The sequence below is a fragment of the Kitasatospora sp. NPDC048286 genome (assembly GCF_043201735.1).
In the GTDB taxonomy this organism is placed as follows: Bacteria; Actinomycetota; Actinomycetes; order Streptomycetales; family Streptomycetaceae; genus Kitasatospora.
The window spans coordinates 155,722-213,392 of sequence record NZ_JBICZE010000008.1; the positions used below are offsets into that span (position 1 = coordinate 155,722).

Genomic DNA, 57,671 nt, shown 5'->3' on the forward strand with positions numbered 1-57,671 from the left:
AGCGGCAGCTCGCCAACGGCGACACCGCCGTCCTGCTGGTCAACCAGGACCCGTCGGCCGGCCGCACCGTCGCCACCAGCCTCGCCGAACTCGGCCTCGGCGGCTCCGGCTACCAGGCCAAGGAGCTGTGGACGGGCGCTAGTTCGACCGTCACCGGACCGATCAGCGCGGCGCTCCCGGCGCACGGGTCGGCCCTCTACCGGCTCACCCCGAAGACGCCGGGCGGGCCGTCGGGCGTCGTCGACGACGGGAAGTTCCACGCACTGACCGGCAACGGCCTCGCGCTGTCGCTGCTCGGCTCCTGCACCGCGCCGATCGGCTCGGTCACCGACCTGGAGGCGCAGCGCACCGGTGACCCGGCGCAGCAGTGGACCTTCACCACCAACCCCGACGGCACCGTCCGGATCACCGACAACTGCGACACCGCCACCCACCGGCACACCGTGCTCTCCGCCGGAGCGTCCGCCGGCGACAGCGCCTACCTGCTCGACCTGGCGCCCGGCAACCCCTGGCAGGAGTGGAAACTGACCCAGGGCCCGACCGCCGGCACCGTCACCGTCACCAACGTGGCCACCGGCCTCGTCCTGGACGCGGGCGCCGGCACCGCCGGGTCCTACGTCACCACCCGCCCGGCCACCGGCCAGAGCTGGGGCCTGGGTTCCTGAGTCACTCCCGGGTGCCGGCCGTCCGCCGCACGGCGCGGGCGGCCGGCATCCGGACCAGCACCGCCACGCTCAGGCCGAAGATCACCACGCCCAGCGGGACGTGGAGCGACGGCACGTGCGCGATGCCGAGGACGACCTGCGCCGAGGCCAGCACGAGGAAGCCGGTGGCGTACAGGATCGGGCGGGGCGAGCCGCCGCCCGGCCGCCAGGCCAGCACGGCGGCGAGCACGTACAGCATCGAGGCGCCGTACATCACCCGGGCGCCGACGCCGTGCACCGTCTCGCCGTAGGAGGTGGAGAGCAGCAGGCCGGCCGAGACCGCCTGGAGGAGGACGGTCGCGGTCTGGAGCGCGACGGAGACCCGCAGGAAGGTCCGGGTGCGCTGTTCCACCGCCGTCCCTGACGTCGTCTCCACCGGAGCACCTGCCGTGGTGTGGACGGCCATGATGCGTTCCCCCTCTTCTGCCTCGCGGCGGTTGATCGGTACTGTCCCGGTCATCCGACGACGCAGGCCGGCGAAGTGTGAGGCGGGGTTCCCGTCCGGGCTCACGCTCCCGGCTCGGACTCGGACCCGGACGGACGAGACGAACCAGGGAGCGGCCCCGACCATGAGCACCGAACCGGACCTGAGCGTGATCGTCGGCGAGCGGCGGCAGCTGATCAACCTCGCCTACCGGCTGCTGGGTTCGCTGGCCGAGGCCGAGGACGCGGTGCAGGAGACGTACGCCCGCTGGTACGCGCTGTCCCGGCGGCAGCAGGAGGCCATCGTCTCGCCGGGCGCCTGGCTGACCACGGTGGCCACCCGGGTCTGCCTGGACCTGCTCGGGTCGGCGCGGGTGCGGCGGGAGCGCTACGTGGGCGAGTGGATACCCGAGCCGCTGCCCGACCGTACGGAATGGGCCGGCGGCGGCGGACCGGCCGATCCGGCGGACTGGGTCACCCTGGACGAGTCGGTGAGCATGGCCTTCCTGGTGGTGCTGGAGGCGATGACCCCGGCCGAGCGGGTGGCGTTCGTCCTGCACGACGTCTTCCGCTACCCCTTCCCCGAGGTCGCCGAGATCGTCGGCCGGACCCCGGCGGCCTGCCGGCAGCTGGCCGCCTCCGCCCGCCGCCGGATCAGGGCCGCGCAGGCCCCGGTGACGCCGACGGGCGCGCAGGCCGGTCTGGTGCGGCACTTCAAGGAGGCCTGGGAGGCCCGGGACATCGCGGCCCTGATCGCCCTGCTCGCCCCCGACGCCACGATGACCGCCGACGGCGGCGGCCTGGCCGGCGCCGCGCTCCAACCGGTGCGGGGCGGCGAGCGGATCGCCCAGTACCTGATCCACCTCGCCGACCGGGCGCCCGGGCTCACACTCCTGGAACGGACCGTCAACGGCCGCCCCGGGCTGGTCGCCCGGCACGGCGGGCTCACCGCGACCGTGGCCGCGTTCGAGCTGGCGGACGGCCGGATCACCCGCATCTGGGCGGTCCGCAACCCGGAGAAGCTGCGCCCGTGGACGGAGGGCGACACGCCCTGATTCCCCGTGCTACAGCTCCTCCACCACCTCCACGCCCGGGCACTCCCGCGCCAGGTCGGCGAAGAACCGCTCCCCGTCGACCACCGCCTCCGGCGGATGCACCCCGGCCGACCGCACCGTCCCGTCCAGCAGCTGCGCCAGCCCGAGCGCCGCCGGAACGCCGGTGGCCCGCGCCATGTCCGCCAGCAGCGCTTCCGCTCCGCGCAGGTGAGCGAGGGCGACGGCCGGGCGGCCGTCGCGCGTTCCGGTGGCGGCGGCGAAGAACGGCGGGAGGGTGCCCGGGCCGCGCAGGCGCGGGGCGCGGGCGGCGGCGCGCAGGGTGCGGCGCGCGGTGGGGTGGTCGAGGTCGGCGGCGGTCTCGTTGGTCAGCCGTCCGGCGTCGAGGTCGGCGCGCAGCACGTCCAGGTAGGCGGCGGTACCGGCCCTGACCACCATGAGGTTGGCCGCGTCGCCGTCGGGCCGCAGGCTGCGGTGCAGGGTGACGGGTCCGGGTGGCCGACGGTGTAGGCGGTGCCGTGGTGGCCGCCGGGCAGGTCGAGGGTGACCGGGCGCAGCGGGGGCCGTCGGACCAGCCGGCCGCCCTCCACCGTGGCGACGGTGCCGCTGATCTGCTGCATCCAGTGCACGGCGGCGGCCGAGACCGTTCCGTCGGGGTCGCGCAGCGAGGCGTCCGGCTCCGGGCCGACGTCGACCGGCCAGGCGGTGTACACGTCGGTCAGGGTGTCGAGGCGGGCGGCGGCGCGGGCGGCTAGCAGGTTGCTGACGCCGGGGCTGGCCCCCATCCCGAGCAGCGCGCGCACTCCGGCGGCGCGGGCCCGGTCGTCCAGGTCCAGCATGGCGAGGGTGGGTTCCCAGTCGTCGCAGATGTCCAGGTAGTGGGTGCCGGTGCGGATCGCGGCGCGCAGCACGTCGAGGCCGTAGCGGTAGTACGGGCCGACGGTGTTGAGCACGGCGTCGGCCTCCGCGAGGGCGGCGTGCAGTGCCCGTTGTTCGGTGACGTCAACCCGGGCGGCGCGGACGGGCACCGGTGCGTCGGCGGAGAGTGCGGCGGCGGCGCGGCGGGCGGCGTCGAGGTCGCGGTCGGCGACCACCAGTTCGTGGACGCCGGGCAGTGCGGCGGCGACCCGGGCGGCGGCCCGGCCCATCGCGCCGGCGCCGCCGAGGGCGAGCAGTCTCATCGCGGGTCAGCCCTTCGGGTGGTCGAGCGGGGTCGGGAAGCACGTGCCGAGCAGCTTCATATCGTTCACCCGTCAATCGATCGTTTCTAAAACGACCGTAGCAGATACGAACGCACTAGGATGATCGTCATGCAGGAGATCCCGACCCGGGTACTGGTGGACGCGATGGTCCGCGCCGACGGCACGGTCGACTGCGGCGACCTCTACGCCGTGGCCGGCCGACTCGGCATGAGCGACCAGCAGGTGCGGCTGACCATCAAGCGCCTCACCGCCGACGGCCGCTTCGTCCAGGAGGGCCGGGGCCGCCGGGCGCTGCTGCGCGCCACCGCCGCGACCCGGCGCGAGATCGAGCCGGACGTCGGGCACCTCGCCCTGATGTACGCCCAGGACCGCGGCGAGGCCCCCTGGGACGGCGTCTGGCACCTCGCCGGATTCGCCGTCCCCGAACGCGACCGCACCGCCCGCGACGGACTGCGCGAGACCCTGCTGCGGCTCGGCGGCGCGCCCGTGCAGAACGGGCTCTACGTCTCGCCGCACCCCTGGGAGCCGGAGGTCCGGGAGGCGGCCGGCGCCCTGGGCGTCCTCGCCAACCTCACCCTGCTGAGCACCCGCGACCCGCACACCGGCGACACCGGCGAACCCCGCGAACTCGCCCGCCGCTGGTGGCCGCTGGACGAGCTGGCCGAGGGCCACCGGCGCCTGACCGCCTTCGCCGCCGGGCAACTCGCCCGGCTCACCGCGGGCGGCCTATCGGAGACCGAACTGCTCACCATGGCCGTCGAGTTGGCCGCCGCCTTCACCGAGGCGAGCGAGCCCGACCCGCTACTGCCCCCGGAACTGCTGCCCCAGCCCTGGCCCGGCGCCGAGGCCCGGGCTCTGGTCGCCCGCTGCTGGGCCCTGCTGCTCGCCGACCCGCGACCGGGGTCGCCCCGGCTGTTCGACGCCTACGCGGAGGTCGTCGCGGCGGTCACCGGCTGACCGGTGCCGCCCCGGACCCCGCGGGCCCGAGGTGCCGCGGCACGCCTCCGGGCACACCCCGGGTGCGCGGAGGCCGAGTTGGACGCCTGTGGCCCGTGCGGTGTGGGAGGCTGGGGGCATGTGCGGTCGCTTCGTCTCCACCACCACGCCCCAGGACCTGGTCTCACTGCTCGGGGAACTCCGGTGGGACCCGGCCGAGACCTTCGCCCCGAGCTGGAACGTCGCCCCGACCGACCCGGTCCCAGCCGTCCTGGAGCGCGTCGACCGGGAGACCGGCGAGATACTGCGCCAACTGCGCCCGCTGCGCTGGGGCCTGGTCCCGTCCTGGTCCAAGGACCCGTCCGGCGGCGCCCGCATGATCAACGCCCGCTCGGAGACCGTCGACACCAAACCCGCCTTCCGCAAGGCGTTCACCGCCCGCCGCTGCGTGATCCCCGCCGACGGCTACTTCGAATGGCGCGAGGTCCCCGCGGGCGCCGGGACGAAGAAGTACAAGCAGCCGTACTTCCTCAGCACCGGTGGCGTGATGCTGATGGCCGGCCTCTACGAGTTCTGGCGCGACAACACCCGCCCCGAGGACGACCCGCTCGCCTGGCTGGCCACCGCCACCGTCATCACCACCGACGCCAGCGACTCCGCCGGCCGCGTCCACGACCGGATGCCCCTCACCATCGCCCCCGACGACCTCGCCACCTGGCTCTCCCCCGCCCACACCGACCGCACCGAACTCCACCACCTGCTGCGCCGCCCCGCCGACGGCGACCTGCGCGTGCGCGCCGTCCCCACCACCGTCAACAGCGTCCGCAACAACGGCCCCGAACTGCTGGCCACCGCCCCGGACCCGCTGGGCCTGGCGGACTGAGGCCGAACCCCGGAGCCCACATGAACGGCACCCCCGCGAGCCTCGTCGAGGCGGCGTTCCGCCACTACCGGTCGCAGGACCCCGGTCCACGCCCGCTCCGGGAAGCGGCGTCCCGGTCCTCGGCCTCGTGCGGGGCGATCCCGGTGCCCGGCGGCCAGCGGTGGCCGGCCTCGTGGAGGTGCTGCAGGGCGTCGAGGTCGTTGGCCACCATCACCTGGGCCAGCCTGGCCGCCGCGGCGACGACGGCGGGCCAGTCGGGCGAGTCCAGGTAGGCCTCGTCGGGGGCCCCGGCGCCGACCGCGGCCTGAACCGTTCCGTAGGCGGCGCCCAGCCGGGCCATCAGCTCGACCTCCTCCTCGGTGCGCAGGCTGTACCCGAGCGACCGCTGCGGGTCGTCCGCGTCGCAGAAGTCGTCGAAGAGCACATGCACGGTGTAGCCGAGGTCCTCGAACCGGTCCCGGTCGAGCCACACCTCGCGCTGCCAGGTCGGGCTGGCGAGCGCCACGACGGCGGGGACGACGTGGAGACGGAACGCGGGGAGGGCGATGCCGTGATCGGTCACGGGGGCGAGGGTACTCACTTCATGATCGCCGGGACAGCCCCGGCCCGGCAGGAGCGGGTACCGGGTCGGCTCGCCCGGGCGGAACCTCGGCCCCGCCCGGGATCGCTCAGGGCAGCGGCAGCTGCCCCGGCACCGGGCCGCCGCGGCGGGTGAGGCGGCGCAGGAAGGTGGTGACGCCGGGGGTGCCGACGGCCCAGGCGCGGGCTTCCGTGTCGGGGCGGCGGCCGGGCAGCAGCGGCCGGGTGGGCGGGCCGCCGGCCCGGGTGAGGATCAGCGCCGCCACGTCCTCGGCGGCCGCCCAGTGCCGGGCCTCGCCGGTGGCCACCGCGAGGTCCACGCAGAGGTCCCCGACGCCGGCGAGTCCGCAGCAGCGGAAGACCTGGGCGGTCCTCGGGGCGAGCGTCCGGCAGGTGTCGGCGGCGTCGGCGGCCAGGGCGAGCAGGGTGTCGTCGCCGTACTGGCGGCCGGCCTGGACCAGCAGGGTGCCGAGCCCGGCGAGCCCCCGGCACCAGGAGAGGTAGCGGCGGGTGGCCCCGGGCGCGCGGGCGGCGGCCAGGATGCCGGGGAGGTCGGCGGCGAGTCCGTCCACGATCTCCCGGCCGGCGCGGCGGGACGCCTCGTCGGGCATCGCCAGCAGGAAGTGGGCGACGCCGGCGCGGCCGTGCGCGAAGCCCTCGGCGAGGGCCGCGGTGCCGGGGTTGGGCTCCTCCCCGAGGTCGTCCAGCGGCCGGCCGACCAGTTGGGCGGCGCAGTGGGCGGCGGCCGCGCGGTGTGCCGCGGCCGCCGGGCCGAGGGCGGCGAGCAGCAGGTGTCCGGTGCCGATCCCGGCGGTGCCGGCGATCTGGTCCACGCCCGTTCCCTCGTACCGGCGGTGTGCCGGGGGCTCGGTGCCGAGCGCGGCGGCCGCCTCGGCGAGGAACAGGTCGACGCCGGTACGGCCCTGGTGGAGCGAGCCGTCCAGGTGGTCGAGGGCCGGGTGGGCGGCCGTCCAGCGGGCCAGTTCGGCGGCGGCGGCCCGGGCGTCCGGGCGGTCCGGGTGCCGGAGCAGTTCGAGGCCGAGGCCGGCCGCGCCGTCGTACAGCGAGAGCAGGGTGCGGGGCTGTTCCGTGCCGGGGCCGGCGGCGACCAGCTCGCGGGCCATCCGGACACAGGTGGTGACGGTGTGGTCGAGCGCCTCGGCCGCCCGGCCGCCGGCCCGTCCGCTGCCTCGTCCGCCGGGGGCGTCGCGCCGGACCGGCGCGGGCCCTTCCCGCAGCCGCGCCGCCGCGGCGGTGCGGTGCGCCGGGTCGAAGCTGAGCAGGCCCGCGATCAGTTCCGCCGCCGGGTGCCCCGGCTCGGGGAGGGCGGCGCGCAGGCAGGCGAGGGTGCGGTCGCGGTTGGTCGCCGGGTCCGGGTCGATCACCACCGGGTCGAGGCCGGTGAGGGCGTGGTGCAGGGTGGCGCCCAGCGCGTAGTGGTCCTCGGTGGGGTCCTCGCCGGTGGCACCCGGCAGGCCGTAGCCGGCGGTGGCGCCCGGCGGGCGGTCGCCGGCCAGGGCGCTCACCCCGAAGTCGACCAGCGTGGGCCGGCCGGCCCGGTCGAGGACCACGTTCGCGGGCTTGAGGTCGCAGACCACCACGCCGCGCGCGTGCACCGCGTCCAGCACCCGCAGCAGTCCGCGCCCGAGCGTCCACCAGTCCCGCCCGCCGGCGGCACCGGTGTCGGCACCGTACGGGCCCGAGGTGAGCACCTTGCGGCGCAGGTCGATCCGCCCACAGGCGGCGCTGACCAGGTACTCGTCGGTGCCGTGCCGGAAGTAGTCGACCAGGGCGGGCACGCCGGGCACCCCGGTGAGCGCGTCGAGCACCCGCTGCTCGTGCCGCAGCCGGCCGCGGGCGTCGGTGCCGGAGCCGTCCTCGGCGACGAAGGCCCGGGCCTGTTTGACCACCACCTCGCGCCCGGTGGCGAGTTCGACCGCGCGGTAGACGTGGCCGCTCGCGGCGCGGGTGATGCCGGCGGTGATCCGGTAGCGGCCGGCGCCGACCCGGGTGGTCGCCGGCCGGGCGGGGGCGTCGGGCGCCTCGAAGGGGTCGCCCGCCCAGGGCGGCCGGCGGTAGCGGGCCTCGGCCAGGCCGGGGAAGAGCGTGCCGTCCGGGCCGGCCATGCCGGCCCGCGCCTCGTCGTCGGTGACCCGGAACGGCCCGTAGCGGTAGTGCACCGGGGCGTCCGGCCGGACGGGGCGGTCGCTGACCACGGCGGGGCCCTCCCGGCCGGCCAGCGCCCGCGCCAACTCCAGTCCCAGGGAGCGGACTTCCTCCGGTCGGGGGTAGACCGTGACGGCCTTGCCCACGGCGGCGGCGCCGTGCCGGCCGCTGTTGAGCTCCCACAGCGCCGCCGTGCTCACCGCGAACTTCACGTCGCAGACCCGGCCGAGCAGGATCGGGAGCGCCGTGTCCAGCAGGGCGGCGAAGCCCTCGGGGCGGGCGGACAGGTGCAGCTTCCAGCCGTGGGCGAGTTCCGGCATCCGGGGGTCCCGGAGGTACCACCAGTGGCCGTCGGTGTGCAGCGGGCGGTGCGGCCCGGGCGCCTGGGCCGCCAACTCCTCGGCCCTGCACCGCAGTTCCTCGCCCGGTGGGTCCGACCGGCGGGCCTCGGCGGAGCCGGGGTCGGGCGGCGGTGTGCTCATGGTTCCGTCCTTCCCCGGTCCGTCGTGGTCCGCCGGCCGCTGTGATCCGGCTGGATCAGGAGTTGAACTCACAGGGGAAGCGGGTCGGGACGTAGGTCACCCACGGGTCGGCGAGGCAGGCGACCGGGGTGAGGTCGGCGTCGAACTCGTCCTCGAAGAGGATGGCGTCCTCGTCGATCTCCAGCGGGCCCGCGTCGCGGATGTCGGTCATCAGGGCACTCATGGGGTCCTCCCAATGATTGGGGTTGGTGGGTCCAGCGCGCTGAGCGGGGCTCATGCTAGCCAGGCGCCCGGACCCGGGACAGAGCGCTGACAGACCCGCCGGATCGACTACGACAAAGGGAGGTTCCGTTTGTGGACGCCGCCTCCGCCCGCCGTCACCGGCGCACCACAGAACCCGCCCGACGTGGTCAGCCCCGCAGGCGGCGGGCCCGGAGGAACTCGCGGGCCAGCAGGCGCAGCGCGGCGGGCTTGGCCGGGCTCGCCGAGCGGCGCAGCAGGGCGCCGAGGTCGGCGCGGGCTGCGGCGCTGGTGAGCTGCTCCACGCCGACGATGCAGCCGACCATCGGCCGGTGGGCGGGCGGCACCCGGTCGACGACGGCCCTGCCCTCGGCGAGGGTGCGGTCGGCCCGGTCGAGCAGGTCCGCGAGCAGGGCCCGGACGGCGGGCAGGTCGCGGGCCCGCTCCAGGTCGGCGCGGGTGACGCCGTGCTCCTCGAGGGTCCGCTCGGGGATGTTCAGCCGGCCGTCCGCGAGGTCCTCGGCGAGGTCGTTGACGAAGTCGAGCCGCTGGCTGCCGTCGATGAAGGTGCGGCAGGCGGCGCGGTAGTCGCGCTGGTCGCCGTCCGGGCCGATCAGGCCGGCGACCACCATGAAGCCGGGCAGCGAGTACCCGTCGACGTAGGCCTGGTAGTCCTCCTCGGTGGCGAAGCCGGTGAAGTCCAGGTCGGCGCCGGTCGCGGCGAGGAAGTCCAGCACCCGGTCCCGCAGGACGGGGTGGGCGTCGACGCTGTGCAGCAGCGGGCGCAGCTCGGGGTCGTCGGTGCGGCCGGCGGCGAGGCTGTCGGTGACCTGCTGCTGCCAGTGGGCGGACGCCGCCCGGCGTTCGGCGAGCGGGCCGCTGTCGAGCAGGGTGTCGGTGCGGTGCATGAAGGCGGCGGCGGCGATCACGTGCGGGACCATCCGGGTGGGCAGCAGCAGCTCGGTGGCGAGCGCGGCCTCCCGTCGGTACCGGGCCATCTGCTGCCGCTGCCGGCCGTAGTCGGCCCGCAGCCCGGCCTCCCGTACCCCGGCCGCGTCCAGCGCCCGCTCCCACCTGCCCATTCGGTCCACCCCATCGTGTGTTCGACGGGAACCGAGCGTAGCCGGTGGCAGCGGGTGGACCTATTCGGCCCCGGCTTCCACCCCACCGGTCAGCGCGGGCGGATCGCGGAGAAGCCGCAGGCCGGGGTGCAGAGGGTGACGATGCCGCTGTAGCGGTGGGTGGTGCGGCCCCGGGTGACGCTGTGCATGGTGTACTTCTCCCGCAGGTTGGGTTCACGGCAGCGCGGACAGGCGGCGCCGACCGGCTTGCCCCACGGGCGGTTGGGGTTGAGCTTGGCGATCGAGACCACCATCAGGACGGCGGCCAGGCCCGCACCACCGAAGCCGACCACCCGCCACATCCCGTTCGAGGACTCCCGGCGGTCGATCATCTCGTCGTAGGAGTAGGTGCCCCCGCCGCCGCGGCTGGACCAGATCCGGCACTCGCTGTGCCGGGTCATGGTCTTGCCGTCGCAGGTCGGCGGGGTGTTCGGGTCCGACGTGCCGACCACCAGGGCCAGGAAGAACCCGAGTGCGATCAGCAGGCCGAACACGACCACGGCGACGGTCCGGCTGCGGCCGGTGTGCAGCCGTTTGCGTTCGTTGTACGCCGTGTCGATCACAGCCTGGGCCATGGTGCCCCCGTCGACCGCCACTGCTCTTCCCCCTGTTGTCCGCGTCACCCGTCCGGCCCGTGCTCCGGGCCGGACGTCCCCCTCCTCCGGGGGCGAGAAGAACCCACCACGAACGATGGGCTCTTGTACGGGACTTGGGAAGAGCTTGACCTTCAGTCGTGCGCCGCGCCGTCCACGGCGACCGACTCCAGGTAGGCGGCCGCCTTCGCCGGGTCGAAGTACCACTCCTCCAGGTCCGCCGGGTCGCTGAAGGCGTTGGCGAACCGGTGGGCCACGGCGGGCCGCGAGACCCCGGCGTCGATGAGCCGCAGGACGTGCGGGGGCGGCGGGGCGAGCAGTTCGTTGCTCCAGACCGTGGAGGGGGCGGCGATCCGCCAGAACCCGTCGAAGGCCGCCTGCTGGAAGGCCCGGTCGAAGGGCTTCTCGCCGTGGGCGAGGATCGCCTCCAGGTAGCCGGCCGCGCACTTCGCGGCGTTGTTGGAGCCCTGGCCGGCGATCGGGTCGTTGAGCACGACCACATCCGCGACCCCCAACACGGATCCACCGCCCGGCAGTTCACCGATCGGACGGCGCACGGCCGGGGTGAGGCGTCCGGCCAGCGTCCCTCCGGCGTCGGTGACTTCGACGCCGGAGCGGGTGCGGTCGTACTCCCAGGGCGTGAAGGTCTTCATCAACTCCAGTGTCACCCGCAGGTGTTCGGCCGGATCACGGATCCCGTCGAAGGCGTCCGCCGGGCCCCCGGGCAGAGCCTCCCAGGACAGGATGTCGCAGGGCCCGGCCTCGGTCAGCGACGGCACCATGAAGAGCTCGCCGACGCCCGGCACCAGGTTGCAGCGCACCGCCGGGTAGTCGTGCTCGGGGCGCGGCGCGAGCCCGTGCACGTAGACGGCCGACAGCGCGCGCTGCGGCCGCTCGTACGGGGAGCGCTCGTGGTCGCGCTCGAACAGCGAGGCCAGCGCGCCCTTTCCGGAGGCGACCAGCACCAGGGCGTACGAGCCGACCAGGTTCTGCAGGTCGGCCGGGGTCACCTGGCGCAGTTCCACCCGGCCGCCGCGCTCGGCGAACAGCTCCAGCCAGGTGGACATCTTCAGCCGCTGGTCGACGGACTGCGCACTGCCGTCCAGCCGCCCGACCCAGTCGATCGTCCGCTCCGACTCCGACCCGGCGACCGACACCCCGAGGCCCTCGATCCGCGGCGCCCGGTCGGCCCACAGGTCCAGGCCGAGGGCCCGCTCGGTGCGCAGCGCGGAGTCGAACATGCACTGGCTGGACATCACCCGCCCGCCGCGCACCTCCTCCGGGCCGCGGTCGGTCAGCACCGTCACGTCGTAGCCGTGGGCCTGCAGCCCCAGGGCCAGTTGGAGTCCGGCCTGCCCGGCGCCGACGATCAGAATTCCGCGCATCGCCCCTGCCTTCCTGGTGGAGTGGATACGTCCCGGACGGAGACCCGCCCGGCCCGGTTCGGCCCGCACGGCTCGGCCGCCTCCGGCCTGCTTACCAGTCGTCGCCGTGCCCGTCCACGAGCCGTGCGCCCGCGCCGCACCGCACCGCCGGCCCTCACCCGGAGACCAGCTTGCGGCCGGTGATCTCCTCCGGGCGGATCCGCACCCAGCGCGGCCGGTCCCCGCCCGCCCAGGGGGCCGCGCCGGGCAGGCCGGCCAGCCGTTCCAGCTCGGCGGGGTCCTCCACGTAGTGGGCCGGGCCGAGGGCGAGCACGCTCCAGCCGCGTCCGAGGTACTCGTCGATGTGGTCGACCTGGAAGGAGACCGCGGCCCCCTCCTCCGGGGTGGCGGCGCCGTGCTCGCCGGTGCGGTAGGCGAAGGAGCCCTGGTCCACCACGTAGTTGACCGGCAGCACCACCGGCCCCGGCTCGACCGGCAGGGCGATCCGGCCGATGCCGTGGCCGCCGACCAGCTTCCAGCACTCCGGCTCGGTGAGGTCGAGCAGCCGGGGGCGCGGACCGGGGCTACCCTGGCCGGGCGGGGCCTCGGCGAGGCCGGACCGCAGCTCCTCGGGGGTGCTGTCGAGGGCGGCGGCGATCCGCACGAAGCCGCCCGGGTCGAAGCCGGGCCCGGCGTCCAGCAGGCACCTCAGGTAGCGGGGCGCCATCGCGGCCCGCTTGGCCAGGGCCTCCTCGCTGAGGTCCAGTTGCTCGCGCCGTTCGGCGATCCGACGGGCCACGACGGCGGGGTCGGGGGTGTCGTTCACAGTGGTGACTCCTCGGCTTGCCGGGGGCCGTCCGGCCGCGCCCGGGCGTTGACCAGGCCGGACCCATCCAAGCGCCCGGCCTGCGGCAAGTCGAGCAAGGACCGGCCCCGTGCGTGTCGGTACGACCGGCGGCCCCGGGACGCCGCCCCGCCCTCGCCGAGGAGTCGAGCGCCGTGGTCACCCGGTGACGCCACCGGCCCGGACCGCCGGTCGGCAGGGCTCACCCAACTCGCGGGAACGGTCGGGCCGTTGCCCCGTCACAATGCCCGCGCACGCCCCTGTCCACGGCCGGCGCCCGAGCGCATACTGGCCTGCGCGGCTCGCAGCGGGCGACGGGGCCACTCCGGTCCCCGGCCTGGTTGCGCCGTGACAGGGGGTCGGAATCGTGGCAGCTGTCGTGATCGTCGCCGTGCTGCTCCTGCTCTGGCTGGTGACCGGTGTACGGGTGGTGCAGCAGTACGAGCGCGGTGTGGTGTTCCGGCTCGGCCGGGTCAACGGGCGGGTCCGCGAGCCGGGGCTGAGCCTGCTGCTGCCGGTCGTGGACCGGATGCGCAAGGTCAACGTCCAGGTCGTCACCATGCCGGTGCCCGCGCAGGAGGGCATCACCAAGGACAACGTCTCGGTGAGCGTCGACGCGGTGCTGTACTTCCGGGTGGTGGACCCGGTCAGGGCCACCGTGGACGTCCAGAACTACTCCTTCGCCATGCTCCAGGTCGCCCAGACCTCGCTGCGCTCCATCATCGGCAAGAGCGAGCTGGACGACCTGCTCTCCGGCCGGGAGAACCTCCACCAGGGCCTGGAGGTGATGCTGGAGAGCCCGGCCACCGGCTGGGGCGTGCAGATCGACCGGGTGGAGATCAAGGACGTCAGCCTGCCGGACTCGATGAAGCGCTCGATGGCCCGCCAAGCCGAGGCGGACCGCGAGCGGCGGGCCCGGATCATCACCGCCGACGGCGAGTTCCAGGCCGCCACGAAGCTCGCCGAGGCGGCGGTCAGGATGAGCGAGACCCCGGCGGCGATGCAGCTGCGGCTGCTCCAGACCGTGGTCGAGGTCGCGGCGGAGAAGAACTCGACGCTGGTGCTGCCGTTCCCGGTGGAACTGCTGCGCTTCTTCGAGGCCTCGGCGGCCCGGGCCGCCGATCCGGAGGCATAGGCCGGGCCTATGGCCCCCATAGATCACCACCTCCTAGTTCCCAGGTCATCCGTAGGGTTTGCTACAAAGGTTCAGACCACCTTTGCGCCGCGCCCGACCGGAGGACCACTCGTCATGCCCCGCCCGATCCGAGTCGCGATCGTCGGAGCCGGCCCCGCCGGCATCTACGCCGCGGACGCCCTGCTGAAGTCCGACGCCGCCCAGGAGCCCGGTGTCTCGATCGACCTGTTCGAGCGGATGCCCGCCCCGTTCGGCCTGATCCGCTACGGGGTCGCGCCCGACCACCCGCGCATCAAGGGCATCGTCACGGCCCTGCACCAGGTGCTCGACAAGCCCCAGGTCCGGCTGTTCGGCAACGTCGACTACCCGAACGACCTCGGCCTGGACGACCTGCACCGCTTCTACGACGCCGTGGTGTTCTCCACCGGCGCGATGGCCGACCGCGCCCTGGACATACCCGGCATCCACCTCGACGGCTCCTACGGCGCGGCCGACTTCGTCTCCTGGTACGACGGCCACCCTGACGTGCCCCGGACCTGGCCGCTGGAGGCCGAGAAGGTCGCCGTCCTGGGCGTCGGCAACGTCGCCCTGGACGTCGCCCGGATCCTCGCCAAGACCGCCGACGAACTGCTGCCCACCGAGATCCCGCCGAACGTCCACGAGGGCCTCAAGCGCAACCGGGCCGTCGAGGTGCACGTCTTCGGCCGCCGCGGCCCGGCCCAGGCCAAGTTCAGCCCGATGGAGCTGCGCGAGCTGGACCACTCCCCCACCATCGAGGTGATCGTCGCCCCCGAGGACATCGAGTACGACGAGGGCTCGATCGCCGAGCGCCGCGCGGTCAAGCACGTCGACCTGGTCGCCTCGACGCTGGAGAACTGGGCGATCCGCGACGTCGGCGACCGCCCGCACCGGGTGTACCTGCACTTCTTCGAGTCCCCGGTGGAGGTGCTCGGCGAGGACGGCCGGGTCGTCGGTCTGCGCACCGAGCGCACCGAGCTGGACGGCACCGGCAACGTGCGCGGCACCGGCGGCTTCACCGACTGGGACGTGCAGTCGGTCTACCGCGCGGTCGGCTACTACTCCGACGAGCTGCCCAAGCTGCCCTTCGACCCGGTCTCGGGCACCGTCCCGCACCGGGCCGGGCGGGTCCTGGACGGCGACGGCTCGCACCGCACCGCCACGTACGTCACCGGCTGGATCAAGCGCGGCCCGGTCGGCCTGATCGGCCACACCAAGGGCGACGCCAACGAGACCGTCGCCTGCCTGCTGGACGACCACGCCGCGGACCGCCTGCCCGGCGCCGTCGAGCCGGACCCGGCGGCCGTCGAGGAGCACCTGCGCGCGCGGGGCGTCCGCTTCACCACCTGGGCGGGCTGGCAGCTGCTGGACGCCCACGAGCGCGCGCTCGGCGAGGCCGAGCAGCGCGAGCGGGTCAAGGTCGTCGAGCGTGAGGACATGCTCCGCCACAGCGGGGCCTGAGCCGCGACCCGAGCGCGGAACGCGGAAGCGCCGCCGCCGAGCCCCGCGGGAATTCCCTCCGGAACCCCGCGGGGTTCGCAACCGCACCTGTCAGGGGCGGACGATCGGCAGCAGCAACTCGTCCACGATCTCCGCCGGATCAAGCTGGACCGGGTCCCCGCCGCACATCTTGATCCGGTACAGCATCAGCGCCGGCACCAGGTCGGTGACCAGCGGGGTGACGGCCCCGGGGCGGACCTCGCCGCGCGCGGCGCCGCGGTCCAGCACCTCGGCGATCAGCGCCGTCGTCGGCTCCACCACCCGCTCCAGCACGATCTCCACGAAGGCGTGCGCCCGCTGGTGGTCGAGTTCGCTCATGATGGCCCGCACGGCGGCGCCCAGCTCGCTGACCATGGCGGCGCGCAGCCTGGTGACCACCTCCAGCAGGTCCTCGCGCAGGCTGCCGGTGTCGGGGGCCGGTCCGGACGCCGGCAGGCTGGCCCGCAGCGCGTCCATGACCAGTTCCTCCTTGGAGGACCAGCGGCGGTAGAGCGCGGCCTTGCCGGTCTGCGCGGCGGCGGCCACCCCCTCCATGGTCAGCCGGGCGTAGCCGTCGGTGGTGAGCTGTTGGAGGACCGCCTCGTAGATGGCGCTCTCCAGCGCCTCACCCCGCCGCCGCAGCGGGGCGCCCGTCACCGGTCCGTGCCCGGCAGCCGTGTCAGCGGTCATGGTTGCGCACCTTCTTCAGTCGCCTTTCGTCGCTTCGTCGCTCCACGCGTCCGCCCGCGGACCTCCGGGAGATCCCGGGCCGGGCGCGTCGCTGGTGAGGCGTTTCGCCCCCCGGGATTTCCCACTGTCCGGACATCACCGGGGGCTACTGTCGATGTTAGTGAACGAACCCGTTCCCGCCGCATTCCGGTCATCCCGGATCTCGAACATTGCACCCCTTGAACTGGGGTGTTGCAACGATCCCTAGAACCCAAGTCGGCGCCGGGGGCCCTTCGGTGCGCGGGAGGGCCAACCTCGCGCGCGCACGGCCCCGTCCTCATCCGCTCGCGGGCCGGCGCGGGAGCACCGCGTGCACCCGGGTGCCGTGCCGCAGGGCGTCCACGGTGCAGCTGCCGCCGATCTCCGCGGCCCGCTCGGACATCGACCGGAGCCCGACCCCCGGGTGCTCCGGGAGACCGTGGCCCGGTCCCTGCCCGTCGTCCTCGATGTCGAGTTCCAGCCGCCCGGCGTCCACCCGGACGAACACCGTGGCGCTGGTCGCCCGGGCATGGCGCAGCACGTTGTTGAGCGCCTCCGCGGTGATCCGGTAGACCGCGACCTCGACGGCAGCGGGCAGCGCGGGCAGCGGGTCGGGCTCCAGGCGGGTGGCGACGGCGAGGTCCGGGCCGCTGAAGGTCTCGGCGAGCCGGCTCAGTGCCAGGGAGAGGCCGTAGTCGCCCAGCGCGGTGGGGCCCAGGCGGTCGGTGATCCGCCGGACCTCCCGGACCGCCGAGGCGAGGTCGTCCGCGACGCGGTCCAGCACGGAGGAGAAGAGCGCCGGGTCGTCGACCGCCGCGGCCGCCTGGAGGCGCAGCCGCAACCCGGCCAGCATCGGGCCGAGGCCGTCGTGGATGTCCCGGCGCAGCTGGCGGCGCTCCTCCTCGCGGGCCGCGACGATCCGCTCGCGGCTGGCCCGCAGGTCCGCCATCAGCTGGAGCGAGGCGACGGCGGGGGCGGCCTGGTCGGCGAGCGAGCGCAGGATGTCGCGGTCGCTGCCGTCGAGGACCCGCTGGCCCTCGCGCGGGGCGACGGTGAGCCGTCCGATGCGGTCCCCGCGGTGCACCAGCGGGAAGCCCTCGCCGCTGCCGGAGAGTTCCCCGACGGCGGCCAGCGGCCGTTCGCCGCTCCGCGTGGAAACGGTCAACTCCACGCCGGGCAGCCGCAGTTCCTCGCTGACCGTACGGCACAGCACGGCCGGCACCTCCTGCGGGTCGACGGTCTGGCTGACCCTCCCGGCGAGGCTGCGCAGCACCTGGTACGGCTGCGCGCGCGAGCCGTAGTACCAGCGGTCGACGACGCCGGAGGCCCAGCGCACGCCCCGGGGCAGGCCGACCGCGAGCAGGAAGACCGCGGCGACCACCACCAGCGCCCCGGGGCCGCGGCCGGGCATCAGCATGGTGGAGAGCAGACAGGCCACCAGCACGAAGACCACGGCCAGCCCGGCGGCCACCAGCAGGCCGACCAGCACCCGCCGGGCGGCCCGGTCCAGGCGCCAGGAGCCGTCCCGGACCACGACGGCGGCCAGGGTGAGGGTCCACAGCGCCGAGGTGACGGCGAACGCGATGTACGAGAGCGTGCCCTGGTCGAAGTAGTAGGCGAGTTCGGCTCCGCCCCACAGCAGGTACGTCCCGAGGGCGATCAGGACGTTCTGCCGGCGGCGCCGGGACACGCCGCGGATGCGGGCGAGCGGGACGAGCACGACCAGGACGGTCAGCGCGACGTACACGGCGACCTGGGTGTCGATCATCCGGTCGTTGAAGGCCTGCAGCCAGGTCGCCAGGCCGCTGCCCGCGAACGGGTTGGGTTGGCCGAACACGGTGGGCTCGGCGACGTAGTAGCCGGCCGGGGGCAGCCGCCACAGGGCGAGGGCGCCGATCGCCCACCACCACCGGCTGCTCGGGAGGGTCCCGTACGGCAGCCACAGCGGCAGCGCGTGCCACAGGGTGCCGTTGACGGTGTCGCACAGCGAGGACAGGACCACCACCGCCCCGACCACGTGCGGGTCGCCCCCCTCGACCCAGACCGGGGCCTCGGCGGCGACCGGGATGATCGACGCCATTCCGTACACCAGCAGGACCCAGCCGAGTTGGTTCCCCGGCCGGTGGGCGTGCAGCAGCACCCCGCCGGCCACGGCGGCGAGGCCGTAGCCGAGGACCGCCAGATCGTGGGCGGGCACCGAGACCCCGGGGGTGCCGAGGTGGCTCACCACGTACCCGGCCCACAGGCCGCCGGCCACCAGGCAGACGAGCGCGCACAGCCCGGCCGCGGCGAGCTGTCGCTCGGCCGGGCCGGACCGTGGCCGCCATCGGGCTCTTCGCGTGCTCTCCGCAGCCATGTCCGCCCTTTCCCTCGCCGGGCACCTCCGGATCCCTGAAGTCTGCGCCACCTGTTGTCCCGGGCGCATGAGGCAGCGGCCCCGCCGGACTTCACGGCGGGCCCGGAGGGGAAGGGCGGGCCCGCCGGGGTGGTCAGACCGGTGGGTTGGGGCGGGTCAGCCCGCGGTCGTAGGCGAAGATCACGGCCTGGACGCGGTCCCGGGCGCCGATCTTCGACAGCACCCGGCTGACGTGCGTCTTGACCGTCGACTCCGCCAGGACCAGGCGCTGGGCGATCTCGCTGTTGGACCAGCCGTGGGCGATGGCGACCAGGATCTCCCGTTCGCGGTCGGTGAGGGCGTCCAGCCGCGGATCCGCGGCCGGTGCGGCGCCGGGCGGGCGGACCGGCAGGCGGTGGGCGTAGGCGTCGAGCAGTCGCCGGGTGACGGCCGGGGCGACCACGGCGTCGCCCTCGGAGACCGCGCGGATGCCGGACAGCAGTTCCTCCGGCCGGGCGTCCTTGAGCAGGAAGCCGCTGGCACCGGCGCGCAGCGCGGCGTGCGCGTACTCGTCGAGGTCGAAGGTGGTCAGTACCAGGATGCGGGAGCGCCCTCCGGTGGCGACGATGCGGCGGGTGGCCTCGATACCGTCCATGCCGGGCATCCGGATGTCCATCAGGACGACGTCGGGGCGCAGGTCGGCGGCCAGCCGGACGGCCTCGCCGCCGTGGGCCGCCTCGCCGACCACCTCGGTGTCGGGCTGGCTCTCCAGCAGCATGCGGAAGCCGTAGCGCTGCAAGGGCTGGTCGTCCACGATGAGGACGGTGGTCACGTCGGGCCGCCTGTCGGGTCGGGGGTGGGCTGAGGGCCGGCGGTGAGGTCCGGGCCGGCGCTTGGGTTCGGGCCGGCGGCGGGGTTCGGCGTGGGGGCGGCGTCCGGGCCGGCGGCGGTGGCGTCCGGCCCGGGGGTGAGGTCCAGGACCGCCTCCACGGCCCATCCCGCGCCGGGGGTGGGGCCGGCCGTGACGGTGCCGCCGTACAGGGCCGCGCGTTCGCGCATCCCGGCCAGGCCGTGGCCGTACCCGTGGGTGCGCCCGTGCCAGCGGGAGCCGCCGGGCGGGCCGGAGTCCTCGACGCGGACCCGCAGGCGCTCGGCGTCGACGGTGAGGGTCACATGGGCGCGGGTCTCGGGCCCCGCGTGCTTGAGGGTGTTGGTGAGCGCCTCCTGCACGATGCGGTACGCCATCAGCTGGACGCCGCGGTCCAGCCGGCCCAGGGCGCCGGCGGCCGTGTAGACCACCTGCGGGCCGGCGGCGCGGATGCGGGCGCAGAGCCCGTCGAGGTCGGCGATGCCGGGCTGCGGGGTGTACTCGGCGGTCTGGTCCCCCTGGTCGCGCAGCACGCCGAGCATCCGCCGCAGTTCGCCGAGCGCCTGCCGGCTGGTGTCCCCGATCAGCAGCAGGGCCTCCCGGCCGCGTTCGGGGGTGGCCTGCGCCGCGTACGCGCCGCCGTCGGCCAGGGTGACGATGACGGACAGGTTGTGGCCGATGATGTCGTGCATCTCCCGGGCCATCCGGGCGCGTTCGGTGGCGGCGGCCAGCCGGCTGCGCTGGTCGCGCTCTATCTCCAGCCGGGCGGCCCGTTCCCGCAGCCCGGCGAGCTGGGCGCGCCGCACCCGCACCGCGATGCCCAGGGCCACGGCCGCCGTCGCGGCGCTGAACAGGAAGAACAGGGCGTCGCCGACCGGCAGCCCGCCGCCGGAGACGGCCACCGCGACCAGCGAGACGGCCACCGCCATGGCGGCGCAGGACCACGCCAGGTGCCGCAGCCGGCCGTGCAGCGCCAGGCTGTAGAGGGCGACCAGCAGGGCGGCGTCGGCGCGCAGCCCGACGTCCAGCGACCACTGCAGGACGAAGACGGCCATGATCGCGGCGAAGGCCGCCGTGGGCCGGCGCCGGCGCCACAGCAGCGGCAGCACCAGGCCGGCCTGGAGGGCGAGGGTCTGCGGCAGCGGCAGCCGGGCGAGCACGATCCGGTGCTCGCGCGGGCCGCCCTCGGCGTGGCCGGGGAAGAGGTCGGGCAGGCAGAACAGCAGGAAGACGGCGGCCACCACCGCGGCGTCGAGCGCCCACGGGTGGTCGCGGTCCGCCTGCCGCAGCCGCTGGCCGATCCGGGCCAGGCGGGTGTACAGCGGGTGCCCGGACAGGAGGTCGGCGGCCGGGGTGTCGGCGGTCCGCGGGTCGGCGGACGAGGTGCCCGCGGCCGGGGTGCCCGCTGCCGCGAACGGGCTCGTCGTGGCGGTGGCGGGGTCGCTCACCGGTGGCACCTCCCTGGTCGGCCGGGCTGTCGTGGTCGTGTCCGCGGCGCCGGAGGCTCCCGGCGCCGCGGTGGATGGACTCCCTCCGAGTCTCTCAGGCGTCGGTGCGTACCAGCCGCACGGCCGCCGCCCCGAGGGCGAGGACCGTCCAGCCGAGGAAGACGGCCAGCCCCGCCGTCGGCGAGAGCGTGGTCGAGTCGTGGTGCAGGGCGAACATCGCCTCGCCCGCGTGGCTGGGCAGGTAGGGGCTGAGGTGGCTCTGCCAGGAGCTGGGCAGCAGCGAGGTGAGCCCCGGGATCAGCATCAGCGTGGCCACCAGCACCGCGATGCCGCCGGCCACCGAGCGCAGCAGCGCGCCGAGCGCGACGCCGATCACGCCGACCAGAGCGAGGTAGAGCCCGGCCCCCAGCAGGCCGCGGACCACCCCGGCGTCGGAGAAGGTCATCGCCACGCGGGTGCCGGAGAGCACTCCGCTGTCGGCGCCGAAGACCGCGAACACCCCGACGGTGCCGAGCACCAGCGCGATCAGCCCGTACACGGCGGCCTTGGACCAGAGCACCGGGAGGCGGCGCGGCACGGCGGCCAGCGTCGAGCGGATCATGCCGGTGGAGTACTCCCCGGCGGCGACCAGCACGCCGAGGATGCCGAGTGCCAGTTGGGCGAAGTTGGTGCCGAACAGGGACAGGCTCAGCGCGCTCGCCCCCGCGAAGTCCCGGTCCATCGGGCGGCCGGAGGTCATCCGCGACTTGAACTGGTAGGCGGCGATCAGGCCGAAGGCGACCAGGAAGAGCAGTGCCAGCCCAAGGGTGATCCAGGTGGAGCGCAGCGACCACAGCTTCGCCCACTCGGAACGCAGCACCCGCAGGGGCGTCACCCGGTACGCGGGACGGGCGGGCCGCACGCCGCCGGGGGCGGGGGTCGGGCTCGGTGCGATGGTGCTCATGCCGCACTCCTCGAAGTCTCGGCGGCGGCCGTGCCGTCGGCGGTGGTGATCGTGCCGTGGTACTCGACGGCGTCGCGGGTCAGGTCCATGAACGCCTCCTCCAGGGAGACCGCCCGGGGGGTGAGCTCGAACAGGGCGATGCCCTGCTCGGCGGCGGCCAGGCCGATCTCGCGGGCCGTACGGCCGGTGACCAGCAGCTCCTCCGAGCCCGCCCGGCCGGTGACCTCCACGCCGGCGCCGGCCAGTGCGGCGCGCAGCCGGGCCGGGTCGGCGCTGACGACCTTGACCACGTCGCCGCCGGCCTGGCGGACCAGGTCCTGCACCGTCGTGTCGGCCAGCAGCCGGCCCCGGCCGACGACGATCAGGTGGTCGGCGACCAGGGCCATCTCGCTCATCAGGTGCGAGGACACGAAGACGGTGCGGCCCTCGGCGGCGAGCGAGGTGAGCAGGTTGCGGATCCACAGCACGCCCTCGGGGTCGAGGCCGTTGACCGGTTCGTCCAGCATCACCGTGGCCGGATCCCCCAGCAGGGCCGAGGCGATCCCGAGCCGCTGGCCCATGCCGAGCGAGAACGCCCCGGCGCGCTTGCGGGCCACCGAGGAGAGGCCCGTCAGCTCGATGACCTCCTCGACCCGGCGGCGCGGGATGCCGTGGGTGTGGGCCTGGGCCATCAGGTGGTTGAAGGCGGAGCGGCCCGGGTGGATCGACTTGGCCTCCAGCAGCGCGCCGACCTCCTGGAGCGGTGCCGCGTGCTCGGCGTAATGGCGGCCGTTCACCCGGACCGAACCGCTGGTGGGCGCGTCCAGCCCGACGATCATCCGCATCGTGGTGGACTTGCCCGCGCCGTTCGGCCCGAGGAAGCCCGTCACCGTCCCCGGCCGGACCGTGAAGTCCAGCTGGTCCACGGCCGTCTTCTCCCCGTACCGCTTCGTCAGCCGGTGCGCCTCGATCATCGCTCACCCCTGTGCTCCGGGGCCTGCCCTTCCGGCTGCCCTCGCGCACCACGCTACGTGCGGAGTCGGCTTCGATCCGTGGTACCGGGGTCCGATCATCGGCGCGCCCGTAGTACCGCGGTACCACCCCGGCACCCCACCACGGCGAGTGGTCGGCGTCAGCACTGCTCCGCCAGCACGGCCCTGACCTCGGCCAGCAGCGTCCGGTGGTCCTCGCCGTACGTGACGACCGCCGCGGACACCGCGTCGATCGCGGCCCGCAGCGGCTCCGGCTCGGCCGCACCGAGGACGGCGGGCAGCGCCATGTGCGGCTGCGACACCGGCAGGTCGGGATCGAGCGGGCCGAGGACGAGGCGGGCGGTGCGGGTGGCGGCCGGCTCCGCCCCCACGACGGGCAGCCCCGGGGGCTCCGGCCGGTCCGTCACCGTCACGGTGGAGAACACCGGCTGGGGCACGGACACCGACACGAACACCGGCGACGGGGCGTCGGGGTCCACGTGCGGTGGGCGGAAGGGCTCGCGCTCGGGCGCGACGGCCCGGCGGACCGTCCGGGCGGGGACGCGCGGGTCGGCGGCCAGGGTCTGCCAGAGCGCGGCCGGGTCGTCGAAGGGCGCCGGCAGCGGGCGGCCCTCGTCCAGGGCCGTCAGTGCGGCGGCGACCCAGTCGAGCCCGGCGAGGCCGGCCGCCGCGCAGGCCCGGCGGGCGGCGAACCGCGCCACCGCGCGCTGGGCCCGGGGGCCGGCGTCGTCCAGGGCGTGCAGCAGGGGCGCGTCGAAGTCCAACAGGCCCCGGACGTTGCCGACCACGCCGCGCAGGGCCTCGCTCGGCCGGCGGCCACCCCACTCCCAGAGCTCGGCGGCGGCCCTGTTCTCCCGTGCCACGCGCTCCCGCGCGAGACGGGCCCGGAGTTCCTCCGCGGCGCGCTCCTCCGGCGTGGGGGGCGGCGGCAGCTTCCGGGCGTAGTCGTGCCAGTACGCCGCCTTCCGCGAGGTCTGCCGCAGGACGCGGTCCGGCTCGGGCGGGGCCGGCCAGAACTGGAGCAGGTAGCGCTCCGCCCCCGGTTCGTCGGGCGTCCGGGTGTCCAGCCGGTGCCCCTCGTCGAGGCCCAGGGCGCAGTAGCGCACCCGGTGGTCGCACTGCGCCAGTCCGAGCTCCCGGGCGTCGCCGCCGCCCCACTCCACCAGCAGGCTGGAGTCCGTGACCGGACGGAAGGAGACCTCGACCACGTCCTCCCAGTCCTCGTCCAGCGGCGGGGCCTGCTCGTGCACCTCGACCGTGAAGCCGACGGCACCGGTGTGCAGCCCGGTGGTCAGCCAGAGCGCCCCCGGGACGGCCGCGCCGCAGAGCCCCGCGCGCTGGCCGGCGAACGCCCTCGTCAGGTCGGGCCCCGGGTCGTCGGGATCGCTCTCCACGTAGATCTGTCCGTAGTGGACCCGGACCTCGCCGTCCACCGGCCTGCGCACCTTCACCACACCCTCCCGAAAGCAGTACGGCCCGAGCGTAGGCGGCAGCACCGACACCGCGCCGCGGTCCGCTCCGGGAGGCGGCGGGCCCGGTGCCCGTCGATACTGGGGCCGCCCGGACTCTTGTGGAGGAACCATGGACTACGGTCTCGGCGTACGGCTCGACCGGCCGTTCGCGCAGGCGGTGGAGGCGGTCACCGCCGCGCTCAGGGAGCAGGGCTTCGGCGTCCTGACCACCATCGACGTCCGGGCGACGCTGCGCGAGAAGATCGGCGCGGAGATCGAGGACTACCTGATCCTCGGCGCCTGCAACCCCGCCCTCGCCCACCGCGCGCTCGAGGCCGACCGTCGCATCGGGCTGCTGCTGCCCTGCAACGTGGTGGTCCGGGCGGACGGCGACGCCACCGTGGTGGAGGCCGTCGACCCGCAGACGATGGTCACCCTGGCCGGGCCGGGAGGCGGGCTGGGCGAGGTCGCGGACGAGGCGGCGCAGCGGCTGACGGCCGCCCTGGACGCGCTGCGCGGATGAGGAGCAGACCATGACCGCACCCGTCGTCGCCGGATTCGACGGCTCGCCCGAGAGCCTCGCCGCCACCGAGTGGGCCGCCCACGAGGCGCGGCGCCGCGCCTGCCCGCTCGACCTCCTGGAGGCCTGGCCGTGGCCGCACCGGGACGTGGTCGGCAGTGAGGAGACCTACCGGCACGCGCTGGACCGACTGGAGCTCCGGGCGGAGGAGTTGCGCCCGCTGGCCGGGGACGGGCCGGTCACCTCGGCGATCGTCCCGACCGACCCGGCCGAGGCGCTGGAGGCGGCCGGGAACTCGGCCTCGCTGCTCGTCCTGGGCTCGCGCGGGCTGGGTGCCGTGCGCGGTTTCCTGGTCGGCTCGGTGAGCCAGGAGGTGCTGCGGCGGGCGAGTTGCCCGGTGGCGCTGGTCCGGGCCGACGCGGTCGAGTCCGACGGCCCGGTGCTGGTGGGCCTCGACGTGGCGCATCCGATGGACGACGTGCTGGCCTTCGCCTTCGACGCGGCCGCCCGGCGCCGGGCGCCGCTGCGGGTGGTGCACGTCTGGTCGCCGCCGGTCGCCAGCGAGTACATGGCGCTGCAGGCCGTGGGCGGGCTGAAGGGCGAGCTCTCGTCCGTCGAGCGGACCCGCTTCGCCGAACAGCTGGACCCGTGGCGCGAGCGCCGTCCGGAGGTGTCGGTGACCGCGGACCTGATCCAGGGCAGCCGCTCCGTCGCCCTGGTGGACGCGGCGGCCGAGGCCCGGCTGCTCGTCATCGGCCGGCGCCTGCGCCGCACCCTGGTCGGCTCCCACCTTGGCCCGGTCGCGCACGCCGCGATCCACCACGTGCGGTGCCCGGTCGCGCTCGTCCCGCACAGCTGACCGGCCGGCGCTATTCGGGGCCAGCGGCGGGGACGTGCGCGGCGACCGCGAGGGCCGCGAGGGCCGCGACATCGAGGCCTGCGCCCGGGGCTTCCGGGCCGCCGGCGGCCGCGACCTCACCACCGCGGTGGTCACCGACGCCGGGCACTTCGCCCAGGAGGAGCAGCCCGCCGCGGTCCGGGCCGTCCCGCGCGACTTCGCCGCCGCGCCGTCGACGCCGTGAGGGACGCCGCCGGCGCGCGCGAGACGGCCCGGCCGGGGGCGGGCGGCCCGGGGCAGAGGCCCCGGAACCGCCGGCCACCCGACCGGGCCGGCCGCTCAGCGAGTTCAGCGGGTTGAGCAGGTACAGCGGGTTCAGCGGGCCTCGCGCCGACGGACGAAGCGGGTGAGCGCCGAGCCGGACACCAGCGCGACGGCACCGACGGCGCCGACCGCGGCGATGGCCTGGCCGCGCGAGCCGGTCGCCGCGAGCTCGGCCGCCACAGCCGCGCCACCACCGCCACCGCCACCGCCACTGCCACTGCCACTGCCACTGCCACTGCCACTGCCGCCACCGCTCCCACCGCCGTCACCGGCGACCCCCGCGGCCTCGCGGATCTGTCGGACGATCACGTCGGGGTGGGACATCATCGACACGTGCGAGGAGTCGATCTCGACGGTGTGCGAGTTGGCGCGCTTGGCCTCGAAGCGTTCGAGGTCGGGGGCGATGGCCCGGTCCTGCTTCGACACGACGAACCAGGACGGGATGTCGCGCCAGGCGGCGGCGGTGGCCTTCTCCCCGAACCCGGCCTCGGCGACGGGGCGCTGCTCGGCGGCCATCAGCCTGGTCCTGGACTCGGAGAGATCGGCGGCGAAGACGTCCCGGAACTTGTCGCCCCGGATGTAGAGGTCGGTCCCGCTGCCGCCACGCTCGGTGAAGGGGACGGGGTTGAGCGCGGTGGCGAGGTCGCTGCCGGCGAACTTCGCCGACAGCTCCGCCGGGGACTCGCCCACGTCGGGCGCGAACGCCGACACGTAGACCAGACCCTTGACGTTCGGGTTACCGGCCGCGGCCTGGCTGATGACGGCGCCGCCGTAGGAGTGGCCCGCGAGGACGATCGGGCCGCTGATGCTCTTGAGCAGACTCGCCACGTCGGCGGCGTCATTGGCCAGGCCGCGCAGCTCGTTGGGTGGGGCGACGACGTCGAACCCGTCATCCAGGAGGCGGGCGGCGACGTCGTTCCAGCCGGAGGCGTCCGCGAACGCGCCGTGCACCAGGACCACCGTCGGCATTCCCCCGCCGCCGCCCGGCCTGCCGCCGGCTTCGGCGGCCAGGGCGGGCGACACGGTGACGGCGACCGCGCAGGTCGCGAACGCCACCGTGACGGCGGAGGAGATCGAACGGCGGGACAGCGATATGCCCATGGTTCCTACCCTTTCGGAGGAGGTGGGGGGCTGGAACCACCCTGCCCACAGCGTCGCCCGGGCAGCACATCACGCTGCGCATACGGGTGAATCCGCACCGCTGTTCGGGTTTCCGCTCGGCCGCATTCGGTTTCAGAGCTCTCCGGACCTGAACCGGGCGGCCTCGTCCTCCAGGTCCGCCAGGTCGGGTGTGCGGTGGCGGATGGCGCTCACCCATTGCTGGACGAGCGCCCTGAGGTCGGCGAGCCGGCCGGCGACCGGGCCGCCGAGGAGGGCGAGGAGCCCGGTCGCCGCCGGGTCACCCTCGTCGCAGGCGGAGCAGAGGGCGGTCTCCTTGAAGCCGGTCACCTGCTTCCCTGCCTGGTTCGGCCAGGAGTGCGGGTAACGGGCGGTCAGAAGGGCCGGGATTCCGCAGCGCCGACAGGGCGGGAGGGCGGCGGTACGGACCTCGATGGCGTTCTTGGCCTTGATCCTTCCGAAGGTGTTCACCCGTACGGTCTACCCCTCTCGGCCCTGGTCGATGACGCGGCGGACCGCGCGAACAGACCGGCGGCCGGCGACGTCGGGGGCGGCGCCGGAACGGACGCAACCTTTCACCCGGGTCACCGCATCCAAGTGATGTCAGGACCGAGGGCGGGGATGGGGGCCCACACCCGAAGTAATTCCGACGTGTTCGGACCGTCGATTTCCCCATATCCATGCAGTTCGCATACGATTTGACCTGTCGCGATCGAACTCCACATCTGTTGCACAGCCGTGACGATCCGACAGGAAAATCCGTTCGACCAGCGGTTTCGGCGGGCTAGCATTCCGGAATGGAATCGAACCTCCCGCCCATATGGAATTCCTCCGATGACGCGGATGCCGCGGATGCCGCGGATCTCCGCCCGTCCCGCCCCACTCCGCTTCGGCTGGCCCGCCTCGGGGCGACCTTCATCGGCGTGAGCGTCGTGTCCGGTGTGCTGCTGGCGGGCATCGCCCTGCCCGCCGCCGGCGGCGTCGGACTGGCCGCCAAGGACACGGCGGAGGGATTCGACGAGGTTCCCGACGACTTCAAGACCCCGCCGCTGACCCAGGCGACCCAGATCTTCGACGCCAAGGGCGGCCTGATCGCCAAGGTCTACGAGCGCGACCGCACCGTCATCACCGCCGACCAGATGTCGCCGTTCATGCGGCACGCCCAGGTGGACATCGAGGACGCCCGCTTCTACGAGCACGGCGCCGTCGACCTCAAGGGCGTGCTCCGTGCGATCAGCAAGAACGCGGAGAGCGGCACCACCGCGCAGGGCGCCTCCACCCTGACCCAGCAGTACGTGAAGAACGTCAACGTGGAGCAGGCCGGCGACGACCGCGACGCGGTCCTGGAGGCCCAGCGCAAGACCCTGGGCCGCAAGATCCAGGAGCTCAAGGTCGCCATCAAGCTGGAGGAGGACCTGCCGAAGGACCAGATCCTCACCAACTACCTCAACATCACGTACTACGGGAACGGCGCCTACGGGGTGGAGGCCGCCTCCCGGCGCTACTTCGGCAAGAGCAACAAGGACCTGACCGTCGCCGAGGCGGCGATGCTCGCCGGGCTGGTGCAGAACCCGTCCCAGTACGACCCCAAGCTGCACCCGCAGGCCGCGCAGAACCGCCGCGACACCGTCATCGACAAGATGGTGGAGAACAAGCACATCACCGCCGACCAGGCGAAGGAGGCCAAGGCCGCCCCGCTGGGCCTCAACTACCAGGCCCCGCAGAACGGCTGCATCACCGCCCAGGCCGGGATGGGCTTCTTCTGCGACTACGTCCGCCACGTGGTCAAGCAGGACCCGGCCTTCGGCAAGAGCGCCGACGAGCGCAAGAAGGTGTGGAACACCGGCGGTCTGAACATCCACACCACGCTGGACCCGGACAAGCAGGCCGCCGCCCAGAACGCGGCGACCTCCAACGTGCGGGTCACCGACAGCGTCTCCGCCGCCGTCTCCATGGTCGAGCCGGGCACCGGCAAGATCCTCGCGATGGCCCAGACCCGCCCGTACGGCCTGGACTCCAACAAGAACCAGACCGTCGTCAACCTCAACGTCGACTCGGCCATGGGCGGCGGCAACGGCTTCCAGCCCGGCTCCACCTTCAAGCCGGTCGTCGCGGCCGCGGCACTGGAGGCGGGCCTGTCGGCGACCCAGGAGTACTCGTCCCCGAACAAGCTCGAGTACCCGACGATGAAGACCTGCGAGGGGACCTGGAAGAACGAGGCCCGGCCCAGGACGGTGGTGCCCAACGAGTCCGCGAACGAGAAGGGCCCCTACCAGCTGAAGGAGGCGATGGCCCTCTCGGTCAACACCTACTTCGTGCAGATGGAGCAGGAGATCGGCCTCTGCGCGGTCAAGCAGATGGCCAACAAGCTCGGCATCACCACCCGGGCCAGCGGCAAGCCCCTGGAGGAGGTCCCCGCGATGGCCCTGGGCGTCGAGGAGATGAGCCCGCTGACCATGGCCAACGTCTACGCGACCTTCGCCGCCCAGGGCACCCACTGCACCCCGATCGCCATCAACAAGATCACCACGGTGGACGGCAAGGACGTCCCCGTCCCGGCCGGCCACTGCGAGCAGGCGTTCTCCGAGTCGACGGCCCGGGCGCTGAACACCGTCCTGAACGGCGTCACCGAGAACAACGGCACCGGCGCGGCGCTCAACCTGGAGGACAACCGGCAGATCGCCGGAAAGACCGGCACCTCGGACCACAAGAAGGCCGCCTGGTTCAACGGCTACACCCCGCAGCTCGCCACCGCCGTCTGGCTCGGCGGCCCCGACGGCGGCGTCGAGATGCGCGACATCACCATCAACGGGAAGCACCGCACCGAGGTGTTCGGCGCCGACGGCCCCGGACCGATCTGGCGGGACGCCATGGACCAGGCGCTCAAGGGCACGCCCAAGCAGTCCCTGCCGATGGCCGACATCCCCGACCCGGCGCCCAGGCCCAACCCCACCGGCACCGGGGCCACCACGGCCCCGCCGGCCACCACCCCGCCCGCCCAGCAGCACTGACGGGGGCGAACCGGGCACGCCCTGGCCCGGGTCGGCGGCCTGCCGGTCGGCTCCGTGACGGTCACACCACTGCACAGAAGGTCACGGCGGGCATGAAAACATGCTTTGTCGGAATATCGCAGACAGCGGAGGCAGTGACCAATGAAGCGCATCGGCATCATCGGAGTGGGCGAGATCGCCCGGGCCATCGTGATGGGCCTGCAGGACGGGGACGAGCCCGGGCCGGAGGTCCTCCTGTCCCCACGGGGCGCCCGCACCGCCGCCGAGCTGGCCGAGCGGTACCAGGACGTCCGGGTCTGCGCCGACAACCAGGAGGTGGTGGACCGCTCCGACCTGGTGATCCTCGCCCTGCGCCGCCAGGACTGGCGCGCGGCCCTGACCGGGCTGACGGTGCCCGACGACCGGGTCGTGGTCAACGTGATGCCCGGCGTCGGCACCGCGGAACTGCGCCAGGTCCTGGCCACCGACGCGGAGGTGACCCACGCCATCCCGCTGCCCACCGTCCGCGAACGGCGCTGCATCACCGTGGTGTGCCCCTCGCACCCCGATGCGGACGCCCTGTTCGACCGGTTGGGCGGGGCGCTCCCGGTCGCGGACGAGGCCGCCCTCAACGTCTTCTCCGCGCTGACGTCGACCCAGACCACCTACTACGCCTTCCTCACCACGCTGGTCTCCTGGGCCGCCGGCCAGGGCATCCCCGCCGAGGACGCCGACCGTTTCGTCCGCAGCCTCTACCAGGACGCCGGGCGCACCCTGGGCGACGAGACCCGTTCCCTGCAGCAGCTCGGGTCCGAGCACGAGACCCCGGGCGGGAGCAACGAACGCGTCCGCACGACCTGGTTCGACCAGGCCAACACCGAGGCCCTGCGCACCACCCTCGACGGCCTCGTCGCCCACCTCCACGGCGGCGACGCGTAGCGCGAACACCCCCGAGCCGTCGGCACCGAGGGGGCCGGCGACTCGGGGCGCGGCCGGGTCGCGCCGTATCACGTCCGGCTGACGACCGTTAGCATGACGGGTATGGCGCCGGAGGTTGGCGCCGGTTCGCACAGATTCCACAGCGGTGTTGAGGAGTTGACGATGAGTCGCGCATTCCCTCTGGTCCGGAGGAACGATCCCGTCCCCGAGGAGGAGCGACGCACCATCCTCGCCGCACCGGGGTTCGGGAAGTTCTTCACCGACCACATGGCCTCGGCCACCTGGACGCCCGCCGACGGCTGGCACGACCGCGAGGTCTCCGCCCTGGTGCCGTACTCGCTGCACCCGAGCGCCGCCGTGCTGCACTACGCCCAGGAGATCTTCGAGGGGCTGAAGGCGTACCGCCACGCCGACGGCAGCGTCTGGCTGTTCCGCCCGGAGTTCAATGCCCGCCGCTTCGCCCGCTCCGCCGAGCGGCTCGCCCTGCCGGTGCTGTCGGAGGAGGACTTCCTCACCAGCGTCGAGGAGTTGGTCCGCGCCGACGAGGCGTGGGTGCCGGACTCCGCCGACGAGAAGAGCCTCTACCTGCGGCCGTTCATGTTCGCCTCCGAGGCCTTCCTCGGTGTCCGGCCCGCCGAGCAGATCGCCTACTCGGTCATCGCCAGCCCGGCCGGCCCGTACTTCGCCGGCGGTGTCACCGGCATCACGCTCTGGGTCAGCAGCAACTACACCCGCGCCGGGCGGGGCGGCACCGGCGCCGCCAAGTGCGGCGGCAACTACGCCTCCAGCCTGGCCGCCCAGTTGGAGTCCCGGAAGCACGGCTGCGACCAGGTGCTGTTCCTGGACGACACCGGCGGCGAGGGCGACCTGGAGGAGTCCGGCACGATGAACCTGTGCCTGGTCACCTCCGACGGCGAGCTGGTCACCCCCGCGCTCGGCAACATCCTCGACGGGGTGACCAGGGACTCGATCCTGTCCCTGGCGGGCGAGTTCGGGCTGACGCCGGTCGAGCGCTCGATCACCCTCTCCGAGCTGCGCTCCGGTGCCGCCGACGGCACGGTCACCGAGGTGTTCGCCGCCGGGACGGCCGCGGTGGTCACCCCGATCGTCGGATTCAAGGGCGAGGGCTACGAGTTCACCATCGGCAGCGGCTCGCCGGGCAAGCAGACCCTCGCGATCCGCGAGCACGTGCTGGACATCCAGTACGGGCGTGCCGAGGACGTCCACGGCTGGATGCGCCGGGTGGTGTGACCACCCCGGGCGGCCCGGCCGGGCCGCCCGACTCCCGAGCCCGCTCAGTTCCCGAGCCGGCCCGCCTCCCCCTCGGGCACGACGACCTCGCGCTTGAGGATCTTCCCGGTCGGCCCCTTGGGCAGGGCGTCCACCGTCCAGACCAGCCGCGGGTACTTGTACGGGGCCACCCGCTCCCGGACGAAGCCGCGGATCTCCTCCGGGGTCGCCGACGCGCCCTCGCGCAGGACCACGGCGGCGGCCACCTCCTGGCCGTGGGTGGGGTGGGGGACGCCGACCACCGTGGCCTCGGCGACCGCCGGGTGCTCGTACAGCACGTCCTCCACCTCCCTCGGGTAGACGTTGAAGCCGCCGCGGATGATGACGTCCTTGCGGCGGTCGACGATCCGGAAGTCGCCGCGCTCGTCGCGGGTGCCGAGGTCCCCGGTGTGCAGCCAGCCGTCCCGGACGGTCCGCGCGGTGGTGTCCGGCCGGCGCCAGTAGCCCTTCATCACGTTGTGGCCGCTGATCACCACCTCGCCGACCGTACCGTCCGGCACCTCCTCGCCGGACTCGTCGACGATCCGCATCCGCACCCCCTCGATCGGGATGCCGACGGTGCCCGCGATCCGCTCCCGGTCGCTGCGGTTGGCGCAGGCCAGCGGCGAGGACTCGGACAGCCCGTAGCCCTCCAGCACCACGCAGTCGAAGTCGGTCTCGAAGCCGCGCAGCACCTCCGGCGGCATCGACGCGCCGCCGCCCAGGCACACCCGCAGGGAGGAGACGTCGTACCCGGCGCGCTGCGGATGGGCCAGCATCAGGGTGTACATGGTCGGGACGCCGAGGAAGACGCTCACCCGGTCGCGCTGGATCACCGAGAGCGCGCCCAGCGGGTCGAAGCGCGGCACCAGGGTCAGGCAGGCGCCGACGGACACCGCGCAGTTGAGGCCGAGCACCTGGCCGAAGGAGTGGAACAGCGGCAGCCCGCCGAAGATCACGTCCCCCTCGACCAGGCCCAGGACCTGGACGCCCGCCCGGATGTTGCACACGATGTTGCGGTGGGTCAGCTCGGCGCCCTTGGGGGCGCCGGTGGTGCCGGAGGTGTAGAGGATGACCGCGGTGTCCTCTCCCCCGCGTCCCCCGTTCTCCGGCGGGCCGGCCGGCTGCCGCGCGAGCGCTGCGGCGAGGTCGGCCGGCTCGACGGGGACCAGCCGGGTGCGGGTGCGCCGCGCACCCTCGACCGCCTGTTCGGCGCCAGCGTGCCAGGCGAGCAGCAGTGCGGCCTCGGCGTCGGCGAGGCAGTGCTCGATCTCCCGGGCCTTCAGCAGCGGGTTCATCGGGACGACCACCGCTCCGGCGCGGAGGATGCCGTAGTACAGCACCGCGAACTCCGGGACGTTGGGCAGCAGTACGGCGACCCGGTCGCCGGGCGCGACGCCGAGCGCGGTCAGCCAGTGCGCGGCCCGGGCGCTGCGCGCGTCCAGCTCGGCGTAGCCCAGCACCTCCTCGCCGAGCCGCAGGACGGGGTGCTCCGGACAGCGGGCGGCGGTCGCGGTGAGCAGGTCGGGAATGCCGTGCGGCAGGTCGGGAGAGCCGTGCGGCTGGTCGGAGCTTCGGTCGGACGGGGCGGGGACGGCGGACATGCGGACGCTCCTCGGGGCGGCAGGGCTCGGTCTGATCCTCATACGGTCGGGCGGACGCCGCCGGGCGACGCGGCGGTGCCGTCGGCGCCCGCGGCGTCGTCGGCGCCGGCCATCTCACCCGCAGCCTCTCCGGCACCGGCGGCGGCGAGCATCCACGGGGCGATCCGCTCCACCAGCCCGCGGTTGTGCCGGATCCAGCGGAAGTGGTCCAGCGGGCGCCCGTCCGCCCGCTCGGAGGTGTAGCTCCAGCGCTCCACCCGGGCCGAGCCGAGCTTGGCGCACAGGTGGTCGACGGCCCGCGGCGGGGCGAGCTCGTCACCCTCGACGTCCACCGCCAGCACCGGCAGGTCGACCCGGGCCAGCGCCCGTTCGTAGTCGGTGACGGCGCCGCGCGCCCGGTAGCGGCCGGTGCGCATCTGCCGCGCCCAGTCCCGCATCAGCCGGGCCGACTCGCGGCCGCCGAAGCCGAAGCGCTCGCCCGGCCAGTGGCCGACCGCCGCCGAGGCGACGATCGAGAACTGGCTCAGCGCCAGCCGGCGCAGGCCCGCCCGTACGCCGAAGGTCCGGTACCAGGCCGATCCGCCGGCCACCAGCACCACGCCGGCCAGCCGGGGCCGGAAGACACCGCAGTGCACCAGGCCCAGCTGCCCGCCCAGGCTGTGCCCGAGCAGCAGGCGCGGCGCGCCGGGGAACGCGGCGGCCACCGCGTCGAGCACCGCCCCGAAGTCGTGCTCGACCAGCTCGCGGAAGCCGAAGGCGACCCCGCGCCGCGGCACCGGGCGGCTCTCGCCGTGGCCGCGCAGGTCGCAGGTGGCCACGCTCAGGCCGGCCGCGTGCAGCGCGCGGACCAGCGGGGCGTAGTGCCGGGCGGCCGTCCCCATCGCCGGCAGGACGGTCACCACCGGGGCGGCCGGCTCCGGCCGGGCCAGCGCCCGGACGGTGATCCTGGCCCCGTCGGGCGCGGTGATCTCGGCGATCACCGGGAACCGCGGCGTCCTCACGTCCGCACCTCCCGCTCGGCGCCGGCGCCCGGCCGCCAGCCGATCACCCCGGCGCCCCAGGTGATGCCCGCCCCGAACGCGGCGAGGCCGAGCAGCCGGGGGCCGTCCAGCAGGCCCTCCTCGCGGGCGTGGGTCAGGCCCAGCGGGATCGAGGCCGCCGAGGTGTTGGCGACCCGGTGGACGTTCAGGTACAGCCGCTCCGGGGGCAGCCCCACCTCCTTGCCGACCGCCCGCACGATCCGGGCGTTGGCCTGGTGGGCGACGAACAGGTCGAGGTCCTCGCAGGTCAGGCCGCGCCGGCCGAGCACCTCCCGGGTGGCGGCGGACATCTTCTCCACCGCGTGGTCGAACACCTCCCGGCCGTCCATCCGCAGCTTGCGGTCGTCCCGGTCGGCGTAGAGCAGCGGGATCTGCTCGCCGTCGCTGCCGAGCGAGAAGCACGGGTCGGGCGCGCCGGGCACGTCGGCGACCACGGCGGCGCCGGCGCCGTCGGCCAGCAGCACCGCGGTGCCGCGGTCCTCGTGGTCGGTGATCCGGGTCAGCGCGTCGGCGCCGCAGACCAGCACCGCCTCGGCCCGGCCGGTCTCGATCAGCGCGGCGGCGTGGTCCAGGCCGTAGACGAACCCGGCGCAGGCCGCGTGCAGGTCGAAGGCGGTGGCCCGTGGCATGCCGAGCCGGGCGGCGACCTCCACCGACACGCCGGGGGTGACTCGGTCCGGGGTGATGGTGGCGACCACCACGTGCCGGATGCCGGCGGCGCTGCGCCCGGCGTGCCGCAGTGCCCGCTCGGCGGCGGCCACCGCGAGGTCGGCGAGCCGGCCGTCCGGCGCGAGGAAGCGGCGCTCCTCGATGCCGGTCCGTTTGACGATCCACTCCGGGGAGGCGCCGATCCGCTCGAAGTACGCGTTGGGCACGACCCGTTCGGGCAGGGCGGCGCCCACGCCGACGATGGCGGGCGTCATGCCGCGCCTCCTTCGGCGAAGGCCGGGCCGGTGCCCATCCGGACGGCGTGCATCCCGCCGTCGGCGTGCAGGATCTCCCCGCTGACGGTGGCGGCGAGGTCGGAGAGCAGGAACAGCACGGGGCCGACCACCACGGCCGGGTCGGTGCGGTCCCAGCCGAGCGGGGCCTCGGCCTGCCAGCGGTCGGCGATCCGGTCGAAGGTGCTGATCGCCTGCCCTGCGACGGTCTCCACCGGGCCTGCGGCCACCAGGTTGACCCGGATGCCGGACGGGCCGAGGTACATCGCCAGGTAGCGGCAGACCGCGCCGAGGGCCGCCTTGCCCACGCCCATCCAGTCGTAGCCGGCCCAGGCGCCGCTGGCGTCGAAGTCCAGCCCGACGACGCTGCCGCGCCGCCCGTCCGCGCCGAGCAGCGGGGCCAGGGCGGTGGCCAGCGAGTGCAGGGAGACGGCCGCGGTGCGCAGCGCGAGGCCGGCTGCCTCCGGCGGGGTGGTGAGGAAGTTGCCGCTCAGCGCCGTCTGCTGGGCGGCGGCGACCGCGTGCAGCACGCCGTCGACCCCGCCCCAGCGCCGTTCCAGTTCCTCGGCCAGCCGGGCGAAGTCCTCGGGCCGGGTGACGTCCAGCTCCAGCACCTCGGTGGGGCGGGGCAGGACGCCCGCGGCCTTCTCGGTGATCCGCCGGGCCCGGCCGAAGCCGGTGAGCAGGACCTCGGCGCCGGCTTCCTGGAGCGCCCTGGCGGTGTGCCAGGCGATGGAGTCCTGGTTGAGGACGCCGGTGATCAGATAGCGGCGTCCGGGGAAGCCGAGCATCACTCCTGGCCTTTCGTCGTACCGGTCGTACCCGTTGCACCGGTTGCACCGGTTGCACTGGTCGCACCGGCCCTCCCGGCCGGGGCCGGTGCCTCGGCTGCCGCCAGCACCAGGGCCGCGTTGTGCCCGCCGAACCCGAAGGAGGTGGAGAGCCCGACCCGGCGGCCGCCGGGCAGGGTGGGGGCGGCGAGCGGGGTGGCGCGGCGGATCAGGTTCAGCGGGCCGAGCCGCTCGTCCGGCTCGCGCAGCCCGGCGGTGGGCGGGGCGGTGGCGTGGCGCAGCGCCTGCAGGGTGGCGATGGCCTCCACCGCGCCGGCCGCGCCGAAGAGGTGGCCGGTGCCGGCTTTGGTGGAGGACAGCGGGACCTCCTCCACCACCGGTCCGAGGGCCAGCCGCAGCGCCTCGCACTCCGCGCGGTCGTTGAGGACGGTCCCGGTGCCGTGCGCGTTGAGGTAGCCGAGCTGCCCGGGGGTGACGCCGGCCGCGTCGAGGGCCAGGGTGACGGCCCGGGCCGCGGGTTCGCCGGTCGGGTCCGGGGCGGTGAGGTGGTGGGCGTCGCAGGTGGCGCCGTAGCCGAGCACCTCGCCGAGCACGGTGGCGCCCCGCGCGGCGGCGCCGGCCGCGGTCTCCAGGACCAGGATTCCGGCGCCCTCGCCGATCAGCAGGCCGTCCCGGTCGCGGTCGAAGGGCACCGACCGGCCGCTCTCGGACAGCGCGCCGGCGGTCCGGAAGGCGGCCCGCACCAGTTCGGAGGTGGAGGCCTCGGCGCCGCCGACCACCACCGCGTCGGCGGCGCCCGCGGCGAGCAGCAGCAGGGCGGTGCCGATCGCCTGAGTCGCACTGCTGCAGGCGGAGGCCAGGCAGAGCGCCTCGCCGCGGAAGCCGTGCTGCCGGGCGATCTGCGAGGCCGCGGCGTTGGCCATCATGGCGGGCACCATGAGCGGGGAGACGAACTCCCCGCCCTGCTGCCGGTGCACCTCGGCCTGGCGCTCGAAGCTGGCCGTTCCGCCGAGCGCGCAGCCCACCACGCAGGCGATCCGCTCGGCGGGGTAGGGCGGCGGGCCGTCCGTCCAGCCCGCCTGGGCCAGGGCCTCGGCGGCGGCGACGAGCGCGAGCTGGGTGAAGCGGTCGGTGCGGCGGATCTCCTGGCGCGACAGGTGGTCGGCGGGCCGGAAGTCCCGGCAGAGCCCGAGCCCGTCGGCGAGTCCGCTCTCCCCGGCCACCGCCCGCCGGTGGAGTTCCTCGGCGCCCACGCCCAGCGGGGTCACCGCGCCCAGGCCCGTGACGACGGCCCGGGGCCTCACTCCAGCCCGGCCTTCCGGCAGCACAGGGCGAGCACCTCGCCGACGGTGTACAGCCGGTCGAAGTCCTTGGGCTTCACCGGGATGTCCAGCTGCTTGCGGATGGACTGGCTGAGTTCGACCAGGTCGAGCGAGTCGATCTCCAGCTCGTCCAGGGCGGCGTCGTCGACGATGCCCTCGCGGTCGACGCCGAGGTCGACCAGGGCGTCGACGACGAAGGTCTCGATGGCGGTGCGGTCCAGTGTGTCGGGCATGGCTCTCCTCGTCCGCGCGGGGCGGCGGTGGCGGTGCGGGGGACGTACGGGGCGGGTGGCTGTGGGGGCTCAGGCCTTGGTGGCGTGGTACGGGGCCCAGTGCCACTGCCGCCAGTAGCTCTCGGCGATGTCCAGCCACTGCTCCAGCCGGGCCGCGTCGTCCAGGAAGCGGTTGGCGCTGACCACCAGCCAGCTGTAGACGGCCTGGCTGTCCCGGCAGCCGCCGCAGTCGCCGGAGGTGCAGCAGAACTGGAGCGACTCGTAGTCGGCGCCCCAGACGTTGAAGCCGGGGATGACCGGGTTGCCGTTGGCGACGCGGTCCTCGTGCTCGGGGGCGTCGACGCTGAGGCTGGGGCACACGTCGTAGCCGAACCTGCCACCCCAGTGCGTCCGGCCGGTCACCAGGGTCCGGATGAAGTACGGGTGGCTCACCACCGCCTGCGGGTACAGCTCCTTGACCCGCAGGGCCTCGTCCAGCACCCGCCGCTCGTCGGCGATCCTCAGCGGGGTCTCGGTGCCGTGCTCGCTGTAGAAGTTGAAGGTGACGATGTTGCCGTTCTCGGCGATCTTCCGCACGGTGGGCTCGATGTGCTCGACCCCGGCCTCGGAGAGCGCGTAGATGAACAGCACCCGCTGGTCGTCGCGGTAGTGCGAGAGCGCGGTGTCGAAGAGGCCGGTGAACTTCGAGCCGTTGACCCGGATCGCGCGCAGGTCGTCGTCGAGCGGGCCGCCGCCGAAGATGCTGACCGCGATGGCGATCTTCTCGAAGCCCTGTCTGGGCATCGGGCGCAGGCCGTTGGTGGAGATGGTGACGTACGGCAGCTGTTCGACGAAGGCCTCGATCCGGCGCGGGACGAGGGTGGGTTCGCCGCCGATCAGGGTGGCCTGGTTGACGCCGTCGTCCGCGAGCTTCCGGGCGAAGGCCCGGATGCGGTCCAGGTCGGACAGTTCCCTGACGGCCGTGTCGAAGCCGCCCTCGAAGTACCAGCAGCCCTTGCAGCGGATGTTGCAGGTGTTGGTGAGGTGGACCTCGCAGGAGCGGACCTCGCGGCCCAGTCGGCGCAGCCGGTGCAGGCGCTCGGCCAGGTCGGGCCGGTCGGCGATGAGTTCGGCGGTGCGCGCCTTGGCCTCGCGTCGGCTCAGCGGGCGCTGTTCGATGGTGACGGGTGTTGCCATGGGCAGTGGGCTCCTCGGGAGTCGCGGGATCGGCGTGGGGGCGGTTCCTGCTACTCCGGGAGGCGCAGACCCAGGTTCTTGATCCGCGGGGTGACCTTCTCCCGCCACAGGTCGCAGGCCTCGCCGTTGGTGGTCTGGCGCAGGCCGAAGCGGACGGCCAACTTGGCCCGTTCGGAGCGCGGGCTGCCGAAGATCCGGACGAAGGTCGGCCACAGCCGGTCCAGGGCCTGCTGGAGCTGTTCGCGGCCGTCGTCGGTGGCGGCGAGGTTGCGGCACACCCGGGCGCCGTGGGCGATGTGCACCTTCTCGTCGAGGATGATGGTGCGCACCGCGTCCGCCCAGGGCCGGTAGCTGCTCTGCGCGAACTCGGAGATCATCACCATCGCCGTCTCCTCCCCGATGTAGGAGAAGATCCCGCGTTCGGCCCAGGTGGTGCAGTTGTGGAACTCCTGGGCGCGGAACAGGTTCCGCTCGGCCAGGGTCTGCGTCTCCATGTAGCTGGTGTCCACGCCGACCTCGGCGAGGACCCGCTTGCCGATCTTGTAGTGGTCGTACTCCTCGGCGGCGCGCTCGGCGCAGACCTGCCGCTCCTCCGCGTCGGGGGCCAGCGGCAGGAAGACCTGCACGTAGTCGTCGCCGCCGGAGAGCTCCCCTTCGGTGTTGACCACCATGCCGCGGATCGCGATCTCGCGGTACTCCTCCGGCATCGCCAGGAACTCGTCGGGCGTACGGACCACCACCGCCTCGTCGTCCGGAATGGAAATCCCCATGGCGCGACACCCCGTTTCTGAAGCAGGACACGGACGCAGGTGGGCAGCCGGGGGCCCGCTTCCGCCGAGGCCCTCGATGACGACCGCAAGGAAAGAGACGCCGCCCCCCAGCGGCCGGCGGAGCTCCACACCGGCTCCGCTGAACTTGCTCGGAGCGTAGGTGCTGCATTTTGGGCCGAACAAGGTCCCTCACGAATCATGCCGAGCGGATCCGGCCATCCGGGGCCTCCGGAGCGGCTGGTTCCGGCCATGACGACACCGGCATGACATGCGCAATTACCCTTCCCTTAACGGATCTTGGCGGATGACCACGGCGAACGAAGCTGGCCGGAAGCAGGCCTGGAGCGCCCCGGGCGCACCCCCGGACCGACGGTTACGCTGACCTCCATGACCACCGACGCGAACACGGCGGTCGCCACCGTCGACGTCCTTCTGGGCCCCGGCCGGCTCAATGCCCTGATCGCCGACCAGTTCCCCGACTACGCCGCCTGCCGGGTGACCGAGGTGGACGGCCACACCCTGACCATGGCGGTGGACGGCGACCGGCTGCGCGTCCGCCCGGGCGGCACCGTCTCGGGCCCGGAGCAGGCCGGGCTCTGCGACCTGGCCGCGTTCCTGCTGATCAACGCCCGGCTCGGGCCCACCCTGATGGCACTGACCAGCTCGCTGCAGATCAGCTTCCTCAACCGGCCGAGGCCCGGGGCGCTGCGCGTGCGCGCCAGGACGGCCAAGTTCGGGCGGCGGCTGTGCGTGGTGCTGGCCGAGCTGCTGGACGCCGACGACGTCCTGGTGGCCAGCGCCACGCTGACCTACGCGATCCCGCCGGCCCGGCCCGAGACGGCCTGACGGCACTCCCCCTTTTCGGCCCCGTCCGCACTGCCGTCGCCCCGACCCCGACGGCGGGACGAATCCGACATCGCGAATACGGGGTGGGGTATATTGGAGTGGTGGCCCCGCCCCTGGGGGCCGGGAGAACGGAGAACGACATGTGCCGACGAGTCGCCTGCCGCAGCTGCGGGAAGCCGACCTTCGCCGGGTGCGGGATGCACGTGGAGCAGGTCCTCGCCGGGGTGCCCAGGTCCGCCCGCTGCGACTGCGCCGAGCAGGGCCGCGCGGGCAAGGGCTGGCTGGGCAGGCTCTTCGGACGCCGCTGACCCGCACCCCCTTCCCGTCCGTACGCCAACAACCGGCCAGGATGGCGCGAAAGATGACAGTAAGTCGGCCGAGTCCACGATCTTTTGGACATGGAATGATCAAAGTATTGATCTAACGCCCGTTCACCTCTAAGTTGCGGTGCAATGTCACACTGAACCGCCATATATGGCGTGCCCGGGGGGACTACCGTGCCGGACACCGCAGTCGAAGCACCACACCAGCCCGCGAGCAAGTTGCCCCGGGTCTTCTACCGGCTGGCCGCAGGCGACGCCCTCTCCACGTACGGGAGCCAGCTCGACCTGGTCGCGCTGAGCCTGTTCGCCTACGAGGCCGCCGGGAACGCGCTCGGCACCGCCGGGTACCTGGTCCTACGGCTGGTCGGCGGCCTCGGCGGCGGACTGGTCGCCGGGCGGCTGGTCGCCCGGCTGGACCGGCGCCGGCTGATGACGGGCTGCGCCGCGGCCCAGGCGCTGGCCCTGGTCGTGGTCGCCCTCGCCCCGGCCTCGGCGCGCATTCCGGTGCTCTACCCGCTCGCCCTGATCCTCGGCGGCGCGGCCGCGGTCTGCGCCGTCTCGCTGCGCACCAGCATCCCCGAGATGGTCGGCGCCGACCGCCGCGCCCGCGCCAACAGCCTGATGGCGAGCTGCCGTTCGACCGCGATGGTGCTCGGCTTCGCCTCCGCCGGCGTGGTGGTGGCCTGGGCCGGGTTCCGCGCCGCGCTGCTCATCGACGCGGCCAGCTTCGTCCTGTTCGGCGCGCTGGTGCTGCGGCTGCCGCTGCCCACCCGCGCCGCACCGGCGGACGCGCCCGCGGCCGCAACGGAGCAGCCCGCGGCGGAGGCGGAGCGACCCGCGCCGACGGCCAAGGAGCGCCGGCGCCGCTGGCAGGCACTGATCGTCCTGCGGGCCACCCCGGTGGTGGGCGCCATGGCGGGCATCCGGCTGCTGGACGCCTTCGGCTCGGCCGCCCACAACATCAGCCTGCCGGTGTTCGCCAACCAGTCCTCCCCCGGCAACCCGGCCGCACTGCTCGGCACCTTCTGGGCCACCTGGGCGATCGGCAACCTCGCCGCCCAGCAGCTGGTCTCCCGGTTCATGCTGCGGCGCGGCATCGAGCCCGGCGAGCGCGGCTTCGCGCTGGGCACCTGCCTGATGTCCGCCTGCTTCATCCTCGTCTTCACCGACCTGCCGACCCCGCTGTTCCTGGTGGTCGCGATCGGCGCCGGCCTCGGCGACGGCTTCACCGAGATCTCCTACACCACCCGGATCCAGGCGCTCGCCGACGAGCGGCGCGGGGAGGCCTTCGGCATCCTCGCCTCCGCCGAGAACGTCGGCATGGGCACCGGGATGCTGCTGAGCGGCTCGCTGCTGGCGCTGCTCAGCCCGCTGACCGTGGTCGGCGTCTCCCACGCCGTCCCGATCGTGCTGGCGCTCGGCTTCCTGGTGCTGGTCTCCCGCACCCGCCGCCGCTGAGCGCACCTCCCCAGCACGCTTCCGCACCACTTCACCCCCGCACCGCCGCTGCTCCGCACCCCGGCGCCCCCGCGCCGTCCGCGCCACCCGTCTCCGCTCCCCTCCCTGCCCCGGGGCGGCCCACACCCGCGCCCCGGCACCGATCCGAAAGGTGCCGAACCTCATGAGCCCCACCGGTCCCGACCACGGCCGGCTGCGCATCCTCGAAGCCAGACTGCTGCTGCACCCCGAGATCGCCGACTGCGCGTTGCTGCCCGTCGAGCACGAGAGCGGCCGCCCTGGCCTGCTCGCCTACCTGGTACCCGCCGTCGACGGCGATCCCGAGGCCCTGCGCCGCCGGGCCGCCGCGGCGCTGCTGGACGCCGACCCGAGCGCCGACGTGCACGTCCTGGACGGCATCGTCCGCACCGCCGAGGGCGAACCCGACGCCGCCGCGCTGGCCGCGGCGCTCCGCCGGGAACCCGCCGCACCCGGCCCGGCGCTGCGCCACCTGCGCGAACTCACCGATCGCTGGCGCCCGTTCGGCGAGGCGACGGCCTCGCCCGTCGCGGGCGCCGCCCCGGCGGAGCCGACGGAGCCGGCGGCCGCAGTCGAGGACCCCGGCACGGAGGCCGTCGGCACCCCACTGCCCGTCCCCGCGCCGGACGCGCCCCGGACCCTGCCCGAGGCGCTGCTGCGCGCCGCCGAGCTGCACCCCGACCGCGGGCTGCACCTGGTCCGGGCGGGTGGCGAGGCGACCAGGCTCACCTACCGTCAACTCCTGGCCCGGGCCCGCGAGATCCTCGCCGCGCTGACCGCCGCCGGGCTGCGCACCGGGGACCGGGCGATCCTCCAGGTCCCGGAACCGGAGTTCTACTTCCCCGCCCTGTGGGCCTGCCTGCTCGGCGGGGTGCAGCCGGTGACGGTCGCCCGCCCGCCGGACTACCACGAGCGCAACCCCGTCCTGGAGAAGCTCTGGCACGCCTGGCAGACCCTGGAGGAGCCGCCGGTCCTCGCCTGCGGACCGGCGGTGGCCGGCCTGGAACGGTTCGGGGAGCTGTACCCGGCGCCGGGACTGCGGGTGATCGCCGTCGACCGGCCCGCCGACCAGCCCGCCGACGGCGACCCGCAGACCGCCCCCACCCACGCCCCCGACCCCGGCGACATCGCGTTCCTCCAGCTCTCCTCCGGCAGCACCGGGCGCTCCAAGGCCGTGCAGGTCACCCACCGCGGCATCCTGGAGTACGTGGCGGGGTCCGTCGCCACCGGCACCGACCCGGCCGACACCACGGTCAACTGGCTGCCCCTGGACCACGTCGCCGGGTTGCTGATGTTCCACCTGCGCGACGTCGTGCTGGCCACCGACCAGGTGCAGATCCCCACCGAACTCGTGCTCGCCGACCCGCTGGTCTGGCTGGACGCGCTGGAGCGCTACCGGGCCGCGCACTCCTGGTCGCCCAACTTCGGCTACCGGCTGGTCGCCGAGGCCGTCCGGGCCGCCGGTCCTGACCGCCACTGGGACCTGTCCGCGGTCAAGTCGCTGATCAACGCCGGGGAGCAGTGCACCGAGGCGGTGCTGAACGAGTTCCTGGCCGCCACCGCCCCGTTCGGCATCCGCCCGGAGCACCTGCTGCTGGCCTGGGGCATGGCCGAGACCTGTACGGCGATCACCTACAAGCGCTACCACGAGGACGGCGCCCGCCGACTGGTGCGCACCGACTCGCTGACCGGCCGGCTGGAGCTCGCCGACCCGGACTCGACGGAGCGCGGCACCGCCTTCCTCAGCATGGGACGGCCCGCGACCGGCGCCCGGATCCGGGTGGCCGACGACGCCGGACGGGCGTTGCCAGAGCTGCGGGTCGGACGGCTCCAGGTGCACTCCGGCCGGGTGACGCCGGGCTATCTGAACAACCCGTCCGCCAACCGGGAGGCCTTCGTCGGCGACGGCTGGTTCGACACCGGGGACCTGGCCTTCCTGGTCGACGGCGAGGTGGTGCTCACCGGCCGTCGCAAGGAGATCATCATCGTCAACGGCGTGCACTACTTCTGCCACGAGCTGGAGGACGTGGTGGCCTCCGTGGCGGGGGTACGCTCCGGGCACGTCGCGGCCTTCGGGGTGCCGGACGAGCGCACCGGCACCGAGCAGCTGGTGATCGCCTACGTCCCGAGCGACCCGGACGCCGCCGCGCCGCCCGTCGCCGCCGAGGTGCGGCAGGTGCTGGCGGCCCGCCGGCAACCGGCGCCCGCCCTGGTGCTCCCCGTCCCGGCGGGCGAGTTCCCGCGCACCACCAGCGGCAAGATCCAGCGCACCGCGCTGCGCGGCCGCCTGCTGGACGGCGAACTCGACGACCACATCGTGGCGTTGGACCTGGCCGAGGCCAACTCCCGGACACTGCCGGACTGTGTACGGCAACTCGGCTGGGAGGCCCGCCCGGCGGCGGAGGCCTCGGTCGAACCGGTGGCCGAGGAAGCAACGGCCGAGGAAACGATCCTGCTGCTCGGCCCGTCCGGTCCCGGCACCCTCACCGAGGCCCTGGCTGCCGCCCTGCCGAACGCCCGGGTGGTGGACCACCCGCCGACCGCCGACCCCGAGGAGTGGCTGCGGGCCCTCGGCGACGGGACGGCCGACCGGCTGGTCTACCTGTGGAGCGCGACCGGCGACGACGGCCCGGCCCGCCCGGACGAGGCACTGCTCGCCCTGCTGCGGGCGCTCCCGGGCCGGGCTCCGGTCCGCGAGCTGGTCTCCGTCAGCGCCGGACTGCACGCCGTCCTCCCCGACGAACTCCCCAGCCCGCGGGCCGCGTTGACGGCCGCGCTGACCGCCGGGGCACGGGCCGAGCAGCTGGTGCCCGCCGCCCGGCACCTCGACCTGCCCGGCGACGCGCCGGCCACGGACCAGGCCGCCGCGCTGCTCGCCCTGCTGGCCGACCCCCGGCAGGAGCCCGAGGCCGCCTGGCGCGCGGGCCGCCCGTGGGTCCCCCGGCTGGGACCGGTCGAGGCCGCCGCCCCCGGCGAGGCGGGCTGCTCGCTGCTCACCCCCGGCGCCCACTACCTGGTCACCGGCGGCCTCGGCGGGATCGCCGCCGAGCTGCTGCCCGGGCTGCTGCGCGAGTACGGCTCCCGGCTGCTGATCGTCGGCCGGAGCGACCTGGACGCCCCGACCGCCGAGGCGGCCGAACGCCGGGCCGCGCTGCGCCGACTGGCCGCCCAGGGCGGTCAGGTGACCTACCGTCAGGCCGATGTGACGGATCGTCGGCAGCTGGCGGAGGTGATCGCCGAGGCCGAGCGCGCGTGGCAGGCGCCGCTGGACGGTGTGCTCCACCTGGCCGGCGGCTACCGCCTCGCGCTGCTCGCCGACACCGGCACCGAGGGCTGGCGGGAGGCCCTGCGGACCAAGACCGAGGGCACCGACCACCTCGTCGAGCTGGTCCGGCAGCGGCCCGGGGCGCAGTTCGTCGCCTTCTCCTCGATGATCGGCCTCCAGGAGGCGGTCGGCTCCACCGGGTACGCCGCGGCCAACCGCTACCTGGAGAGCGCCGTCGAGCGGCTGCGCCGGGAGACCGGCACCCCGGCCTGGACGATCTCCTGGGGCCTGTGGAGCGGGATCGGCATGAACCGCGACACGGAGAACGAGCAGGCCGCCGCCGGACGGGGCATCGCCGTGCTCAGCGCCGCGCACGGCCGCCGGCTCGCCGCGCTGCTGCTGGCCGGCGCCCCGGGCCACCGGTACGCCGGCCCGGACCCGAGCTCCCCCGCCGCCCGGCGCCGGCTGCTCGCCACCGCGCCCCGCCCGGTCACCGCCGGCGTGCCGGCCACGCCCACCGCACCCGCGCCGCCCACCGCACCCGCGCCGTCCGCCGCAGCCCCGGGAACCCCGGCCGCCGTACGGCCCGTCCCCGAGCGGGCCGCGCCGTCGGGGCTGCGCCGACTGGTCCTGGACGCCTTCGAGTCGGTCCTCGACACCCCGCTGGACCCGGGCCGCCCGCTCGCCGAACTCGGCATCGGCTCCCTGCAGTTGATGCGGGTGCACGGCACGCTCAGCGCCGCGCTGCCCACGCCCCCGGCGCCCACCGAGCTGTTCCGCCACCCCACCGTGGACGCACTGATCGCCCACCTGGCCGCCGAGCCGGCCGCGCCCACCGCCCCGCTCCCCTCCCCCGGCACCGACCCCGCCGCCGGCCCCGGCGACGACCGCCGGGTGGCGATCGTCGGCCTGGCCCTGCGCCTGCCGGGCGCCGACACCCCCGAGCAGTACTGGCGGAACATCGTCGAGGGCATCCGGAGCACCACCCGCTTCACCGAGGAGGAACTGGCGGCCGCCGGACTGCGCCCGGAGGAGTACCGCCACCCCGACTTCGTCCCGGTCACCGGCGCGCTCACCGACATCGACCGGTTCGACGCCGAGGCCTTCGGCATCAGCGGCGCCGAGGCCGCGTTGATGGACCCCCAGCAGCGCCTGCTGCTGGAGATCTGCCGGCAGGCCCTGGAGGACGGCGGCTACGACGCGCCGGACCCGGAGCGCCGGGTCGGGGTCTTCGCCGGCACCGGGATGACCCTGTACGCGCTGCGCACCTACTACCAGCACGCCCTGGCCACCACCGCCGACCCGGCCGAGCCGGTCGCCGCCCTGCAGACCGCGATCGGCAACCAGGCGGACTTCGCCGCCACCCGGGTCGCCTACCGGCTGGGCCTGACCGGTCCGGCGATCGGCGTGCAGACGGCCTGCTCCACCTCACTGGTCGCGGTCCACCTGGCGGTGCAGTCGCTGCTGGCGGGCGACTGCGAGCTGGCGCTGGCCGGGGCCGCCGCCCTGCACATCCCGCAGGCCGCCGGCTACCGCTACGAGGAGGGGTCGATCCTCTCCCCCGACGGCGCCTGCCGGGCCTTCGACGCCGAGGCGGGCGGCACGGTCGGCGGCAACGGCGTCGCCGCCGTCCTGCTCAAGCGCCTCGACCGGGCGCTGGCCGACGGCGACACCATCCACGGGGTGATCCTCGGCTCGGCCGTCAACAACGACGGCGGCCGGAAGGTCGGCTACACCGCGCCCAGCGTGGACGGGCAGGCCGCGGTGGTCGGCCGGGCACTGGACCTCGCGGGCGTACCGGCCGACAGCATCGGCTACATCGAGGCCCACGGCACCGGCACCCCGCTCGGCGACCCGATCGAGTTCCGGGCGCTGGCCCAGGCGTTCCGCGCCCGGACGGAGGCCGCCGACTTCTGCTCGCTCGGCTCGGTCAAGCCCAACATCGGCCACCTGGACACCTGCGCCGGCCTGGCGGGCCTGATCAAGGCCCTGCTGGTGCTGCGGCACGGCACCATCCCGCCGCTGGTGAACTTCACCAGCCCCAACCCCGCGCTGGAACTGGCCGGCAGCCCGTTCCGGCTCGCCGCCGAGCGCCGGGACTGGCCGGACGGCCCCACCCCGCGCCGGGCCGGGGTCAGCGCGCTGGGCGTCGGCGGCACCAACGCCCACCTGGTGCTGGAGCAGGCCCCGGCCGCCGCGACGGTGCCCGCACCGCGGTCGGTCCCGACCGTGCTGCCGCTGTCGGCCCGCACCGCCCAGGGCCTGGCCGAGCTGGCCGGGCTGCTCCGCGAGCGGCTGGACGCCGAACCCGCCCTCGCCCCCGGCGACCTGCCGCTCACCCTCGGCGCCGGCCGCCGCGCGCTGCGCCACCGGCTGGCCGTCACCGGGCCCGACCCGGCGGCCCTGCGCAAGGCCCTGGACGCCTTCCTGGCGGGCCGGCCCACCGCCGGCGCGGCCCACCGCGAGACCGGCCGCGGCGAGATCCGGCCGGTGCTGCTCTTCACCGGCCAGGGTGCCCAGTACCGGGGCATGGCCGCCGAGCTGTACCACGCCTTCCCGGTCTTCCGCGCCGTCCTGGACGAGTGCGACCGGCTGCACCGCGCGAGCTGGGACGAGCCGCTGCTGCCGCTGCTGCTCGACCCCGCACCTCAGGATGCCGAGGACAGCTGGACCACCGAGGCGGCGCAGCCCGCGCTGTTCGCCCTCCAGGCGGCCTACCTGCGGCTCTGGCAGGAGCTCGGGGTCCGTCCGGCGGCGGTCGCCGGGCACAGCGCCGGGGAGTACGCGGCCTTCCACGCGGCCGGCGCGCTCGACCTGGCCGACGGGATGTTCCTGACCGCGCTGCGCGGCCGGCTGATGCACCGGCTGAGCGAGCCGGGCGCCATGACGGTGGTCTCGGCGGGCCTGGACCGGCTGTCCGGGCTCGACGACTGGCTGCCGGGCGTGGACCTGGCCGTGGTCAACGGCAGCGGCCAGTGCGTGCTGGCCGGCCCGCCGCGCGAGATCGCCGCCGCCGAGGCCGTGCTGGCCGCCGACGGGGTGACCACCGAGCGGCTCGCCACCGACCGGGCGTTCCACTCCCGCCTGCTCGACCCGGTGCTCGACCCGTTCCGCGACCAGCTGGCCCGGCTGCGCCTGCGGCCGCTGGCCGTACCGCTGGTCAGCAACCTCGGCGGCGAGGTGCTGGAGCCCGGAACCGTCCCGACGCCCGGGTACTTCCTGCGGCAGACCCGGGAGACCGCCCGGTTCGACCAGGTGCTCGCCGCCCTGGACGGGCAGGGCCACGAGCTGTACCTGGAGATCGGCCCGCACCCGACGCTGACCGGCATGGGCCGCCGGGAGCTTCCGCAGCGCCACTTCGTCGCCGGCGGCCGGCGCGGCGCCTCGCCGGAGCAGCAGTTCGACGTCGCCGCGGCCGCGCTCTGGTCGCACGGTGTCCCGCTCGACTGGGCCCGCTTCGCCGCCGCCCGGGACTGGCCGGACGGACCGGCCCGCCGCGTCCCGCTGCCCACCACCGTCTACCAACGCCGCCGCCACTGGTTCACCGCCCCTGCCCGGCCGACCACCGAGGACCCCGCCATGCGCCAGGACCCACCCCAGCAGACCGCGCCGGCCGAAGAACCGGCCGCCGCACCGGCCTCGGCAGCGACGCCGAGCCCCGAGGAGCTCGCCGAGCAGGCCGTGCTGCGGCAGGTCGTCGAGCAGACGGCCCGCCAGCTCGGCTACGACGAGGCCTCGGTCGGCGCGGACGAGCCCTTCTTCGACCTCGGCGCCGACTCGCTCTCGATGATCAACATGATCCGGGACCTGGAACGCGCGTTCCGGGTGCGGGTGTCGATGCGCGAGCTGTTCGAGGCGGCCGACACCCCGGCCCGGCTGGCCGGGCTGATCGCCTCCCGGCTGGAGCCGGCGGTGCTGGCCACGCTGCTGCCGGCCGCCGAACCGGAGCCCGTGGCGGCCCCCGAGGCCGCGCCCGCGCCTGTCACGCCTGTCGCGACTCCGGCTGCCGTGCCGACGGCTCCGGTTGTCCAGGCCACCCCGGCCGCCCCGGTTGTCCAAACCGTCCCGGCGCCCGTCCAGGCCCCGGCGCCCCAGCCCGTCCTCGCCGCGCCCGCCGCACCCGCCGCCGCGCCCGCCGCACCCGCCGCCGCACCCGCCGTCGCCGCGCCGGCCGCCGCCGCGCTGCCCCCGGTGACCGACGGCACCGGCCTGATCGAGCGCCAGCTCGCGCTGCTCGGCCAGTTCTCCGACCTGATGCGCGACCAGCTCGGCCTGCTGGCCGGCGGCACCGCCGCACCGGCAGTCCTCCCCCCGGCACCCACGCCCGCCGCCCTGCCCCCGGCCGCCGCACCCGCGGTCGCCCCCGCCCCCGTCACCGAAGCCCCCGCCGCCGAGGCGCCCGCCGCCCCGCAGGTGCACGGCCCCCGGGTGACGGTCTCCCGCGAGTCCGGCATGGCCTCCGGCGGCCTGACCGACCAGCAGCGCGCCCACGTGGACGAGCTGGTCGCCCGCTTCACCGCCCGCACCACCGCCTCCAAGGCGATCACCCGCCGCCACCGCCGCACCCTGGCGGACAGCCGCGCCGTGGTCGGCTTCCGCTCCGGCACCAAGGAGATGCTCTACCCGCTCGCCGCCCGCAGCGCCCGGGGCTCCCGGCTGGAGGACGTCGACGGCAATCCGTACGTCGACATCACCATGGGCTTCGGCGTCCTGCTCTTCGGCCACGACCCGGAGTTCGTCTCCGAGGCCGTCCGTGAGCACCTGGCCTCCGGTCTGCGGCTGGGCCCGCGCGGTCCGGAGACCGGCGAGGCCGCCGAGCTGCTGGCCGAGCTGACCGGCACCGAGCGGGTCGCCTTCGCCAACTCCGGTACGGAGGCGAACGCCGGGGCGATCCGGCTGGCCCGCGCGCACACCGGCCGGGACAAGATCGTCATGTTCGAGGGTTCGTACCACGGCCACTTCGACCACACCCTGGGCCGGACGCTGGGCCACGGCGCCGACCGGGAGACCGTCCCGGTGTCCATCGGCATCCCGGGCAGCGCGGTCGCCGACCTGCTGGTGCTGCGGTACGGCGACCCGGAGAGCCTCAAGGTCATCGAGGAGCACGGCGACCGGATCGCCGCCGTCCTGGTCGAGCCGGTGCAGAGCCGCCACCCCGGACGCCAGCCCGTCGACTTCGTCCGCTCGCTGCGTGAACTGACCACCCGGCTCGGCATCGTGCTGGTCTTCGACCAGATGCTCACCGGTTTCCGGCCCCACCTGCGCGGCGCCGAGGGCTTCTGGGGCGTCACCCCGGACGTCTCCACCTACGGCAAGGTGCTGGGCGGCGGCTACCCGATCGGCGCGATCGCCGGGCGGGCCGACATCCTGGACGGGATCGACGGCGGGCACTGGGACTACGGCGACGACAGCTACCCGCCCAAGGACACCACCTTCTTCGGCGGCACCTACATCCAGCACCCGCTGGCGATGACCGCCGCGGGCGCGGTGCTGCGCCACCTCAAGGCGGCCGGCCCCGGCCTCCAGGAGCGGCTGAACGCCCGCACCGACGAACTGGCCGCCACGCTGAACGGCTTCTTCGAGGAGGAGGAGTTCCCGCTGCGGCTGGCCCACTTCGGCTCGCTCTTCCGCTTCGAGCCCCGGGCCGACATGGAGCTGCTCTTCCCGCAGCTGCTGACCCGCGGGGTCTACGTGTGGGAGTGGCGCAACTTCTTCCTCTCCACCGCCCACACCGACGGCGACGTGGAGTTCGTGATCGACGCGGTCCGCGAGTCGCTGCGCGACCTGCGGCGCGGCGGCTTCTTCCCGGCCTCGCCCGGCGTCCGCCTGCCCGCCCCGCGGCCGGCCGCCGAACTCCCCGCCCCCACCGGGACCGTGCGCACCCAGGCCGAGCCGATCCCGTACCAGCCGGTCAGCGACCCGCAGCGGCCGGTGGACTTCAGCCTCTACTTCTTCGGCGACTACCCGCTGGACTCCCCCGAGGACGAGAAGTACCGCATCGTCCTGGAGAGCGCCCGCTTCGCCGACCGCAACGACTTCCACTCCGTCTGGCTGCCGGAGCGCCACTTCCACTCCTTCGGCGGCATCTTCCCCAACCCCTCGGTGCTGGCCGCCGCCCTGGCCCGGGAGACCAGCCGGATCCGGCTGAACGCGGGCTGCGCCGTGCTGCCGCTGCACCACCCGGTGCGGGTCGCCGAGGAGTGGTCGGTGGTCGACAACCTGTCCGGCGGCCGGGTCGGCCTGGGCTGCGCCAGCGGCTGGCACCCCAACGACTTCCTGTTCTTCCCGGAGAACTACGGCAGCCACAAGGAGCTGATGCACCGGCAGATCGACACCGTCCGGGCGCTGTGGCGCGGTGAGCCGTACCGGGGCCGCAACGGCAACGGCGAGCCGATCGAGGTGACCCTCCACCCGCGCCCGCTGCAGGACCTGCCGCCGATGTTCACCGCGATCGTCGGCAACCCGGACAGCTTCCGCGAGGCGGCCCGGCACGACCTCGGCGTCATCACCAACCTGATGACCCAGGACGTCGCCCAGCTGGCCGAGAACATCGCGATCTACCGGCGCACCCGGGCCGAGCACGGCCTCGACCCGGAGGCCGGCCGGGTGGTCGTGCTGGTCCACACCTACCTGGGCACCGACCTGGCCACCGCGCGCGAGCAGGCCTACCGGCCGTTCTGCAACTACCTGCGTTCCTCGCTGTCGCTGTTCGGGCAGATGGCCAACAGCCTGGGCCTGACGCTGGACTTCAAGAACGCCCGCGAGGACGACCTGGAGTTCGTGCTGGAGCGCGCGTACGAGCGGTACTGCGCCTCCCGCGCGCTGATCGGCACCCCGGAGAGCGTCCAGGGGGTGCTCTCCGAGCTGCGGGCGGCCGGCGCGGACGAGATCGCCGCCTTCGTGGACTTCGGGCTCTCCCCCGAGCTGGTCGCGGCCGGACTGCCGCAGCTCGACGTCCTGCGCCGGGACACCCAGCGCGGCGCACCGCTGTCCTACGCCCAGCAGCGGATGTGGTTCCTGCACCGGATGCTGCCCGACGGCGGACAGTACAACGAGGTCAAGGCGATCGAGCTGGACGGCCCGCTCGACCCGCAGGCGCTGGACACCGCGCTGCGCGGGCTGGTCGAGCGCCACGTCGCGCTGCGCACCGTCTTCCGGGAGCAGGACGGCGAACCGTTCCAGGAGGTGCTGGCGCCGCCCACCGGCCCGGTGCTGCAGCGGGTCACGGCCGACGCGGCCTCACCGGACGCCGTCGCCGACCTGGTCACCGCCGAGGGCGCGCACCGCTTCGACCTGGCCGAGGGCCCGCTGTTCCGGGCCCTGCTGCTGGAGCGGGACGCCGACCGGCACGTCCTGGTGCTGTCGATGCACCACATCGTGATCGACACCCTGTCCACCGTGGTGATCACCCGCGAGCTGGGCGAGCTCTACCTGGCCGCCCGGGAGGACCGGGCCGCCCGCCTGCCGGTGCTCGCCACCGGCCCGGCCGCCGAGGCCGCCCGGGAGCGGGCCCGGGTGGCCGCCGGCGAGTACGACGAGAGCCTCGCCTACTGGCGCAAGGTGTTCGGCGGCGGCGACCTGCCGGTACTGGCCCTGCCCACCGACCGGCCGCGCCCCGCGGTGCCGGACGGCCGCGGCCGCTCCTTCGTCCACCACCTGCCCGCCGAACTCTCCGACAGCCTGCGGGAGTTGGCCCGATCCAGGCGATCCACCCTGTTCATGGTGCTGCTGACCGGCTTCGCCGCCGTGCTGCAGCGCTACGCCGGCCAGGACGAGATCGTGCTGGGCACCCCGGTGGCCAACCGGACCGACGGCACCGAGGACCTGGTCGGGTTCTTCGTCAACACCCTGGCGCTGCGCCTGGACCTGTCCGGCGAGCCGGCCTTCGCCGAGGCGCTCGGCCGGGTCCGCTCCACCGCGCTGGACGCCTACGAGCACCAGCAGCTGCCCTTCGAGGTGCTGGTGCAGGACCTGAACCCGGAGCGCGACACCAGCCGCAACCCGCTGTTCCAGGTCATGGTCGAGTTCGAGAACCACATGGTCTTCGAGCTGGACCTGCCCGGGGTCACGGCCCGCCCGCTCGACCACGTGGCGGACCGCGCCGCCTTCGACCTGACGCTCTTCCTGACCAGCCTGCCCGACGGCATCCGCTGCCACGTCGAGTACGCCGAGACCCTCTTCGACCGGGCCACCGTCGACCGGCTGCTCGGCGCCTTCGAGCGGCTGCTGACCGCCGCCGTCGCCGACCCCGAGCGCCCGCTCGTCGAACTCACCGCCGTGCCCGCGGCCGAGGCCGACGCCGCCCTGGAGTGCGGCCCCGCGGCCGCCCAGGACCCCGAGCACCCGCTGGCCACCGTCGCCGCGACCGCGGCCGGCCGGCCCGAGCAGACCGCCGTGGTCGCCCCCGACGGCACCGGGACGGACTACCGGACGCTGCTGGCCCGGGCGGACGACCTGGCCGGCCGGCTGCTGGCGGCCGGCGTCCGCGAGGGCAGCCGGGTGGGCGTCCTGCTCCCCCGCTCGGTGGACCTGGTGGCCGGGCTGCTGGCCATCCTGCGCCTGGGCGCCGTCCACGTCCCCGTCGACGTGCTGCAGGGCCCCGAGCGCTGCCGGCTGATCGTCGAGGACAGCGCGCCCGCCGTGCTGCTCACCACCTCGGACGCCGCCGCGGCGGAGCTCGGCCTGACCGTGCGGACGGTGCTCACGGGCGCCGCCCCGGCCGAGGCCGCCGTCGAGCTGCCCCCGCTGCCCGCCCCCTCGGCGCAGGCGCCCGCGTACCTGCTGTACACCTCCGGGTCCACCGGCCGCCCCAAGGGCGTGCTGATGCACTCCCTCGCCCTGGCCCACTTCGTGGCCTGGAACGTCGCCGACCACCCGGCGGCCCGCACCCTCCAGTACGCCTCCTGCGGGTTCGACGTCAGCGTCCAGGAGATCCTGACCACGCTGGCCGGCGGCGGCACCCTGCTGCTGATCGAGGAGGAGACCCGCTACGACGTGACGGCGCTGGCCGCCGTCGTCCGGGCCACCCGGGCCGAGCGGATCCACCTGCCGTACACGCCGCTGGCCGCCCTGACCGACGCGCTCGGCGAGGAGCCGGTGCCGCACCTGCGGGAGCTGATCTCGGGCGGCGAGCAGGTGCTGCTCACCCCCGCGCTGCGGGCCTTCCTGCGCCGCAACCCCGACTGCCGGCTGATCAACCACTACGGCCCGACCGAGACCCACGCGCTGACGGCCGGTGAGATCGACCGGGACGGCGGGGAGTACGCGCCGATCGGCCGCCCCACCCCGGGCAGCCGGATCGTGCTGCGGGACGCCGCCGGACGCCGGGTGCCGCCCGGTGCGGTCGGCGAGATCCACGCCCTCGGCGTCCAGGTCGGCATCGGCTACGTCGGCCGCGACGAGGAGAGCGCCGCCGTCTTCACCGACACCCCCGACGGCCGCGGCTACCGCACCGGCGACCTCGGCCGGTGGCGGCCGGACGGCCGGCTGGAGTTCCTCGGCCGGGCCGACCGCCAGGTCAAGGTGCGCGGCTATCGGGTCGAGCCGGGTGAGATCGAGACCGTGCTGCTCGGCCTGCCCGGCGTGCACGCCGCCGCCGTGACGGCGCGTCGCACCGCGGCGGGCACCGTCCTGGCCGGCTACGTCGGCTGCCCGGACGCCGAACTTCCCCGGGTCGCCGACCAGTTGGCCGACCTGCTGCCCGACTACATGGTGCCCGGGCTCTGGGCCACCGTCGACTCCCTGCCGTTCAACACCAACGGCAAGCTGGACACCGCCGCCCTGCCGGAGCCGCGCCCGCTCGGCGCTGACGAGCCGGAGGCCGCGCCGGTCACCGACCTGGAGCGCACCGTGCAACGGCTCTGGGAGGAGGAACTCGGCCGCCCCGCCGGGGTGGAGACCTCCTTCTTCGACCTGGGCGGGCACTCACTGGCCGCCACCCGGCTGCTGAACCGCGTCCGCGAGGCGACCGGACTGCGGATCGGCGTGCTGGACTTCTTCCGCCGCCCGACCGTCCGCGCGATGGCCGCCCACCAGCCGGCCGCCGAGCAGCACCAGGCCCCGGCCTACGAGGAGGGCACGCTGTGAGCGCGGCAGAGGCAGCGGCAGAGGCCGTGGCAGAGACTGCTGTGGAGGACGACTGGGCGCGGCTGCTGCGCCTGCTCGACGAACGCGAGGTGGTGCTGCGCACCACCGGCGACCGGATCGGCTACCTGGCCCCCGCCGGGGCGATGGACGAGGAGCTCACCGGCCTCGTCCGGGCCCACCGCGAGCGGCTGCTCGCCGTCCTGACCGGCGACGGGACGGCCCTGGCGGCCGCACCGACCGCGGTGGGGCAGTGGCGGATGCACAAGGCCCACGCCGGGTCCGCCGATCCGGCGGTGTGGAACATCACCCAGCGGATCACCGTGCACGGCCCGCTGGAGCCCGAGCGGCTGGCCGCCGCGCTGACGGCGGTCACCGAGCGGCACGAGAGCCTGCGCACGCGCTTCCCGGACACCGAACTCGGGGTGCTCCAGCAGGTGCTGCCGAACACCCCGCTGGACCTCCCCGTCGAGGACCTGCGCGGGCTCGCCCCCGCCGAACGGGACGCGGCGCTCGCCGAGGCCCTGGACGCCGAGATCGCCCGCCCGTACGACCTGACCGCGCCGCCGCTGCTGCGCGCCCGGCTGCTGCGTCCGGCGGAGCAGGAGTGGGTGCTGCTGCTGTCCCTCCACCACATGGCGATCGACGGCTGGTCGCTGGCCACCGTGCTGGCCGACCTGGGCGCGCTCTACCGTACGGGCGGCCCGCTGCCGGACGCCCCCGGCCGAATGACCGACTACGCCTGCTGGCAGCGGACGGTGGTCACCCGGGCCGCCGTCGCGGCGGCCACCGACCACTGGGCCGAGGTCCTGGGCGGCGCGCCGCTCTCGGTGGACCTGCCCACCGACCGGCCGCGCCCCGAGAAGCGCTCCGGGCACGGCGAGACCGCCGAGTTCCGGATCCCGGCGGCCGTGGCCGAGGCGGTCGGACGCTACGCGGCGGCGCGCTCCGCCACCGCCTCCGCCGTCCTGCTGGCCGCGCTCGGCCGGCTGGTCGGCTCGCTCAGCGGCACCTCGGCGCCGCTGGTCCTGCTCTCCAACGCCAACCGCACCCGGCCGGCCGACGAGAAGGTGGTCGGGCTGCTGACCAACAGCGTGCCGATCCTGGTGCCGACCGGGGGCGCCGGCGGGTTCGGGGAGCAGGTGGACCGCGCCGCCGAGGCGATCGCCTCCGCCCTGGACCATTCGGTGACGGCCTTCGGCCTGCTGGTCGAGCCCCTGCGGGAGCGCGGCATCGTGCTGCCCCCGGTGTTCCCGCAGATCCTGCTCGCGGTCCAGAGCACCCCGCCCATCACCCTCGACCTCCCCGGCCTGACCACCGAGATCGAGGACATCGCCGGCCCCTCCGCCCGCGCCGACTGCTCGTTCGGCCTCACTCCGGACGCCGACGGCTACGCCGGCCAGGTCGAGTACGACGCCGACCTGTTCGACCCGGGCACCATCCGGGGCTGGCTGGACGCCCTGGTGGCCGACCTGGCGCAGCAGTTGGAGGTCCCGCTCGGGTGACCCGGCCGACGGGCCCCGGTGGACGGCGTGCCGTCCACCGGGGCCCGTCGCGTTCCAGCGCGGAAACCCGATGGCCGCGGCGGGGCCACCCATGCTAAAACATGTGACATGTTACAAGGCACCCACATCACCCTTCGCGCCCGCCACGACGCCGACCTGCCGGTGCTCCTGGCCGAGCTGTACGACGACGTCGCGACCCGCGCACGGGCCGACTCCCGGCCCTGGCGGCCCCTCCCGCCGGGCTCGCCGCACTCCCCGTACGTCGTCCCCGAGCCGTCCGACGAGGCCGCCTGCTTCTCCGTGGTCGAGACGGCCACCGGCGAACTCGCCGGCGAGGCGCTGCTGTGGGGCA

Annotated in this window: 45 protein-coding genes (2 of these 45 only partly in view); 18 read left to right on the plus strand and 27 right to left on the minus strand. The window is 74.7% G+C overall.

All coding sequences use genetic code 11. The features are described from left to right. A protein-coding gene (locus tag ACGF13_RS20800) for an alpha-galactosidase (protein WP_392877122.1) crosses the window boundary here: on the plus strand, positions 1 to 665 show its 3' portion. It extends 1,423 nt beyond the left edge of the window; 665 of the gene's 2,088 nt are visible here — the last part of the coding sequence; the start codon falls outside the window, past its left edge; the stop codon is at positions 663 to 665. 1 nt (position 666) lies between these two features. Here the strand turns inward: ACGF13_RS20800 and ACGF13_RS20805 are convergent, their stop codons facing one another. Then, positions 667 to 1,110: a hypothetical protein gene (locus ACGF13_RS20805; protein ID WP_392877124.1), complete on the minus strand. Its 444-nt coding sequence runs from the start codon at positions 1,108 to 1,110 to the stop codon at positions 667 to 669. Positions 1,111 to 1,273: 163 nt separating this feature from the next. Here ACGF13_RS20805 and sigJ point away from each other — a divergent pair, with 163 nt between their 5' ends. Continuing rightward, positions 1,274 to 2,182, plus strand: a complete 909-nt coding sequence (gene sigJ, locus ACGF13_RS20810) for an RNA polymerase sigma factor SigJ (protein WP_392877126.1) — start codon at positions 1,274 to 1,276, stop codon at positions 2,180 to 2,182. Positions 2,183 to 2,191: 9 nt separating this feature from the next. On the opposite strand, the gene ACGF13_RS20815 is transcribed toward sigJ, so the two are convergent. Next, the gene (locus ACGF13_RS20815; RefSeq protein ID WP_392877128.1) at positions 2,192 to 2,617 is read right to left on the minus strand and encodes a hypothetical protein; all 426 of its coding nucleotides are present in this window, start codon (positions 2,615 to 2,617) and stop codon (positions 2,192 to 2,194) included. Continuing rightward, positions 2,548 to 3,360 (minus strand): saccharopine dehydrogenase family protein, encoded by an 813-nt coding sequence (locus tag ACGF13_RS20820; RefSeq protein ID WP_392877130.1) that lies wholly within the window; start codon positions 3,358 to 3,360, stop codon positions 2,548 to 2,550. The genes ACGF13_RS20815 and ACGF13_RS20820 overlap by 70 nt, the downstream gene beginning before the upstream one ends. Positions 3,361 to 3,489: 129 nt before the next feature. Between ACGF13_RS20820 and ACGF13_RS20825 the strand changes: the two genes are divergently transcribed. Both ACGF13_RS20825 and ACGF13_RS20830 read left to right on the plus strand, forming a co-directional pair. Beyond that, complete coding sequence (locus ACGF13_RS20825) at positions 3,490 to 4,338, plus strand: PaaX family transcriptional regulator C-terminal domain-containing protein (RefSeq protein ID WP_392877132.1); 849 nt, start codon at positions 3,490 to 3,492, stop codon at positions 4,336 to 4,338. A gap of 118 nt (positions 4,339 to 4,456) precedes the next feature. Beyond that, the gene (locus ACGF13_RS20830; RefSeq protein ID WP_392877134.1) at positions 4,457 to 5,200 is read left to right on the plus strand and encodes an SOS response-associated peptidase; all 744 of its coding nucleotides are present in this window, start codon (positions 4,457 to 4,459) and stop codon (positions 5,198 to 5,200) included. Between the two features lie 64 nt (positions 5,201 to 5,264). On the opposite strand, the gene ACGF13_RS20835 is transcribed toward ACGF13_RS20830, so the two are convergent. The 7 genes from ACGF13_RS20835 to ACGF13_RS20865 form a co-directional block, all read right to left on the minus strand. After that, complete coding sequence (locus ACGF13_RS20835; protein WP_392877136.1) at positions 5,265 to 5,762, minus strand: hypothetical protein; 498 nt, start codon at positions 5,760 to 5,762, stop codon at positions 5,265 to 5,267. A gap of 106 nt (positions 5,763 to 5,868) precedes the next feature. Continuing rightward, positions 5,869 to 8,427, minus strand: a complete 2,559-nt coding sequence (gene lanL, locus ACGF13_RS20840; RefSeq protein WP_392877138.1) for a class IV lanthionine synthetase LanL — start codon at positions 8,425 to 8,427, stop codon at positions 5,869 to 5,871. A gap of 55 nt (positions 8,428 to 8,482) precedes the next feature. Beyond that, complete coding sequence (locus tag ACGF13_RS20845; protein ID WP_392877140.1) at positions 8,483 to 8,650, minus strand: SflA family class IV lanthipeptide; 168 nt, start codon at positions 8,648 to 8,650, stop codon at positions 8,483 to 8,485. Positions 8,651 to 8,837: 187 nt separating this feature from the next. Then, complete coding sequence (locus tag ACGF13_RS20850; RefSeq protein ID WP_392877142.1) at positions 8,838 to 9,749, minus strand: phytoene/squalene synthase family protein; 912 nt, start codon at positions 9,747 to 9,749, stop codon at positions 8,838 to 8,840. Positions 9,750 to 9,838: 89 nt separating this feature from the next. Then, the gene (locus tag ACGF13_RS20855; protein ID WP_392877144.1) at positions 9,839 to 10,384 is read right to left on the minus strand and encodes a hypothetical protein; all 546 of its coding nucleotides are present in this window, start codon (positions 10,382 to 10,384) and stop codon (positions 9,839 to 9,841) included. Positions 10,385 to 10,515: 131 nt separating this feature from the next. Continuing rightward, positions 10,516 to 11,766 carry a styrene monooxygenase/indole monooxygenase family protein gene (locus ACGF13_RS20860; protein ID WP_392877146.1) on the minus strand — a complete coding sequence of 417 codons (1,251 nt, stop codon included), beginning with the start codon at positions 11,764 to 11,766 and terminating at the stop codon, positions 10,516 to 10,518. Between the two features lie 154 nt (positions 11,767 to 11,920). Continuing rightward, positions 11,921 to 12,571: a pyridoxamine 5'-phosphate oxidase family protein gene (locus ACGF13_RS20865; RefSeq protein WP_392877148.1), complete on the minus strand. Its 651-nt coding sequence runs from the start codon at positions 12,569 to 12,571 to the stop codon at positions 11,921 to 11,923. A gap of 385 nt (positions 12,572 to 12,956) precedes the next feature. Here ACGF13_RS20865 and ACGF13_RS20870 point away from each other — a divergent pair, with 385 nt between their 5' ends. Continuing rightward, entirely contained in the window at positions 12,957 to 13,724 is a 768-nt protein-coding gene (locus ACGF13_RS20870) for a slipin family protein (protein WP_392877150.1), read from the plus strand. A 114-nt stretch (positions 13,725 to 13,838) separates the two neighbouring features. Continuing rightward, positions 13,839 to 15,203 (plus strand): FAD-dependent oxidoreductase, encoded by a 1,365-nt coding sequence (locus ACGF13_RS20875; RefSeq protein ID WP_392877151.1) that lies wholly within the window; start codon positions 13,839 to 13,841, stop codon positions 15,201 to 15,203. Positions 15,204 to 15,293: 90 nt separating this feature from the next. Here the strand turns inward: ACGF13_RS20875 and ACGF13_RS20880 are convergent, their stop codons facing one another. The 7 genes from ACGF13_RS20880 to ACGF13_RS20910 all read right to left on the minus strand — a co-directional run bounded on the left by ACGF13_RS20880 (position 15,294) and on the right by ACGF13_RS20910 (position 23,945). Next, positions 15,294 to 15,911, minus strand: a complete 618-nt coding sequence (locus ACGF13_RS20880; RefSeq protein ID WP_392877152.1) for a TetR-like C-terminal domain-containing protein — start codon at positions 15,909 to 15,911, stop codon at positions 15,294 to 15,296. Positions 15,912 to 16,227: 316 nt separating this feature from the next. After that, positions 16,228 to 18,285 (minus strand): histidine kinase, encoded by a 2,058-nt coding sequence (locus tag ACGF13_RS20885; protein ID WP_392877154.1) that lies wholly within the window; start codon positions 18,283 to 18,285, stop codon positions 16,228 to 16,230. Positions 18,286 to 18,418: 133 nt separating this feature from the next. Then, positions 18,419 to 19,096, minus strand: a complete 678-nt coding sequence (locus tag ACGF13_RS20890) for a response regulator (RefSeq protein WP_392877156.1) — start codon at positions 19,094 to 19,096, stop codon at positions 18,419 to 18,421. Next, positions 19,093 to 20,469, minus strand: a complete 1,377-nt coding sequence (locus tag ACGF13_RS20895; RefSeq protein ID WP_392877596.1) for a histidine kinase — start codon at positions 20,467 to 20,469, stop codon at positions 19,093 to 19,095. The genes ACGF13_RS20890 and ACGF13_RS20895 overlap by 4 nt, the downstream gene beginning before the upstream one ends. A gap of 205 nt (positions 20,470 to 20,674) precedes the next feature. Continuing rightward, a complete protein-coding gene (locus tag ACGF13_RS20900; protein ID WP_392877158.1) occupies positions 20,675 to 21,523 on the minus strand; it encodes an ABC transporter permease in 849 nt (282 codons plus the stop codon). Next, positions 21,520 to 22,476, minus strand: a complete 957-nt coding sequence (locus ACGF13_RS20905; RefSeq protein ID WP_392877160.1) for an ABC transporter ATP-binding protein — start codon at positions 22,474 to 22,476, stop codon at positions 21,520 to 21,522. Before ACGF13_RS20905 ends, ACGF13_RS20900 begins: the two co-directional genes overlap by 4 nt. 158 nt (positions 22,477 to 22,634) lie before the next feature. Beyond that, on the minus strand, positions 22,635 to 23,945 hold the full coding sequence (locus ACGF13_RS20910) for a hypothetical protein (RefSeq protein ID WP_392877162.1): 1,311 nt from the start codon (positions 23,943 to 23,945) through the stop codon (positions 22,635 to 22,637). Between the two features lie 130 nt (positions 23,946 to 24,075). On the opposite strand from ACGF13_RS20910, the gene ACGF13_RS20915 reads away from it, so the two are divergent. From ACGF13_RS20915 to ACGF13_RS20925, 3 genes are read left to right on the plus strand one after another with little or no spacing between them, the layout of a single operon-like run. Further along, on the plus strand, positions 24,076 to 24,468 hold the full coding sequence (locus ACGF13_RS20915; protein ID WP_392877164.1) for a DUF302 domain-containing protein: 393 nt from the start codon (positions 24,076 to 24,078) through the stop codon (positions 24,466 to 24,468). Between the two features lie 10 nt (positions 24,469 to 24,478). Beyond that, a complete protein-coding gene (locus ACGF13_RS20920) occupies positions 24,479 to 25,324 on the plus strand; it encodes a universal stress protein (RefSeq protein WP_392877166.1) in 846 nt (281 codons plus the stop codon). A 34-nt stretch (positions 25,325 to 25,358) separates the two neighbouring features. Next, positions 25,359 to 25,547 carry a hypothetical protein gene (locus ACGF13_RS20925; RefSeq protein WP_392877168.1) on the plus strand — a complete coding sequence of 63 codons (189 nt, stop codon included), beginning with the start codon at positions 25,359 to 25,361 and terminating at the stop codon, positions 25,545 to 25,547. A 131-nt stretch (positions 25,548 to 25,678) separates the two neighbouring features. Here ACGF13_RS20925 and ACGF13_RS20930 read toward each other — a convergent pair whose 3' ends face one another. Further along, on the minus strand, positions 25,679 to 26,728 hold the full coding sequence (locus tag ACGF13_RS20930; protein ID WP_392877170.1) for an alpha/beta fold hydrolase: 1,050 nt from the start codon (positions 26,726 to 26,728) through the stop codon (positions 25,679 to 25,681). A gap of 132 nt (positions 26,729 to 26,860) precedes the next feature. Next, the gene (locus ACGF13_RS20935) at positions 26,861 to 27,217 is read right to left on the minus strand and encodes a DUF6300 family protein (RefSeq protein ID WP_392877172.1); all 357 of its coding nucleotides are present in this window, start codon (positions 27,215 to 27,217) and stop codon (positions 26,861 to 26,863) included. 452 nt (positions 27,218 to 27,669) lie between these two features. Between ACGF13_RS20935 and ACGF13_RS20940 the strand changes: the two genes are divergently transcribed. The 3 genes from ACGF13_RS20940 (at position 27,670) to ACGF13_RS20950 (ending at position 31,926) form a co-directional block, all read left to right on the plus strand. After that, positions 27,670 to 29,757 (plus strand): transglycosylase domain-containing protein, encoded by a 2,088-nt coding sequence (locus ACGF13_RS20940; RefSeq protein WP_392877174.1) that lies wholly within the window; start codon positions 27,670 to 27,672, stop codon positions 29,755 to 29,757. Positions 29,758 to 29,898: 141 nt separating this feature from the next. Further along, entirely contained in the window at positions 29,899 to 30,675 is a 777-nt protein-coding gene (locus ACGF13_RS20945) for an NAD(P)-binding domain-containing protein (protein WP_392877176.1), read from the plus strand. 162 nt (positions 30,676 to 30,837) lie between these two features. Beyond that, positions 30,838 to 31,926, plus strand: coding sequence for a branched-chain amino acid aminotransferase (locus ACGF13_RS20950; protein ID WP_392877178.1), 1,089 nt, complete (start codon positions 30,838 to 30,840; stop codon positions 31,924 to 31,926). A gap of 44 nt (positions 31,927 to 31,970) precedes the next feature. On the opposite strand, the gene ACGF13_RS20955 is transcribed toward ACGF13_RS20950, so the two are convergent. From ACGF13_RS20955 to ACGF13_RS20990, 8 genes are all read right to left on the minus strand, one after another. Further along, positions 31,971 to 33,548, minus strand: coding sequence for a long-chain fatty acid--CoA ligase (locus ACGF13_RS20955; protein ID WP_392877180.1), 1,578 nt, complete (start codon positions 33,546 to 33,548; stop codon positions 31,971 to 31,973). A gap of 38 nt (positions 33,549 to 33,586) precedes the next feature. After that, positions 33,587 to 34,549, minus strand: a complete 963-nt coding sequence (locus ACGF13_RS20960; RefSeq protein ID WP_392877182.1) for an alpha/beta fold hydrolase — start codon at positions 34,547 to 34,549, stop codon at positions 33,587 to 33,589. Beyond that, on the minus strand, positions 34,546 to 35,511 hold the full coding sequence (locus ACGF13_RS20965) for a beta-ketoacyl-ACP synthase 3 (protein WP_392877184.1): 966 nt from the start codon (positions 35,509 to 35,511) through the stop codon (positions 34,546 to 34,548). The genes ACGF13_RS20960 and ACGF13_RS20965 overlap by 4 nt, the downstream gene beginning before the upstream one ends. Then, positions 35,508 to 36,320, minus strand: a complete 813-nt coding sequence (gene fabI / locus ACGF13_RS20970) for an enoyl-ACP reductase FabI (protein ID WP_392877186.1) — start codon at positions 36,318 to 36,320, stop codon at positions 35,508 to 35,510. The genes ACGF13_RS20965 and fabI overlap by 4 nt, the downstream gene beginning before the upstream one ends. After that, positions 36,320 to 37,624, minus strand: a complete 1,305-nt coding sequence (locus ACGF13_RS20975) for a beta-ketoacyl-[acyl-carrier-protein] synthase family protein (protein ID WP_392877188.1) — start codon at positions 37,622 to 37,624, stop codon at positions 36,320 to 36,322. The genes fabI and ACGF13_RS20975 overlap by 1 nt, the downstream gene beginning before the upstream one ends. Then, positions 37,621 to 37,875, minus strand: a complete 255-nt coding sequence (locus ACGF13_RS20980) for an acyl carrier protein (RefSeq protein ID WP_392877190.1) — start codon at positions 37,873 to 37,875, stop codon at positions 37,621 to 37,623. The genes ACGF13_RS20975 and ACGF13_RS20980 overlap by 4 nt, the downstream gene beginning before the upstream one ends. A gap of 69 nt (positions 37,876 to 37,944) precedes the next feature. Next, positions 37,945 to 39,051, minus strand: coding sequence for a radical SAM protein (locus ACGF13_RS20985; protein ID WP_392877192.1), 1,107 nt, complete (start codon positions 39,049 to 39,051; stop codon positions 37,945 to 37,947). A 50-nt stretch (positions 39,052 to 39,101) separates the two neighbouring features. Then, positions 39,102 to 39,821, minus strand: coding sequence for a Phenylacetic acid catabolic protein (locus tag ACGF13_RS20990; RefSeq protein ID WP_392877194.1), 720 nt, complete (start codon positions 39,819 to 39,821; stop codon positions 39,102 to 39,104). A 387-nt stretch (positions 39,822 to 40,208) separates the two neighbouring features. On the opposite strand from ACGF13_RS20990, the gene ACGF13_RS20995 reads away from it, so the two are divergent. The 6 genes from ACGF13_RS20995 to ACGF13_RS21020 all read left to right on the plus strand — a co-directional run. Next, complete coding sequence (locus ACGF13_RS20995) at positions 40,209 to 40,667, plus strand: PaaI family thioesterase (protein ID WP_392877196.1); 459 nt, start codon at positions 40,209 to 40,211, stop codon at positions 40,665 to 40,667. 140 nt (positions 40,668 to 40,807) lie between these two features. Continuing rightward, on the plus strand, positions 40,808 to 40,975 hold the full coding sequence (locus ACGF13_RS21000; protein ID WP_392877198.1) for a hypothetical protein: 168 nt from the start codon (positions 40,808 to 40,810) through the stop codon (positions 40,973 to 40,975). A 189-nt stretch (positions 40,976 to 41,164) separates the two neighbouring features. Continuing rightward, a complete protein-coding gene (locus ACGF13_RS21005) occupies positions 41,165 to 42,448 on the plus strand; it encodes an MFS transporter (protein ID WP_392877200.1) in 1,284 nt (427 codons plus the stop codon). 163 nt (positions 42,449 to 42,611) lie between these two features. Next, the gene (locus tag ACGF13_RS21010; protein WP_392877202.1) at positions 42,612 to 55,817 is read left to right on the plus strand and encodes a MupA/Atu3671 family FMN-dependent luciferase-like monooxygenase; all 13,206 of its coding nucleotides are present in this window, start codon (positions 42,612 to 42,614) and stop codon (positions 55,815 to 55,817) included. Positions 55,818 to 55,843: 26 nt separating this feature from the next. Next, entirely contained in the window at positions 55,844 to 57,319 is a 1,476-nt protein-coding gene (locus ACGF13_RS21015) for a condensation domain-containing protein (protein ID WP_392877204.1), read from the plus strand. Between the two features lie 108 nt (positions 57,320 to 57,427). Next, positions 57,428 to 57,671 carry the 5' end (the start) of a GNAT family N-acetyltransferase gene (locus tag ACGF13_RS21020; RefSeq protein ID WP_392877206.1) on the plus strand. Its footprint extends 287 nt past the window's final position, so 244 of the gene's 531 nt are visible here — the first part of the coding sequence; the start codon lies at positions 57,428 to 57,430; the stop codon falls past the right edge of the window.

Coding starts and splice junctions, on each gene's coding strand:
- ACGF13_RS20850 (WP_392877142.1), bottom strand. CDS start 9,749: ATGGGCAGGTGGGAGCGGGCGCTGGACGCGGCCGGGGTACGGGAGGCC.
- lanL (WP_392877138.1), bottom strand. CDS start 8,427: ATGAGCACACCGCCGCCCGACCCCGGCTCCGCCGAGGCCCGCCGGTCG.
- ACGF13_RS20885 (WP_392877154.1), bottom strand. CDS start 18,285: ATGGCTGCGGAGAGCACGCGAAGAGCCCGATGGCGGCCACGGTCCGGC.
- ACGF13_RS20985 (WP_392877192.1), bottom strand. CDS start 39,051: ATGGCAACACCCGTCACCATCGAACAGCGCCCGCTGAGCCGACGCGAG.
- ACGF13_RS20880 (WP_392877152.1), bottom strand. CDS start 15,911: ATGACCGCTGACACGGCTGCCGGGCACGGACCGGTGACGGGCGCCCCG.
- ACGF13_RS20990 (WP_392877194.1), bottom strand. CDS start 39,821: ATGGGGATTTCCATTCCGGACGACGAGGCGGTGGTGGTCCGTACGCCC.
- ACGF13_RS20860 (WP_392877146.1), bottom strand. CDS start 11,766: ATGCGCGGAATTCTGATCGTCGGCGCCGGGCAGGCCGGACTCCAACTG.
- ACGF13_RS20845 (WP_392877140.1), bottom strand. CDS start 8,650: ATGAGTGCCCTGATGACCGACATCCGCGACGCGGGCCCGCTGGAGATC.
- ACGF13_RS20955 (WP_392877180.1), bottom strand. CDS start 33,548: ATGTCCGCCGTCCCCGCCCCGTCCGACCGAAGCTCCGACCAGCCGCAC.
- fabI (WP_392877186.1), bottom strand. CDS start 36,320: ATGCTCGGCTTCCCCGGACGCCGCTATCTGATCACCGGCGTCCTCAAC.
- ACGF13_RS20915 (WP_392877164.1), top strand. CDS start 24,076: ATGGACTACGGTCTCGGCGTACGGCTCGACCGGCCGTTCGCGCAGGCG.
- ACGF13_RS20900 (WP_392877158.1), bottom strand. CDS start 21,523: ATGAGCACCATCGCACCGAGCCCGACCCCCGCCCCCGGCGGCGTGCGG.
- ACGF13_RS20825 (WP_392877132.1), top strand. CDS start 3,490: ATGCAGGAGATCCCGACCCGGGTACTGGTGGACGCGATGGTCCGCGCC.
- ACGF13_RS20815 (WP_392877128.1), bottom strand. CDS start 2,617: ATGGTGGTCAGGGCCGGTACCGCCGCCTACCTGGACGTGCTGCGCGCC.
- ACGF13_RS20875 (WP_392877151.1), top strand. CDS start 13,839: ATGCCCCGCCCGATCCGAGTCGCGATCGTCGGAGCCGGCCCCGCCGGC.
- ACGF13_RS21010 (WP_392877202.1), top strand. CDS start 42,612: ATGAGCCCCACCGGTCCCGACCACGGCCGGCTGCGCATCCTCGAAGCC.
- ACGF13_RS20980 (WP_392877190.1), bottom strand. CDS start 37,875: ATGCCCGACACACTGGACCGCACCGCCATCGAGACCTTCGTCGTCGAC.
- ACGF13_RS20995 (WP_392877196.1), top strand. CDS start 40,209: ATGACCACCGACGCGAACACGGCGGTCGCCACCGTCGACGTCCTTCTG.
- ACGF13_RS20965 (WP_392877184.1), bottom strand. CDS start 35,511: ATGACGCCCGCCATCGTCGGCGTGGGCGCCGCCCTGCCCGAACGGGTC.
- ACGF13_RS20945 (WP_392877176.1), top strand. CDS start 29,899: ATGAAGCGCATCGGCATCATCGGAGTGGGCGAGATCGCCCGGGCCATC.
- ACGF13_RS20805 (WP_392877124.1), bottom strand. CDS start 1,110: ATGGCCGTCCACACCACGGCAGGTGCTCCGGTGGAGACGACGTCAGGG.
- ACGF13_RS20950 (WP_392877178.1), top strand. CDS start 30,838: ATGAGTCGCGCATTCCCTCTGGTCCGGAGGAACGATCCCGTCCCCGAG.
- ACGF13_RS20930 (WP_392877170.1), bottom strand. CDS start 26,728: ATGGGCATATCGCTGTCCCGCCGTTCGATCTCCTCCGCCGTCACGGTG.
- sigJ (WP_392877126.1), top strand. CDS start 1,274: ATGAGCACCGAACCGGACCTGAGCGTGATCGTCGGCGAGCGGCGGCAG.
- ACGF13_RS20830 (WP_392877134.1), top strand. CDS start 4,457: ATGTGCGGTCGCTTCGTCTCCACCACCACGCCCCAGGACCTGGTCTCA.
- ACGF13_RS21000 (WP_392877198.1), top strand. CDS start 40,808: ATGTGCCGACGAGTCGCCTGCCGCAGCTGCGGGAAGCCGACCTTCGCC.
- ACGF13_RS20920 (WP_392877166.1), top strand. CDS start 24,479: ATGACCGCACCCGTCGTCGCCGGATTCGACGGCTCGCCCGAGAGCCTC.
- ACGF13_RS20905 (WP_392877160.1), bottom strand. CDS start 22,476: ATGATCGAGGCGCACCGGCTGACGAAGCGGTACGGGGAGAAGACGGCC.
- ACGF13_RS20820 (WP_392877130.1), bottom strand. CDS start 3,360: ATGAGACTGCTCGCCCTCGGCGGCGCCGGCGCGATGGGCCGGGCCGCC.